We start from the raw sequence: 57671 nt of genomic DNA on the forward strand, positions 1-57671 counted from the left end.
ACAAAAAATTTGAACTGACCGATTCGGCAGCGTAAATCACCTTTTGCCCAAGAGGCTCAACTGTAAGGAAGGTCCTTGACTTTTACAGTCAATAACTGCACCGCCGGCAGGAGAAGGGTAGCAGGCTTTATGGTCTTGGTGTATTGTCGTGGGGCCAACCATTACGGTCAGACCGCCGAGCCTGGAACAAATGGCAAGAATCGATAACCGAGTGAGCACCACCAAGATAGGTAAGGGGCCGGGAAAAGGAATGTGATTCAGATTTCACGGTTAATCCACCAGGGAACGGCATTTGTCACGGTCGATTTTGCCGCTGGCTTTTTTCGGCAGGGCACGAAGAAGTTTGATGGTCGCGGGGAGTTTATATTTCGGCAGTCTGGCGGCACAGGCAGCAATGATAGCTTCCCGCGTGGCCTCCGGTGAGGCCGGCACCACCAGGGCGGCAAGACGGTTGCCCAGCAGGGGGTCTGGCAGGCCGACAACCGCTGCCTCTACCACCTGGCCGCCGGCAAGCAGGTCATCTTCAATCTCCTGGGTGTTGATACGGTGGCCGCCCACTTTCAGCAGATTGTCTTTGCGGCCGATGATATGGAAAAAACCATCGACATCCACATAGCCATGGTCACCGGTGTGATAGCCCTGATGGTCGAATTTTTTCGCGGTGGTTTCCGGGTCGCGCCAGTAGCCGGCGGCAATATTGGCACCAGTAGCCACCAGTTCACCCATTTCGCCAACGGCAACTTCCAAACCATTTTCGTCCACCACTTTCATGCTCACACCGGGAATCGGCTTGCCGATGGATTCGATTTTATCGGCAAAATTGGCTGGATCAAGATAGGTAAGGCGGGCCGAAGCCTCGGTGGCGCCGTACATGATAACGATGGCGGTATGATCCGGCAGCGTCCGGCGGAGTTCTTCTTTGACCGTAGTGGCCATATGCCCGCCGGCCTGGGAGCAGTAGCGCAGGGCGGGAAGTTTATCCCGGTAGTTTTTCAGGGGCGAGCGGTGCAGCAGGTAGGCATAGGTGGAAGGAACGCCGGCAAAGCCGGTGACCTGCTCCGCCGCCATCTGCTGGAGAACGGTAGCCGGAAAGGCAAATTTGTTATTGATAATCAGGCGACCGCCCACCGCCACATGGGTATTCAACAGGGATTTGCCCATCACGTAGAAAAAGGGCAGCACCACCATCTGAATGTCATCGGCCGTCAGCTGAAGATAGCTGCAGATGGAGTTGGTATTGCTGACGATATTGTGGTGGGAGAGCATGACTCCCTTGGGTTTCCCCGTCGAACCTGACGTGTAGATGATCGAGGCCAGTGAGGTAGCCGGCAGAGAAAGGTCGGGATTGGTGGACTGGTCACCGGCCAGGACTTCATCCCAGGCAACCAGCCGGAGGCTGGAAGGCCAGGATTTTTTTGGCTGGCTGATGATCAGGCTCAGGGAAGGCGGCAGCTCGGTGGCCTGCAGGAGCCGTTCAAAACGACTGTTGGAAATAATTGCTTTGGCTTCCAGCTCGGCAAGCAGAGGCCTGAGGCTTTCGGGCTTATGATCGGTACTCAGGGGAACAGCAACCGCACCGGCCTTGAGGATGCCGTAATAACTGATTACATATTCGAGGGAATTTTCCAGCAGGATGGCAACCCGATCGCCCGGCAGGACATTATCCGCCAGAAGCCAATGGGCCAGCCGATTGGCAGCAGCGTTGATCTCCCGATAGGTTGCCCGCACCTCTTCATGAACTAGAGCTACCTTGTCAGGGAGGGATCGGGTACTGGCTTCGAGGAAGTAATGGATAAGCATAGTGTTCTCTGGGCCTCTGTGGTTCTAACCCAGCTTTTTCTCCAGAAATGCTGTCACATTGTTCAACGAATCCAAATTCTCCGGCACCAGCTCCTCGTCATCGATAGAGATCGCAAACTCCTCTTCGAGAAATTCCACCAGTTCCAGGACGCCGGTGGAGTCGATGATGCCACCATCCAAAAAGGAAGAGTCGTCGGTGAGGTCGTCGCCGCTGCCGAAGAGGAAGTTTTCGACAATGAATTCTCTGATTTTCCCTTTGATCTCGTCTCTGTTCACACTCATAGTTCCAGTTTCTCCCGGGCGTAGGCAACCATATCGGCATTCTGCGCCGTATAAATTTTTTCAATACCCTCCTGCCGATCCATGACCCCCTGGCGTACCATGTTGGCGATCTCCCAGACATAGGGATGAAAGCCGTGGCGCTCCAGGTGGCACTGGTTGGCAAAGGCATTCAACAGACAGTTGGAGGAGTTGGTGTCGGTGTCTTCCGGCGCCCGCCAGCCAGCCCGGTTCAGCTCCAGTTTAATGGCCTCCTCGTCGTAGTCGAAAAAGGCCAGCGGGTGGATGTTGTGGGGAAAGCGGTCGGCGTACAGCTCATAATAGGCCGCGGGGATGAAATACTGCTCCAGCCGGCCGCTGATCTCCGGCGGGAAGGCTTTTTTGAGGGCCTCCTGGTTCTTCTGGATCAGGGTGGGATTGGTTTTCATGATCGCCGACTGGATGGGCGCCTGTCCCGGGGACCAGCCGAAGGCCACCAGCGGGATGTTCATCTCCAGGGCGGTTTTCAGCACCAGGCTTTTGACGATGCCGATGCAGGCGGTGCAGATGGCGCTGGCCCGCAGCAGGGTCGGGGCCGGGAAGATATCCTCCCCGGCGGTGCAGGCAAACATGCGCCTGGCGACCGGCCAGGGGATGGTAAAATTGAGATGATCAATATCCAGCTGATCGGTAAGCGCCTTGATGTTTTCCTGGGAAGCCGGCGAAATGAAGTGGTTGTCAAACGTCAGCGCCAGTATCCGCAGATCATACTTTTCCTTCAGCAGCTTCATGGTATAGCTGGAGTCCTTACCGCCACTGTAGGCCATAATGGCATCGTATCCCAGACTTTCCTGCCTCGCCTGAGTGATCAGGTCATCCAGCCGCTGCCGGTAGGCGGCCTTTTTTTCCGGCACCTTGGCCGCTTTCTTCTCCTCGCGGCGGCAATGATTACAGATTCCCTGGTCATCAAAACTGATCCCCGGAAAGGTCTCGGGCAGAATACAGCGCTGGCAGAGACGAATATCTACCTTTATTGACATTTTCTTTACTCCTTGTGCAAAGTTCAGAGCGATCGGATTACATCACTTGCGAGGATCCCAGCCAGCCAATCTGGCCCACAACCACCAGGCAGCATAACCTTTGAGGTTGCCGTTCAGATCACGGCTGTGGGCGGCTCCGGAACGCCACCAGTCAACCCCTTCGACATGCGAGTTTTGCCAATCATCCGCCCAGTTGCCTCTGCCTCCCTGGTCATTATTGTAAGAACAATCATCTTCAAGCTTTCGGTGACCCTGATATGAGCCATAGGCGTTATCGGCCGCGCTGGATTCCCCATCACCAAAATACTCACCATCAGGATTGTAGGATTCAATATCAAAAAAATCATACAATATCCGGTTATTCTTAAGGCAGTGCTGACGGATTTTTTTATTGGCCGCAAAGGTCCATTGGTTCTCGTCTGGCCGGTCTTTGGTATCGTTGTTGGTGTGCCCGGTCATAAAGACAAAGGTCACCGGCACCTTCCGTTGACCTGAACGGATTTTGGCGCCGCCGGGGCCATATTCGCTGATCAGCTTCTCCATCTCAGTAAGGTAGGTGTCGATATCATGGCCATAGATGTTGCACCATGACCAGACAACCACATTGATTTCGGCATTCTCCGGTTTATCGAGATAGTTGCGGGTCATGGTCCACCAAGAGGTCCGCCTTTTCTGCGGCAGCCATGATTTTTTATCAACATCATATCCCAGGTCATGCCCCTCTTTGCTGAAAGTTCTATCTTCAAGGTGCAGCGCCCCGTCGCTGCCCGTTTCATTCCAAAGATACAAGCCGGGAGGGGTTTTATATCGCGGGCTGTTATGCATGAATGCATCAAGCCCCGTCATCCCGGCAATTAGCTGGCTGCCATGGGATGTATGACCGTAAGCAATATGAAGTGTTTTCTTAGCATTTTCAATCGCAGTTAGGGGAATCTTGCCAATATGGACGCAATGATGGTCAATGATGACCGCCTCAGAAGAATCAGCCGACGAGCAGCGAGCAGGCTGGGCAAAGAGACACAGCGATCCCGTAACAATTAGCACTCCTGCAACAACATGAAAGAGATGCGTCATGATGTTCCCCCTTGGTCTGTCCCCGAAATTTTTTTGGTTAATTCTATATCCCGGCCATCGGTGGTCGGAAATTCCCGGCAGAACTGCTGTTCCAGCAGCAGGGTTGAAATGATGCCGACGACCGCCATATTTTCCCGTTCGCTCACAAGCTCAGCTCCCTGGCGGCGGCATTTACCAATCAACCTTTGCACCCGATTATTATCAAACAGATTACTCGTCTGCAAGGTCTCTGGAGCCAGCAGATCAGCCAAGTAGTCGGGCTGCCGCTCACCGAAAAAACAGCCGCTGATCGGCGCCCGATAGGGCTGCTTGTGCCGCTGCAGCACCGCAGCCGGGATAACCGTTTCCGCCGCCTTTTTGACAATAAATTTTTCGTTCAGGCCGTTGAGCCGGAAACGGGGCGGCACCCGGGCGGCAAATTCAGCAACCCGATGATCAAGGAAAGGGAACCGCCCTTCAACCGCGTGGGCCATGGCCATCCGGTCGCCCTGGGCGGCTAGCAGGTAGCCCGGCAGGAACAGCGACGCCTCCAGATACTGGGCCCGAGACAGGGCCGGCCAGGAGATGAAATCGGTCGGCAGTTGGGCCGTCATGCGTTCGACAAACTGCTCCGGGCCATCAAGCTCCCGGCGCACCGCGGTACTGAAAAAAGTATGCAGCTGGGCGGTGTTGCGCCACCTGATGAGATGGGAAAACGCCGGTTTCTCCGACTCATCCAGACCGCGGCGAAAAAACCCTTCGAGGTAGCTGCGGGCCTTGCCGTCGCCCTGGGAAAAAACATAGGGGTAAAGGCGTTCAAGGAGCCGCGGCCGCATGGTCGACTGGGGATTTCTCGCCCAGAAACGGCGCACCATGGCTTCCTTGAAGATATTGTAGCCGGCGAACATCTCGTCGGCTCCCTCGCCGGTGAGCACCACCTTGAAACCGCTCTCGCGCACCAGTTTGGCCAGCAGGTAGAGGGGCACCGGCGCTGTCCGGATCATCGGCGTTTCAGCATGCCAGACCACGGCGGGAAAAGCATCGCCGATCTCGCTGTCGGTACAGGTGATAGCGCGGTGATCGGTTCCCAGCTGGTCAACCGCCTGCCGCTGATATGAACTTTCGTCAAAGCGCTGATCGGCAAAACCGACGGAAAAGGTACAGAGCCTATTATTGAACCTTTTTTTCACCAGCGCGCTGATATAGGTACTGTCCAAACCGCCGCTCAGGTAAGCACCCACCGGCACATCAGCCCGTAGGCGCAGGCGGGCCGCGTCGGTCAGCAGATCATCCAATTCGTCCGCCCAGTCGGCCAGCGGCCGCTCCGGCTCTTGTCCGGGAGCAAAAGACAGCTGCCAGTAGCTGCCGGTGGTCAGCCCGGCAGCAGAAAATTCCAGCCAGTGGCCAGGAAGCAGCTGCTGAATGCCTGCAAACGGCGTTGCCGGCGCCACTGCCGACCAGCAGGTAAAAATATCGCCAAGACTGTGATAATCAAGTCGGCGGGTAATGGACGGCTCGGCAAAAATCGCCTTGATCTCGGAACCAAACAGCAACCGGTGGCCATCATGGTGATAAAACAGCGGCCGGATTCCCAGCCGATCGCGGCCGAGAAGCAGACGCTGGCGGGGCTCATCCCATAATGCCAGGCCGAACTGGCCATTCAGATGCTCAAAAAGGTCGGTGCCATAGTCTTCATAAAGATGCACCAGCACCTCGGTGTCGGAAGCGGTCTGAAAGCGGTGCCCCCGCCGCTCAAGATCGCGGCGCAGCTCCGGGTAGTTGAAAATCTCGCCGTTAAGCACCACCCAGACGGTGCCGTCTTCATTGCTGATGGGCTGGTCACCGCCGGCCAAATCGATAATGCTCAGACGGGCGTGGGCCAAGCCGGCCGGCCCATCCTCGTAGATCCCTGCCGATTCCGGCCCCCGATGGCGCAGCAGAGCAATCATCCGTCGGAGGAGCGCCTCGCGGGAACCAGTTGTTCGAAAATCAACAATGCCGGCAATACCACACATAAGGGGACGGTTTACGGTATAAGGTTTATGGTATAAGGAAAAAGATATCAGAGATTGGGGGAGTTGTTAAATTACCGAAAGGTAAGTCAACAACGTCCCCTAAATTTCTTCCTCAATGAGCAGCACGATCAGACCGTACTGTATCAAACTATCGGCAAAAATAGCTGCCGCTGCAGTTTTTTCATCCACCACCACGGCAATTTTCCCCTGGTCGAACAGCTCACGCTCCAGGGTTCGAGCTTTTGCCTGCCGCTCTTCATGGTTTGCACCGCTGATTCGGATCATCTCGCCCCGCTGGCCGAGTCGGGCTTCCCATTCAGCTCGGGTCACCAGGCCAACGCCAGTAGCTCCCAGCGGTTTTGCCGCCGGCTGCTGATCACTGGCCAGCCGGTCGATGATCATTCCCACCGCCGAGGTATAGTTGGTCACCGGGTCAATGAGGATGAAACTGCCGGTGGTCCGGTTTTTCATATAGGGATCAAAGTAAAGGGGTCTGCTGGTGGTGATGGTTACCCGGCCGATCTCATTAAGGGAAAGGTGGTCGACCTCGCTTTTGCGCAGGGTATTGACATCGGTCCGGTAACGCACCCGGTCGATCTTGGCCCGGGTGGTCTGGGTGGTGTGCTTAATGAAAAAGCCGGTGCCCGGGTCCATGGGCTTCTCGTCCATCCAGACCAGCATCGCCTCGAATGATCTGCCCGTGCGGGGCATATTGTTGGGGTGGACCAGCATGTCGCCGCGGCTGACATCGATTTCATCCTCCAGGGTCAGAGTCACCGACTCAGGGGAGAAGGCAGCGTCCAGCGGACCGTCGTAGGTGGCGATCTCTTTAACCTTCGATTTTTTGTGCGACGGCAGGATCAAAACCTCTTCGCCGGGACGCACCACCCCCGAGGCCACCTGACCGGCAAAGCCGCGGAAACTGGCATCGGGACGCAGCACGTATTGGACCGGAAAGCGGAAGTCGATGAAATTGCGGTCGGAGGTAATGTAGATCGATTCCAGCAGTTCCAAAAGCGGTTGGCCGGAATACCAGGGAGTGTTGGTCGACCGGGTCACCACGTTGTCCCCCTTGAGGGCCGAAAGGGGAATGAAGTGCAGGTCGGGAATTTTCAGCCGGGCGACAAACTCACGAAAATCCTGGCAGATGGCGTCGAACCTTTGCTGGTCGAAATCCACCAGATCCATTTTATTCACCGCCAGGATAACGTGCTTGATCCCCAGTAGCGAAACAATGAACGTATGGCGGCGGGTCTGGGTGATGATCCCGGTGCGGGCGTCAACCAGGATCACCGCCAGGTTGGCCGTCGAGGCCCCGGTGACCATGTTGCGGGTATACTGCTCATGGCCGGGGGTGTCGGCGATAATGAACTTGCGCTTGTCAGTGGCAAAATAACGGTAGGCCACATCAATGGTAATCCCCTGCTCCCGCTCCGCCTTGAGGCCGTCAAGCAGCAGGGCGTAGTCAATCTCGCCGCCGACGCTGCCGACCCGCTTGCTGTCCCGCTGGAGAGCGGAAAGCTGGTCTTCATACAACAGCTTGCTGTCATAGAGCAGGCGGCCGATCAGCGTCGACTTACCGTCATCCACCGAACCGGCGGTGAGAAAACGCAAGAGATCCTTCTGTTCGTCACGATCAAGAAATTCCCTGATATCCATTAAAAATATCCTTCTCTTTTTTTCTGCTCCATCGAGCCTTCCTGGTCGAAATCGATGACCCGGGTGGTGCGCTCACTCTTGGTGACCGTCATCATCTCCTCGACAATTTTTTCAATGGTGTCAGCAGTCGACTCGATGGCACCGGTCAACGGATAGCAGCCCAGGGTCCGGAAGCGGATCATTCTCTTCTGGGGCTGCTCCCCGTGATTAAGGGGCATGCGGTCGTCATCCACCAGAATCAGGTTGCCGTCCCGTTCCACCACCTCCCGCTCGGCAGCATAGTAGAGGGGAACAATGGGAATTTTTTCCAGCCGGACATACTGCCAGACGTCAAGCTCCGTCCAGTTGGACAGGGGGAAGACCCGGATGCTCTCACCCTTGTTGACCCGGGTGTTGTAGACGCTCCAGAGCTCCGGTCGCTGGTTTTTCGGATCCCACTGGTGAAAACGGTCGCGAAAGGAAAAAATCCGTTCCTTGGCCCGGGATTTCTCCTCATCCCGTCGGGCGCCGCCAAAAGCGGCATCAAAACCGTACTTGTCCAGGGCCTGCAGCAGCGCCTGGGTTTTCATGACATCGGTATGGACCTTGCTGCCATGGCTGAAGGGGCCGATCCCCTGGCGATGGCCCTCCTCGTTGTAGTGGACAATGAGATCGATGTCGTGGCGCCGGCAGAAGTCATCGCGAAAGGTGATCATCTCCTGGAACTTCCATTTGGAATCGATGTGCATCAGGGGAAAGGGAATCTTGCCGGGGGCAAAGGCTTTCTGGGCCAACCGGGCCATTACCGACGAATCCTTGCCGATGGAGTAAAGCATCACCGGGTTGGCAAACTCAGCCGCAACTTCCCTGATAATGTGGATGCTTTCCGCTTCCAGTTCCTGCAGGTGGGAGAGGGAGTACTTTCTTTCCATAACTATTTCATATCCTTTTTACTGAACGGGAGTATCTTTTTAGAAGCTGTCATAGTTCAGTCTCCCGCTCATTCTCGCCGGCCTTCCGTGGCCGGCTCCGAGGCGTCCGCCGCAAATCACCATCCAGGTGATTTGTCCGGCGGCCAAAACCGCTTGGAGACGGAACCATGACAACTTGAGACAACTATTACTTTCACATGGCCCCAATCACTTTTCGCTGCCGTAGAAAGGCAATGATGGCATCCACCGCCTCTGCTTCCGAAAGCTCATCGGTTTTCAACGTCAATTCCGGCTGCAGGGGCGGTTCGTAGGGCGCTGAAACGCCGGTAAACTCCGGAATTTCACCGGCATCGGCTTTTTTATAAAGCCCTTTCGGGTCCCGGCCACGACAGGCATCTAGGGAACAGTCGAGAAAAATTTCAATAAAATCGCCGGCAGCCAGCAGGCTGCGGACCGCGTCGCGGTCGCTCCGATAAGGGGAGATGAAGGCGGTGATGGCGATCAGACCGGCATCCATGAGGATTTTGGCCACCTCCCCCACCCGGCGGATGTTTTCCCGGCGGTCTGCCGGCGAAAAGCCCAGATCACGGTTCAACCCATGGCGCAGGTTGTCGCCATCGAGCACATAGCCACACACCTGCAGGGCATGGAGTTCCACCGCCAGGCGGTTGGACAGGGTGGATTTGCCGGAGCCGGAAAAACCGGTAAACCAGATAACACAGGCGCCATGGCCGTTGAGTAGCCGACGCTGCTCACGACTGACCAATTCGGCATGCCAGGTCAGGTTGTCTGCTTTGGGATTTTCGTTCATCGGCTGGTCAATACCACATTTTTCCCATTAAATAAACTTCTCCGGTCAACAAGGAACTCATTTTATCACACCCGTCAGAACTGCCAGCCGATGACAATGGCGGCCAGGGCGGTGATCATAACCAGCAGGTTGAGCGGCAGACCAATTTTGAGAAAATCAGTAAAACGGTAATTGCCGGGGCCATAGACCATCAGGTTGGTCTGGTAGCCGATGGGAGTGGCAAAACTGGCCGACGCTCCTATGGCAACGGCAACCGCAAAAGGAACCGGATTAAAGCCTGCTTCGATGGCGGCGGACCAGGCGATGGGAAACATGAGGGCGGCGGCGGCGTTGTTGGTAATCACTTCGGTCATGATTGAGGTGACCAGATAGACGGCAGCCAGCAGGCCCAGCGCTCCCCACCCCGACACCAGGTCCAGCAGACCCGAGGCCAGATAGGAGGCGGCACCGGTTTTGGTAAGCGCCTGGCTGATCCCCAGGGCGGCGGCAATGACGATCAGGACATTAAGTTCAAGAGACCGCCGGGCCTCGACGACGGTAATCGCCCGGCTGATGAGCAGCACCAACACCGCCAGAATCGCCGCCCGAAAGATATCCAGCACACCAAAGGCCGCCAGCAGGACCATCAGTATCAAGGCCCCGAGAGATACCATACTTTTCCGGCGATCGACCACCGGCATGTCCGTCACTTTGCTGATCAGGTAAAAGTCGCGGGCATTGCTCCAGCGGGCGAGAAAATCGCCGCCGGCCAGTAGCAGCAGGCTGTCCCCCGGTTTCAGGACAATGCCGCCGATGCCGCTTTTGATCCGCTCGCCATGCCGGCGGACCGCCAGCACCGCCGCATCATAATGGCCGCGGAAATTGCCCTCCTTGATGGTTTTCCCCAACATGGGCGAGGAACGGGAAACCACCGCTTCCAGAATGCCGCCGGGAGCACCGCGGCGGCTGGACCAGCTCCAGTCCTGATCTTCAGCCGGTACCAGGCCTTTAATCCTCCGCAGCTGCGGCACACCGTCGGCAACCCCGACAAAACAGAGCCGGTCACCGGCCTGCAGTATTTCACTGGGTTTTACCGGCACGATGGTTTTCTCGCCGCGGATTATCTCGCTGAGATAGAGAAGATTCAAATGGCGCAGGCCGGCTTGAATAACAGTGCGGCCCACCAACGGGCCATCAACCGCTACCTGCATCTCAAAAAGATAGTCCCGGCCGTTGCCATTCTCATTCTCGGACATCCGGACAGGGAGGATAAAATATCCCCATGCCAGGATGTACAGCAGACCGACAACCACACAGGGAATACCCACCCGCGCCAGCTCGAAAAGTCCCAGGGAACGACCGCCGGCATTAATCATCATGCCGTTGACCACCAGGTTGGTGGAGGTGCCGATCAGGGTACAGGTGCCGCCGAGAATGGCGGCATAGGAAAGGGGAATCAGGTATTTCCCGGGCGGCAGCCGGTGGCGCTGGGCCCACTCGCTGACCGCCGGGACAAACATGGAGACAATGGGGGTATTATTTAAAAAGGCGGAAAGCAGGCTGACCGGCACCATCATCCGGAGCAGCGCCCGCCGGCCCAGACCCTTGCCGCGCCCCATAACCCGATCGGCGAACAGTTCCAGAATTCCCGATGACTGGGCGCCGTAGGCGACGATAAACAGGAGGGCGACCGTCAGCATGCCCTTGTTGGCAAAGCCGGCCAGCGCTTCCTGGGGCGTCAGCACCCCGGTCAGCAACAACACCCCCAAGGCGGCAAAGAGGATGGCATCAGGTGCCAGCAGCTCAAAAACCAGGGCTGCAAGCATGAGGCCAACAACAAGGATAGTCAACTGGGCATCAAAGGACATAAAAAAAATGGTAAACAATATAAGGTTAAAGGCGAAAGGTTAAAGGTTAAAACTCTGATGAGCAAAACTTCGGCTTCTTTCAGCCTTTTACTCAACAAGTCACCGTACACCTTATACCGTTTACCGTACAGCGTTCTTTTATCATCTTTTAACGATAGTAGGCGTAATAAAGACGATCAGTTCACCCTGGTCGACATCATCCAGGTCATGTTTGAACAAGTTGCCAAACAAGGGTACCCTGGAGAGGCCCGGCACCCCGTCCTTCTGCTGGATATTGTTGCTGAGGATGATGCCGCCGATCACTGCCGTTGCGCCATCCTGAATCAGCAGAGTGGTATTGACATTCTGGGTATTGATAATCGGCTCCCCTTGGCCGGTGTTTTCCCCCTGGCTGTCATTTTTAATCTGCAGCTCCAAGGTAATCTCCCCGTTTTTGGTAACATGGGGGACCACCTCCAGGCTCAGTTCCGCCTCCTTGAATTCCGTGTCCGGATTGTCTACATCCGATGATTTATAGGGAATTTCCTTCCCCTGGCCAATCTTTGCCCGGTGGTTGTCGAGCACCATCACCCGCGGATTAGAGAGGGTTTTAATCATATCCTTCTCCTCCAGGGCCGTCAAGCGAACATTGAAGCTGAAGGAATCCAGCTTGCTGATCCCGAAGGTGATGGCCGAGGAGGCTGCCGGAGTCGGCAGGTTGATCGCCGTGTCGGCAAAGCTGCCGGCATCGGTGCTGCCGCCGGCGGAAAAAGTTTTACGGTTGCCGCTGCCGAAGGTATCGCTGTAGGAACCACCCCACTGGATTCCCAGCTCCTTGACCGCCTTGTTGGAGGCAGTGACAATCCGGGCTTCAATCATCACCTGCGGCGTGGGGATATCCAGCACTGCCAGCAGCTGCCGGACCTGTTCGATATAGCTCGGCGTATCGCGGACCATCAGGGTATTGGTACGGCTGTCGGCCCGCAGGCGTCCGCGGGAGGAGAGCAGCGACTCCACCTGAGCAACCACATCTACCGCCTTGCTGTAGTTGAGGGAGATATATTCGGTAGTCAGATCCTCGCCCAGTTCGACAATCTCATCGACATTGACCACCCGGTAGACCTCTTTTTCCCGGATGACCCCCAGGTTGTGGGACGCCAGGATGGCACCCATCGCCCCTTCAATGCTGATATCATGAAAATTGAGCGACACGGTGGCCGCCGGCACTTCAGCACCGAGGATGAGGTTGATCCCAGCTTCGGCCGCCAGCGCCCGGAGGATATCCTGCAGACCGGTTTCGCGACACTCAAGGGTTATCCGCTTCTGCAGCGGGTCAACAGGCAGCCCATCTTCGGCCGCAACAGCACTCCATTGCAGGAAGCCGGTGGCCAGCAGCAGGATGAGCAGAAAAACAATGGTTTTTTTCATAGTACATTCCAAAAAGTCACGGAACATCCGTTGTCAGACCGGAGCATAGCTGTCCATTCCTGGCCACGAGAGGATCCCGGCACCTGGAGGATATCGTCTGCCTGAAACATTACAATCTGTCCTCTTCAGGGCTTTTGCCACCGGCACTGATGGTAAAGCTTTCGCCGTTGCTGACCATGGGCAGCAGGGTCAACTCCATGAGGTGGCCATTTTTCAGCAGGATGACCCGCTCAGGCTGCACCGAGGCAACCTTGAACCCCATCACCATATCGCCGGAAACAACCAGCTGGTTGCCGACAATCGCCTTGATCTGCACCCCACTCCTGATCACCGCCTTCAGCTTCAGATCGGGAGGCAGGGAAAACTCTTCTGCTGCTGACGGCCGCAGACCATCGGGCATGATCGCCGCGTCCGTCCGCCGTTCCACCAGCAGGGGAATAAATGGGTTCCGCTCGTACAGCTGCTGATCAACCATGAGATCTGCGGCAAAGCAGGCACCAGGAATCGGCAGCACGCCGGCAACCAGCAACAGCCCGATCAGCAAACTTGAAAATTTTCTCGCAACAGTCATACAGGCAACCTGATAATTGAGGTCCATCAAAAAAAGGAAAAGTTGTTGATCCCCAGCTGGACTTCAACCCGGGGCAGGATTTCCCGCCGGCTAAAAATGCGGACATCACTGATGGCGTACAGTTTCTCAACCTGGGAAAAGGTTTTCAGATAGTCGGCCATCCGGTCATAGTCGGCCTGGAAACCAACCTCAAATGGCTGAACCCGATAGTCTTCCTGTTCCACAGCCGGTTTTTTGCGCAGTACCTGGAGGGAAAAGTTTTCCGGCGCAGCCGTCACCGCCAGGGTTTTTACCACCCTGGCGATATCCTGTTCGGTGGCCATCTGCTGCTGGAAAGACCTGAGAGTCTCCTGTTTTGCGGCAATATTATCTTTCAGGGCGGCAACCTTTTTGGCCTGCAGGTCAGCCCGTCCGACAACCTGGGGCAGCCGTTGGATATCCAACTCCAAATGCTGAATCTGCTGGTCGGTGGCCGCCATCTTTGCCTGTAGAGGAGCAACCAGCAGGTTTTTATAGCCATAGACCACCATCACCAGGCAAAATAAGGTGAGCACCGCAAAACGAACCTGCGCCCTGCTGATGTTTTTCAGGTCAATCTGTTTGGCCAGTTGTTTCATGGAGATAGTCATGCACTCACTTTCGACGCTGTAGAGAAATACTTTAATCAAAATCACACAGTTCCAGACTTGTGAAACAATTGGAGCCTGGTTGACGCTCATGCTCGCCAATCATCCGGTTTTTCAGGCGTTTTGCGGTAGTTACACGTTTATGTACAACAGACAGTCCAAGGTAGGCCGGCGGGCTTGATTATTCAGGGGTTTCCATTTTGAAAATGATCCGGTCGTTGCCCCGATAGATGCCGAAAGTAAAGGTCCCGCAGCAGTCGGTACCAGAGCAGCTCAGCCAGGAGGGCAGCAGTGGACAGATGGTGATTGTTTCCGGCGCCGCCGGCGACGGAGCGGTAACCGTCAGCTGGCCTTGGCCCATGACCACCTCCGGCAAGGAGGTAACGGTCGCCCTCGGGGAATCAAAACCAATGCCGTTGGTGCAGCTGTCATCGGGATTGACCAGCCAGCCGGTGCCGTCCCAGTACTGCACCAGCAACGGCGAATCGCTGATATCCTCAGTTTCCGGACCAAAATTATCGCCCAGGAACAGGCGCCCGGCGCGCAGTTCGGTACCAATAATGGTGTTGATGCTGAAGGTACCGTCAACCCCATAAAGAATCCCGTCGCTGTCGGCAACCGTCAGGATCAGATCAAAATCGGCGGCAAAGGGAGCCACCGCTTCCCGCTCGTAGACAAAACTGTCGACAACCGTCAAGGTCTGGGAGGACAGGGCGGCCAACGGCAGGCTGGCGGGGGTGACGGTCAGGGTCCGGCCGGCGACATTATTGAGATATGCCGGGGTAAGCACCGCCGGCAGCTTGCAGTAGTCGCCGCTATAATTAAGGGTTTCGCCATTGCCAAGATTCTGGGCCGCGATGGTAATCTGCGGCACATCCTGGTAGCTGAAGGGCTGGCCCAGATAGGTAAACACACCGCAGGCCGGTGCCAAGGTCGCCACCGTCGACTGGACGGCAAAATGGTCGGGAGTAAAACGGCCGATGGGGGTGCTGGTACCGGTAATCCCAGCCCCGGAGCTAAGGTAGTCGCTGTCACTTACGGTAACGGCAACAATACCCACCTCACTGAAGGTCTGGTTGGCAATCGTCCCGAGGCCGCCGGCAAAATCCAGCGTCGTCGTTCCCAGACTGCCGGCGCTGCCGGCCGCCGGCTCCAGCAGCAGGTGGCTGATCGCCACGCCAACGGCCTGATAATTGCCGGTCACTGGATTATCAGACAGATCGGTGCCGCTGTCGGCAATCCCGTCAGCATTGCTGTCGTCGGCGCTCTGCCAGGATACCGCCCGGGCGGAAAGATTAAAGGGGGCGCCGGCGCTGACAAATACCGAGCTATCAGCGCTGCTGGCTGCCTGCCAGCCGTTGGTGGTGGTAAAGACCTCAAACCCCAGGGGACGGACAATCAGGTCAGGAATATTGACCCCCAGCATGTCATAGACCCCATCGCCGTCGCTGTCATAGCGAACGTCCCACTGGAGGCGGCCGGCATCATCATACTGAAAGACCAGAAGCGCCTCGCCATCGGTAAAATCCAGCTCGACCGCGGTCCAGCTTTCATCCACCCCGGTGCCGTTCACCTGCAGCGGCTCGGCACCAACCGCCGGATCCAGGTAGAGAATCCGCATCTCGACATCAACTGTTCCCTGGAGCAAGGTTTCGCAGGCGCCAGTCAGCGGATTCACCCGCACACCCTGGAGAAAGACTGCCTGGGCATTCCAGCCCTGGTCGGAAGGTTTTGCCGCAATCTGGGTGGTCAGCCCCGGGTCATCCCAGACAAAAGAAAATCCCGCTTTGTAATAGTCGACCGCCAGACTGCCGAGGGCAGCGCCGTCAGCCACGCCGATCTGGACAGTTTCACTGTCACCGGCGGCCGGAATGCTGCTGTTCCTCAGCCACAGCTTGATCTGGCCGTTGTCGGCGGCCGCAAAGGTATAGCTCGCCGTACCGCTGCCGTTATCGCTCCAGCTGCCGGCCGGCGGATCGTCATTGACATAGCCGCTCAGCTGGTCATACCATACCCCGCCGTTGTCGGCACTGATGCTCGTGGTTCCCAGGTAGCCGGTCAGCAGGCTGTCGGCGTTGTCCTTCGCCTGGATGGTGATCAGTTCCGCCCGGCAGGCCAGGGCCTGCCGATCGTCATCCTCATCGGCAAGGGTAAAATGGTCTACGGCACTGCTCGAGCACAGCCCGGCGGCCAGTTGAGCCGTATGGAGTTGTCCCGCTTGACTCGGATTTAGCGCCTGGGAGAAGAGCATGAACTCATCAAGCTGGCCGCTGAAGATGTCGCCATACCCCGAACCAACGGCCCGGGCGGCAAGAATCAGGCTTTCACCATTGGTGCCCATACTCCCTTTGTCATTATATTGCCCTACCAGACTACCGTTTTTGAAGGCCCGGAATTTATTGCCATCATAGGTTATCACTGCATGGGTCCACTGATCTACAGCAACCGCAAACGCTGGGGTGTCGCTTGCCGCCGGCGACCAGCGGAAATAAAAGGTCCCGCCGGCTACCCACGCTTCATAGAGCCCGCTTTTGCTGTACACAACCTGGTCGCCGCCGCTCCCATCCCACTTGAACCAGACCGAAACCGACCAGTCGCCGGCACCGGGATTAAAAAGGGCATCATTGCCGAGATCAACATAGGGCAGGTCAGCACCAGTACCAAGGCATTCCGCATAATGGTAGTCCGGTAATGGCAGATGCGAGACAGGCGGGGCCGCCGAGGACACCGACGACAACACCATGACCAAGAAAGTCAGGAGAAAAAAAAGCAGGATATTTTTGCCATGCATCTCTTCTTGCCACCCAAGGTATTATGCAGGAAAAAGGTTTGTGCTTATTTCAGCAGGCAGGAAATGACGAACGCGAAGTGAGCCGGAATGCCGGCATGATCATCGGCGGCAACCCGGGTCACTTCGGAAAAATCAACCGCCGCCAGGACATCAGATTCCCGTTGGAGATTTTCCAGGTAGCCGGCGATGGCGGCGCTGCCCAGAGCCCGGCCAGCAATGGTTACCGAAACCTGAGGCACGGCGGCATCACCCGCTGCTGCCGGCAGCACCTGCCGGCCAGCCGACTTAATTTCCGTCAGCCAAACTCCTTCCGGCACCTGCCGGCTGATGGCCGCCACAATAAGATACCAGTCACGACGCTGGCTCTTGATCCCTTCAGCTAGCTGGAGCTTCTGCTGCGTCCTGGCAAACTGTTCCTCCAGCTCCTTCACCTTATCAAGGAGCTGCTGGTAGGTACGGGACTCCTCCTGCAGCACGGTATGCCGTGCTTTGAGCCTTGTCAGTTCGGCAACGCGAAGAGCAGCCTTATGGCGTAGCAGCAGATAGTTGCCGCCCATTATCAGAAGCATCACGGCCAGCAGGACACCGGCAACCAGCCGTGGAGAGATGCCGGAATGGCCGGCAGATCTTTTGTTCGTCGATAAATTTATCCGCTGCATACTGTTCGCTTTAGGCTATCCCTGCAGCGCCAGGCCGACGGCAACGGTAAACCGGGACGCCTGCTGGCGGCAGATGTTGAGTTGCTCTTCATCTCCTTTGAAAGCGGAAAAATCAAGCTTCGCCAAGGGATCATAGGTCGCACAGGCGACTCCTAGGGTTTCCCCCAGATAATGTGGCAGATCTGGCAGCTGCGAACCACCGCCGGTCAATACCACCTGCCCCACAGTTCCCTTGTGCATGGTACTCTGGAAATAATCGGTAGTCCGGTGAATCTCCAAAGCCAGCTGCTGCATATCCGACTCGAGGGAGTTAAAAACCGCTTCCTGCAATTCCCCCTCGGCCAGCTTGTCAAACCGGTGGCGATAGAAGCTGACCCCGTGTTCACGAATGAGCTGGCTAGCCAGCTTTGGTTCAAAACCTTTATGGAGGACCAGCGACGCCACCCATGAACGGGTGGAAATGGCGAGCCAACGGGTGAGGAGGGGCAAGGAATCGCTGATAATGGCAATGGTCGTTCCATCACCACCGAGATTGACCAGCACCGGGTTTGCTTCCAGAACCGCCGGCGGACAATGGTGCAGGGCAGCGGCCAGGGACATCTCTTCTGGTTCCAGACACTGGATGGACAAGCCCAGGCGTTCAAAAAAGGTTTCCAGACGAATAATATCATCCTGCTTTGCCAGGTAGACCCTCACCTGCTGAAGTTCCTGGTGCCCCTGTTTTCGTGCCCCGAGCAGCAGATGATCCCGCTGAAAAATATCCGGCGACTGCGCCATTTTTTCCTTCAAAGCCCAGTAGATGGCCTGGGGCAGGTCTTTTCCAGCCATCAGAGGCAGCGTCAGCTCCTGACGGCTCACCAGCTCTGCAGGCAGGGACATGGCAACCGGGATTCCCTTATTGACGTAAGCGGACAGCGCTTTGGTGATGATCTGCGAAAAAAACCCCTCTGACTGCGGATCTTTCAAGGCTGGAGCCTCCTCCCCGTAAGGGTAGAAGAGGATATCCTCCACCAGAGACCGTTTTTTCAGCCGGCGCATGAGCACCATCTTCAACGAGGTTGGCCCGAAATCGAGGGCCAGCAGCTGATCTTTTTTACTGCCAAGTGAAAACATCTTTTTTCACCACAGAGACACAGAGGATAAAGAAAATAACATCCACCTCACTTTTTGAATTTGATCACCATCGACCGCCGGGCATAATCGGACGTGCTCTCATTGCCGCCGGTACCGGTTGCCGTGAGCTGCCAGTAACCAGGGGCATCCTGCCGGCAAGCAACAACCGCACGTGACTGGTCAAACTGCATATGGGTTTCTCCCGGGCCGGCAATAACACCCTGATCCAGCATGACAACCGCCACCTCGCCGGCGGCACAGGCACCGTAATAGGCCCGGGTTGAGAAGAGCTCATTGGTGGACTCCTTGTCGGCCAGGGTACTCATGGCCAGCATCACCAGGCCCAAAAATGACAGGATGAGGATCATGAACACCGCAGCAATCAGGGAAACACCCCGGGTATCCCACCAGATACATCTGTTCATCTTATTACCTTCCCTTCGCATAAAGGCCGGGGAAACTTTACCAAAAGTCACATTTCAGGGGAAATTCACCAATCGTATGCGGTGGTTCAGGACCAATGGCAGAGACTTCTCCGCCAGACTCAAGGTCACCGCCACGGCCGGTTCCGCAGCCAGGGTCCCCGGCTGCAGAACAAACCGGATCGCCGCAACCTGCCGACAGAGAAATTGGCCATGATCCTCACCAGCGCCGGGCTCGTAACCAGAATAGTACAGCAGTGCATCACTGTTGCGACTGACTTTGATTGCCGAGTCACAAACATAATAGCGTTGGCCGGGGGAGGAACGGCTGATAACTCCGCCGCAGGTAATCCGGTCAGCCGTATTGGTGACAATGGGAAACCGGCTGCCGCCACTATAAAAATCACTGGTACCGGTGTTGTAAATCACCAACCACATGCCACTGAAATTCCGGCCGCTGAGATCGTCATCAACGTGGAGAACGGCACCGGTAATGGCATTATAGGAACCGCCATAGGCCGTCCGGCCGAATTCAAGGGCTTCGCCTCCGGCTGAAATACGGACCGAGTTGGGCACCGCGTGGCGCAGTTCCCGCTCGAGCAGCATCATCGCCAGCCGGCCGCCCGACTGCAGCGATTTCATCACTCCTCTGGTCCGGTAGCCACGGCCGGCGGCATTGATAATCTGGCCGATCACCAGACTGACAATGCCCAGCAGGACAATGACGATGACCATTTCGATGAGGGTGAAGCCACCTTGCTGTTTTTTCATCCCGCTGCCTATACAGTACACCACAGTGACAAAGGTTACCGCTTAACGAAGAAAATTGAGTTGTTACGAAGCCATCAATAGTTGCCTTTGATGCTGACCAATGTGATCGGCTCATTATTCGGGGTCGTTACGATCACGGTTATCTGTTTGAAGTTGGTCCGCGGCGAAGACCCGCCGCAGCTGTTGTCGGGATCCTGACTGCCCCGGCCGTTGCCGGCCACAGCAAAAGTATAGGGATCACCGGCAGTTCCCGAACCGCCGCTGATTACCGCATACATCACCTCAACCTGACGGCTGAAGTTGGCGGCTCCAGCAAGCAGCGTTCCCTGCTGATCAGCCAGGTCATCACCGGCGGCGGCATTGCCATTATCCTCCAGGAGGCCGTCATAGTCATCAACATCGTCCCATTCCTGGCGGGGACCCACCGCGCCCTCGCCGGCATCCAGCCCGATGGCCGAGGCGTCATCATCATTGCAGGCCGGATCACAGTCGCAGGGGATGCCGCAGCTGCCGCTGTCATTGCGGCCATCCTTCGCCGCCCCGTCACAGGCATCAAGGCAGCCGCCGCCATTGGGGGTCCGTTCGTCCCAGCGCCGGCTGAGAATTTCGTCCATCAGCTCCTGGGCCAGGATAATCCCCTTCTGGCGGACCAGCGGATCTGAACCGCGCCGCACAATGTTACTGTACAGAGCCATTACCCCGCCGGCGGCAACTGCCAGGACGAGGACAAAGATCACCGTTTCAATGAGAGTAAACCCCGACCGTTTGCTAATAGACATAACCGGTGACGCTTTCCAGGTGAAGGGTGATGGAGCTGCCGCCGCGGCTCAAGACAAAATCCACCCCGGCATAGGACCAGCCGGGATAGTCCGGCTGCCCCCGGCCGGTAAAACCGAGGCTGGTGACGGCGGGACTCGAAGTAATACCATCAAGGCGCAGGCGGTTGTAAAAAACCACAAAATCCTGGCGATCCATGGGCTGTTCGGCATAGGATTCACCTGCCTCGCGGATACCGTTGCCATTGTCATCCCGCCAAATACAATAGTGATCCGCCGCCAACCCCAGACGCCACTGCTCGCCATTGCGAATCAGATTCAATTCCTGACAATAGCGCAGATCATCGGCAAAACGCCGGCCGGCGCCCTCCAGCTCAAACCCTGTATGGCTGAACTTGGGCACCGCCACGGCAGCCAGGACGCCGATCACCAGGATGATCATGATCAGCTCCACCAAGGTGAACGCAGACTGGGTTGATATTCTCTGACCTCTCCCGGGGTTCATGGAGACCCTCCATCGGCGGCTGACATAAGGTCCGCCAGATACTGTTTCAGAGTCTCATCACTACAGCGGTCATACAACTGCCGATAGTCGGCCATGGTGACCTCTTGTCCCCGTATCCTGCGGTGCAGCAGGGCAATGAAATCAACCAGGAAGATCGGTGGCCGGTTCGTTTCCAGGGCCCGGGAAAAATAAAGCATCGCCTGGTCCGGCCGGCTATCCACCTCATAATAGAGCATCCCCAGCAGAAAAGGGAAAATCCACCGGTCGGGAAATGCCCGGCAGGCTTTTTTGAGCAGCGCTTCGCCGCCATCCCGATCACCGCGATACTGGGGACCGGCGAGGAGCGTTGCCCCATAGAGATAGACCAGATAAAAAGATGGATCCAGGTCGGTGATGGCATCAAAGAGATAGAATTCCCGGCTTTTCTCCCCCGGTGCCAGGGGTTCAGGCTGCTGCAGACGGCGGTGGGCGGTGAGCCAGAGGTAATCAGCCACCACCGACCGGCCATCAAGAGCCAGGGTCTTCAGCACCGTCTTGTGGGGCAGGATGCTCACCTGGGCACTGAGGGTCTGGTGCTGCCAATCAGTCTGAATCCCCCGATGGGCGGCCAGAACCGCCAGGGCACTGAGACACAAGATGCAGCAGGAAAAAAACCGTTTGGCCATCTCCACTACCTAAAGTTCAAGAAATATCACTGCGGGCAAAACGCCAGCAGGCCAGCACCAGAACAGCGGTCAGGTAAGCTAAGGAATAGATCGCCAGCCGCACCAGAGATGATGAGGACGGCAGCTGCTGATGAAAGGCTGCCGAGGCCAACTGAAAGGCACCAAAATCAGGCAGCAGATGATAGATGCCAAGACCCACCAGACCCAGGAGGCCGCCGACCTGCCCGCCAACCTCGGAGAACAGCACCGTTCCATGGCCGCCGACAAACAGCAGCAGCGCAAGGAAGATCGCCGCAAACTGCGAGCAGAAGGTGGACAGCAGGACAACAATCCCCAACAGCAGGAGATATTTCAGATACAGAAAAAGAGCCGCCACCAGGAAGCCGGTCGTTACCGGCTCACCGACCATGGAGAGCAGGACAAAAAATACCGTAGTCAAAGACAGGTGGCTGCAGGCGCCCACCCCGGCAAGGGCCAGGAAGATGCCCAGCAGCACCTGCCAGCGCTGGACCGGCCTGGTTAGAAGCCAGACCAAACCGCCGTTTTCCCGGTTGCCGGCCACCTGCTGGGCACCCACCAGCAGCACATAGAGGAGCAGGAAAAAGGCCGCAAAGGCCATTCCCAGATCATAGAACAGTTTATGCTGTTCGCCGATCTGCAGCGGCGCAACCACCAGCGACAGCAGGAGAATGATCAGCGAGCCGCCAAAGACGGAGACAAACAGTCGTTCACCGATGATTTCGCGGGCAGTGACGGCGGCTATGCGACCTACAGCTCCCATGGCATCGCCCTACTGCCCGATCGTCTGGAGGAAGAACTCCTCCAAAGGCAACCCAAGAGCTGCCACCCGATACGTTCCACACGTGCGGCCCTGATGGATAATGCCGCAGTGGGTCGCCAGCTGCTGGATATCGCTGAGCAGGTGGGAAGAGAAAAAAATCGTTGTTCCCTGGTCATGAAGCAGCTGGAGACGTTCGAGCATCTCCCGGCGGCCGGCAATATCCAGGCCGCTGAAAGGTTCATCTAGGATCAGCAACCGGGGATCGTTGACCAATGCCTGAGCCAACCCCAGACGCTGCCGCATGCCCTTGGAAAAATTCTTCACCGGTCCGCCAATCCCCTCCAGACCGACAAACGCCAACAACTCCAGTGCTCGCCGGTCAGCGTCCGCAGCCCCCACACCACTGAGGCGGGCGGCGGTCTTTAACAGTGCCAGGGCACTGACATGGGGATAAAAACGGGTTCCCTCAGACAAAAAACCCACCCTGCTCAGCGGGTGGGTTCGAGATCCATCAACAGTGATGGCAGCCCCCCCGGCATCCGGGGCGGTCAATCCCATGAGCACCCTGAGGGCCGTGCTTTTACCGGCCCCATTGAGACCCAGGAAGGCAAAGCAGGATCCCGCCTCAACCGTCATGGAAAAGTCACTCAAGGCGGTTACCGGCTTTCGATGCCAGAAATCCCGGTAATAGCGTTTGGTCACATCCTGAAATACGATGGCAGACATGTTTTTACGGTACACAGCGTAAGATATACGGTGAACGAGACATATCGTTTGTTGATCACCAATTGCTGGGCCGCACCCCGGCCCCGTCGGCATTGTCAGTTCCGGGACGATCGTCGTTGAGATAAATCACCGCATCTTCCATGCGGTCAAAGGTGTTGTTCTCATCCCCCGGATAATAGGCCCAGCCGCTGCTTTCATCGGCCCGCCGGGGGTCGTAGAAGGCATCAGCCATGCTGGCGTCCCGAACCGCCCGGGCGTTGCTGCTCATGCCGACGGTCATATCCGGCAGGATGATCTCCGGCAGACTTTCGTTGCGATTGCCGGCCTGTTTATCCGATTCGATAATCTGATAGTAGCGGATCGTCTGGGGGCGGCTGGCAAGATCAAGGCGGTTTTTTTGGACCTCTTCCAGCGTCGGCCAGTCTGGGTTCTCACCGGCGGTACCCGTATTGACTCCCGAGGCGAGGATCTTGCCATGGGCAATATGGATTCCTTCGCGCAGGGCCGCCAGCTGGCTTTTGGCCGCGGCGATCTTCGCCTCATTATGCAAGCCCATGAACTTCGGCACCGCCACCGCCGCCAGGATGCCGATGATGACAATCACCAGCACCAGTTCGATCAGGGTAAACCCCTCCCTGCTGCCCATCACAACCTCCAAATCAGGTTATCGCTTAAGATTGAGCAATCTCCGGCTTCACAAACCGCCAGCACTCGGCCTCCGCTTCCGTGCTCGCCGGCCATCAGTGGCCGGCCTCGAACCGTGACAAACCGCCATGTGAGCTTCCACAAAAACGGATAGTGCCGGGATTCAGATTAATCCACCGTAAAACTGCCATCAGCGTTGTCATAGGTCCAGGCACTGTCAGCATCACCATCACCATCCACATCCAAACCAGCCTGGGTTCCCGGTCCCGTATAGGTTTCCGTGTCACCATCGGCAGCACCGGCAATACTGGTCTTCGCCCATTTATCGGCAGAGGTAAGGGGCTGCTCCAGAACATAATCGAAGAAACCGGCTGTGGCGGCAGAGGCAAGGCCATCCAGACTCAGGGGATAATCGGCAGCACCGGCCGTACCTGCAGGTGCCACGCCATTGACCAGGTAGGTGGAGTGCCAGATGGCAATCCCGGCCCGCACCGCACCGGCAACCCCCTGCTCGGCCGCTTTTTTGGCATCATCCTGAAAATTGACATACTTTGGCAGGGCCACGGCGGCCAGGACGCCCAGAATAACAATCACCATCACCAGTTCAATCAGGGTAAAACCCCGGTTGCTTTTCATTCTTTCGCGTTTCATAGCATCTTTCTCCTTTGTTGATAAACAGTATTTTGATACTCTCATAAATTCATCGTTGCCATTTCGATAAAACTTTAAAAAAAATAACTAGTTAGGAGGAACACCAGCACCCGGGGCCACCAGGGTGTGATTGCAAACGGTTTTGGCCGCCAGACGGATCACTTAAACACCTCCATCATGTTCCACCACGGCATGAAAATCGCCAGGGCCATGAAGAGCACAAAGCCGCCGAGAATAAGCAGCAGGAAAGGCTCAATCAGGGTGGTCATATTTTTGATCGTATAGCGGCTTTCCAGATCGAAATAGTCCGCCACCTTGGCCATCATGCCGTCCAGGTTTCCCGCCTGCTCGCCGGCCGCCACCATCTGAATCATCAGGGCCGGAAAAAAGCCGCTGGCCCGCATGGGCATGGCGAGGGTTTTCCCTTTCTCCACCTGCAGCTTCACCTTTTCAATCTCCCGGCGCAGGACGGCATTGTCCACCACCCCGGCAACCACATCGAAAATGGTCAGCACCGGCACACCGCTGGCCAGCAGCAGGGAGAAAATCCGGGCAAAGCGGCCGAAATTGATCTTCTGGAACAGTTTGCCGAAGACCGGCATCCTCAGTTTGAAGCGGTCAACGGCCAGGCGGCCGTCCGGCAGCCCGTACACCCAACGATAGCCGAACATGACACCCACCACTGCTGCCAGCAGCAGGTACCAGTAGTCATGGAAGATGGTATTCATGCCGATCAGCATCCTGGTGGGCAGCGGCAGGGCGGCCCCGGTGCGGGCGAAGATGCCGATAAACCGGGGAACCACAAAGGTCATGAGAATAACGATGGCAAAAACCACAGACAGGCCTGCAAGTTTTGGGTAGCGGGTCGCTGTCTTAATCTGCTCCCGGGTCTCCCGCTCATACTCCTGCAGATCGGCCATCCGGTGGAGAATCACATCCAGCTTGCCGGAGATCTCCCCCACCCTGAGCATATTGATATACATGTCGGAAAACAGGCGCGGATGGCGGGCAAAGGCATCGGAAAGAGATCCCCCCTGCTCCACATAGGTAACGATATCATGCAGTGCAGCAGCGACCAGTGCATTGCCCGATTCCTCGGCCAGAGTTTTGAGGCAGCTCAGGAGAGGGATGCCGGCGTTGATCAGGGTGGCCAGTTGACGGGTGACAATGATCAGCTCCTCCGGCTTGACCTTCTGGTAACGGGCGACAACAGACTGGTATCCGGCCAGACACTGCTGGCCAAGAGATGCTTCTTTGATGACCAGAGGCATCATCCCCTGCCTGGTCAGCCAGGCCTGGACGCCGGCAGGAGATTCAGCCTGACGCACCCCATGGTGCTCCCGGCCATCCTCGTCATGGGCGCGAAACGCATATAATATCAGCTGCTGGGCAGCCATGATTATTCGACCTCCATGGTAACCCTGAGAACCTCTTCAATGGTGGTTTCTCCGGCTAGGGCATGCTGCAATCCCACCTCACGCAGCGGCTGAAAACCCTCCCGGCACGCGGCTTCCTGAATGAGCTCCGAATGGGCCCGGCTGACAATCAATTCCTTGATCGCCGGGCTCAGAGACATGACTTCATAGAATGCCAACCGACCGGCATAGCCTGTCTGGCTGCACCGGGGGCAGCCGGGAGCATGGTAAAATTCAGGCGTCCCCTCCAGGGCAAGGGTATCAACCAAAGCCTGGGACGGCACATAGGATTCCTTGCAGTGGGGACACAGGCGGCGGGCCAGCCGCTGGCCGACCACCAGAATCAGGGATGACGCCACCAAAAACGGCTGAATGCCCATATCCAGCAGCCGGGTGGCGCAGCCGGGGGCATCGTTGGTATGCAGAGTGGAAAACACCAGATGGCCGGTAAGGGCCGACTGGATCGCCATCTCGGCGGTTTCCTGGTCACGGATCTCACCCACCATAATGACATCGGGATCCTGACGGAGAATCGACCGCAGGCCGCTGGCAAACGTCAGATTGATTTTCGGGTTGACCTGGATCTGGTTGATGATCGGCAGCTGGTACTCCACCGGGTCTTCCAAAGTGACAATATTCTTATCCAGCGAATTGATGCTGTTGAGCGCCGCGTAGAGGGTGGTGGTTTTGCCGCTGCCGGTGGGACCGGTGATAATAACCATGCCATAGGGCTTGGCAATCTTTTCCCGAAACAGCTTCTCCTGCTCATCGAGAAAACCCAGCTGTTCAAGGTCCACCAGCAGGGCGCTCTGATCCAGCAGCCTCAGAACCACCTTTTCGCCCCGCACAGTGGGGATGGTGGACATGCGCACATCGATATTTTTATTGCCCACCGCCAGTTGGAAACGGCCGTCCTGGGGCAGGCGCCGTTCGGCTATGTTGAGATCGGCCATGATTTTGAGCCGGGAAACGGCATTGGCATGGAGCTCGATGGGAGTGGTCATCTTTTCCCGCATGAGACCGTCCACCCGAAAACGGATGCGCAGCAGCTCTTTTTCCGGTTCCAGATGGATATCACTGGCTTTGACCTTGACCGCTTCAATGAGCAGGGCGTTGATGAAGTCGCTGACCTTGCCGTCATCCTTGGCAATCTCCCCCAGGGTCGGTGGCTGAGAACCACGACCTCTCTCCCCCTGCCCCTGCTGCAGGCTGTCATAGACCTGACTCAGGGAGCTGCCCCGGCCGTAATACTTTTCTATGGCGTCAACGATGACCCCTTCGGCGGCAATCACCGGATTGACCTGACAGGAGGTTGCCGAAGCGATCTCATCCAGAGAGATGATATCCATGGGATCAACCATTGCCAGGGTCAATTGATCCTCGACCTTGAACAGCGGTATGGCTTTATATTTCCTGGCCAGCATCTCAGGCAGCGCCGAAACCACCTCCGGATCGATGAGAAAGGAATCAAAGGTCATGTGGGAGATGTTCAGCTGCTTGGCAATCGCCTTGATAATCTGCTCCTCGGTGGCAAAACCAAGGTTCATCAATGACTGACCAAGCCGGATATTTTCCCGCTTGCTTTTTTCAAGTCCTTCCAGCAGCTGTACATTGGTGATCAACCCTTCGTCCAGCAGCACATCACCAAGCCTTTTTCTCGTCGTAAACGCCATTTCCATCCTTCAGCTATCATCTGAACTTCCTAAACATACTGCCTGTTCCTCACCTTTCGACGAATTCCCTCCAGAGTTTAAAAAAAACTGCACCAGCGGCAAAAAACTTCACCCCGACTCTGCTTGACATCACCACTATTTCAGATTAAGGAAAAGAAAGAACTTTTTTTCAACACTATCAATGGGGGGAAGAGCAGCTGGTGAACAAGCGTCTACTGGTTCTTGATGATGAGCTGGAAATCAGAGAGGTATCGGTGGCCTTTTTTTCCAACTTCGGATTTCAGGTTGATGCAGCTGCCAGCGGCAATGCCGGCATAACCTTATTGGAAGAGCAGGATTACGACGTCGTCATCACTGATTTGATGATGCCTGACGGCGATGGCGAAAAGGTTCTCGCCTGGGTAATGAAAACCAAGCCTTATATCGGCGTTATCGTCCTCACCGGCTACGGAAGTGTGGAGTCAGCCGTAAATTTGATGAAAATGGGCGCCGCCGATTATGTCCTGAAGCCTTTCATGCTGCCTGAGCTGAAGGTCGTGGTGGAACGCTGCATCAGCAGGCAGGCTCTTAAGGAGGAAAATCGCCTGCTCAAGGAAGCCTATGCCAAGATGCAGGAGGTCAAGGTGATGAAGGAAAAGTTTCTCGACCTGACCAGCCATGAGCTGAAAACGCCGGTAACCATCATCAATACCATTTTGGATCTGGTCGAACAGCATGACGATGGGGCCTGCCTGGCGGAGCAGTACCTTCCCCTGATGAAAAAAACGGTCGCCAGCCTCACCAGAACGGTGGGGGAATTGAACCAGCTGGTCCAGTCGCGGGAGGGGATGCTCCCCATCACCATCCAGGAGATAGAAATGGCAGCCTTGATCGAGGAAGTCATCGACGATATCAAGCTGCTGGCGGCCGATCGCAAGCTTCGTTATGCGTTCAATGGCCGGGGAAAAGGCCCTTTCAGCGCGTTTCTGGACCAGGATAAAATTCGCCAGACGCTTTTTGAACTTTTGCAGAATGCGGTGAAATACACCCCTGACCAGGGGTTAATCACCGTTGATATCACTTGCAACCACCACGAGGCAACACCGCCCACCACCATGACCATCAGGATTTCAGATGCCGGCATCGGCATCGCCCCGGAAGAACAGGAGAAAATTTTCGAGAAATTTTACAAGATTCAGGACGTCCGCGACCACAGCAGTTCTGAGTCCGCCTTTCTGGGCGGCGGCATGGGCGTTGGTCTCTCCCTGGCCCAGGGGCTGATTCATGCCCAGGGCGGCTCGCTGACGGTGGAGAGCTCACCGGGAGCCGGTTCCACCTTCATTATCACCCTGCCCTGTCGGGCTCTGCCAGCCTCGCTGTAGCCCTCCCATGCATACCGCCGTCATGAGTGCCTCCCTGCAGGGCATCCAGGCCGTGAACATCGAAGTGGAAATCGATGTTTCCCCAGGACTGCCCGGCATGGCCATTGTCGGCCTTGCCGACCATGCCATTAAAGAGAGCAGGGACCGCATCCGGGCAGCGGTCAAAAACGCCGGCTTTGCCTTCCCCAACCGCCGGATTACCATCAACCTGGCACCGGCGCACCTGAAAAAAGAGGGTACTATTCTTGATCTGCCGATGGCCATCGGCATCCTCGCAGCTGACGGAGACCACCCCGAATATGCTTCCTGGCTGCAGCACTATCTGGTTGTCGGCGAACTTTCCCTGGACGGTTCGGTAAAACCGATTCGCGGCTGTCTCTCCATCGCCCTGATGGCCAGGAAGCAGGGGTATCGCGGACTCATCCTGCCACCGGACAATGCACCTGAAGCGGCGATCATCGAAGGACTGGAAGTCATCGGCGTCAATACCATCGGTGACGTTATGGGACTGCTGGCCGGCGATATCACTATTGCCGCCACCCCGCACCGCCCGGCTTCCGGACATCGCCAAATGACCGCCGGCATCGATTTTGCCGATGTCCGGGGGCAGCACCATGCCAAGCGGGCCCTGGAGATTGCCGCCGGCGGCGGCCATAATCTGCTGTTCATCGGCCCTCCAGGGGCCGGCAAATCGATGCTGGCCAAACGCCTGCGTACCATTCTGCCGCCGTTGACCTTTGAGGAAGCAATTGAAACCACCATCATCCACAGCGTTGCCGGCACGTTGGCAAACACTGACGGATTGCTGCTGGAACGACCCTTCCGCCATCCCCACCATACCATATCCGATGCCGCCCTGGCGGGTGGCGGCAACCCACCCCATCCGGGAGAAATCTCCCTGGCCCACCATGGAGTTCTGTTTCTTGATGAACTGCCGGAATTCCGCAAAAATGTCCTCGAACTGCTGCGCCAACCGCTGGAAGATCAGCAGGTGACCATTGCCCGTGCCAAGGCGACCAGCTCATTCCCGGCCACATTCATCCTCATCGGCGCCATGAATCCCTGCCCCTGCGGCCACTATGGCGACAGCCAGCACCCGTGCACCTGCACCATGCATCAGATTCACAAATACCGCGGCAAGCTCTCCGGCCCCCTTTTAGACCGCATTGATCTGCATGTGGAAGTCCCCGCTGTGCCGGCGGCAGAATTATTGAATCCCACAAGCACTGAGGAGCACTCGGCCGTTATCCGCCAGCGGGTGGTTGCCGCCCGGCAAGTTCAGGAAGACCGCTTTGCCGGCCGGAAGATTTTTTACAACGGGGCGATGGGGGAAAAGGATATCAAAACATTCTGCCGGCTGGAGGAAAGCAGCAAAACTCTCATGCAGCAGGCCATGACAAAATTGGGCTTAAGTGCCCGGGCTTACAGCCGGATTCTCAAAGTAGCCCGCACCATCGCCGACTTGGGGGAAAGCCGGAAAATCACCACCAGCCACCTGGCGGAGGCCATCCAGTACCGCAGCCTGGACCGAAGGATGATGCTCTGACGGTAGTCAATAACGATTTATGCCTTGGCGGCTGCCAGGATGATGCGCCCATCAACAACCGCACCCTGTTGGTCATCGAGAAACAGCGGGTTGATGTCGAGCTGCTGAATAACGGGAAAATCGGTCAGCAGACCGGCAACGGCCTGCAGAACTTTTTCCAGGGTCGGCCGGTGAACCCCCTGCCGGCCCCGGGCACCCATAAGAATCGGCGCTCCTTTGAGTTCGGCAATCATGTCGTCGATCAGCGACGAAGTCAGCGGCGGCAGCCGAAGGGCTACATCCTGAAAAATTTCCGCGTAGATACCGCCCATCCCCAGCAGAACCACCGGCCCGAAAGCCGCATCCTGACGACCACCGACAATCATCTCCAGGCTTGTCTGCCCCTGGGACTGGAGCATAATCCCCCGATAGCCGGGCAGGGAGGCAAAGTTTTTTTCCAGCTCGGCACAGGTCTGCCGCACGGCTTCCGGCCCGTCAATACCCAGGATAACGCCGCCGGCATCACTTTTATGGGAAAGGGCGGCGGCCACCACCTTGGCCGCCAGGGGAAATCCCAGTTCTGCTGCCGCCGGTGCCGGATTGTCGCCGGGACGGACGATGCGATACGGCAGGACCGGCAGATCATAGGCCTGGAAGATCTCCAGCACCTGATCAAGCAGCAGCTCCCCATGCTGGCAGCTGAGTGCTTCATCGAATATCGCCGCCACCGCCTGGCGGTCACCTCCACCGGCAACCACTGCTTCGTCCATTGGTTGCTGAAGCGGCTGCCGGCGGCTGGCGTAATCCCGGGATACGGCCAGAGCTTCAATCCCCTCCGCCGGCTCCGTAAACAGGGGAAAAGAAAGTTTTCTTTTCAGGCCGGTCACCGCCTGTTCGCCGGAAAAAACGCACAGGGCCACCGGTTTATGGTAGCGCTGGGCCAGGATATTGATGGTTTCCGCCAGCCGCAGGGAAGCGTCCCCCTCCACATCGGCCTGGAAGACATGGTTGAACAGCACCCCGTCAACGTCCGGCCGCTGGAGCACCTGCTCCAGAATCGTCACGTAGAAATCGATATCAAAAAGATCTCCCAGGTCAAGGGGGTTGGTGGGATTGATGACCTTGGCCCGGAAGCGGGACTTGATAAAATCGATAAATTCATCGCTGAACTCCACCAGCTGAAAACCGGCGGCCGCCGCCGCATCCGCCGCCACCACCGCATGGCCGCCAGAACGGGAGATCACCACCAGATTATCGCCCCGCATCAGCGGCAGGCTGAATGATTTTACCTGATTGATAAACTGGCGAAAGGTTTTCACCCGATAGATGCCATACTGGCGGCAGGCGGCATCTACCACCTGGTCATCGTTGGCCAATGCCGCCGTGTGCGACCGGGCTATGCGGCCGCTCTGTTCAGAGGTGTTGGCTTTGTGGAGGATCACCGGCTTCTGGATGCCGGCACACTGTGAGAGCAGCCGCTGGCCATCCTCAATCCCTTCGAGGTAGAGGCCGATGATGGTCGTCCGGGGATCGTCCTTCAAATAGGCAAGATAATCGCTCTCATCAAGGCAGCTTTTATTGCCCATACTGACCACCTTGGCAACCCCGAGGCTGTCACTGCTGCCCATCCCCAGGTAGGTCAGAGCCATGCCGCCGCTCTGGGAAACCAGGGACAGCCCACCTTCTCTGATCTCCGCCGAAGAGAGACGCATGAAGGGCAGACACAAACCGTTGTGACGATTGATGATGCTGATCCCGTTGGGGCCGACAAATTTCACCCCATGCTGGCTGGCAAAGGCGACAATCTCCTTCTCTAGGACAGCCCCGGCAGCAGAAAACTCCCGGAAACCGCCGCTTTCAATCACCATTCTGGTAATGCCTTTGGCTACACAGGCTTTCATGGTGGCCAGCACCGTCGCCGCCGGCGTCAGGATGACCGCCATCTCAATACCGTCGGGAAGATCAGCAAACTCGGTATGGATCCGATGGCCAAGAAAATACCCTGGTTTCCTGCCCAGCAGGTGAATTTCACCTTCGAAACCAAAGTCGATCAGATTATGAACAATATTCTTCGCCAGATTTTCCGGCTTCGGCGACACGCCGATGACCAGCACCGACCGGGGGTGAAACAGCTTCTCCATGGATGGATCTCCCTATGAATTTTTGCACCTGCCTGCTCCAGCAGTAAATGAGCAGCCATTCATTATCTCACCATGTATCCTATCACCCACCCCCTGTCAAGAACTAGCATGGCTGGAAAAGGCTGGGCAGGGCAAAATGGATTGACAAAAAACGCTAAATCACGTACATCAGCGTCAATTTTCCAGCCGGACCCAACAGCAATAACCAGAGATGTTTGCCCGGAAACCATGTAGCGGATCGACATTGTTGGACATGGGTAACAGCCTGAGCCTGGAGACTTGTCGATCCGATAATTGGTCACTTTAACAAGGAGTAGAGTATGGAACGCACCTTATCAATCATCAAACCGGATGCGGTGGCCAAAGGAGTCATCGGCAACATTATCGCCACCTTTGAGGCCAACGGCCTGCGGATAGCGGCCATGAAGATGGTTCATCTGAGCAAACGGGAAGCGGAGGGTTTTTATGCCGTCCATCGGCAACGGCCGTTTTTCGGCAGCCTGACCGATTTCATGTCTATGGGACCTGCTGTGGTGATGGTGCTGGCAGGCGACGACGCAATCAGTAAAAATCGGGAGCTGATGGGGGCCACCAATCCGGCGGAAGCCGCTGAAGGCACCCTCCGGAAACGCTTTGCCACCGATATCGAAAAAAATGCCGTCCATGGTTCCGACGCCCCGGAAACCGCCCGGACGGAAATCGCCTATTTCTTCCCTGAGCTGGAAATCGTCAACGAACAGTAGATTGCCCGGTTGGCAATCCCCTGCATGAATCCATGAATAAATCCCGAGGACTGTTTATCACCGGTACGGACACCGGGGTCGGCAAGACCCTGGTGTCGGCGATTCTAGCAGTTTTTCTTCGGCACCAGGGACGTGCATTCAGTTACCTGAAACCCATGGAAAGCGGCATCGCTGACCAGGATGCCCTGGCCCATGATTCCGACGGTTCCCAGGTTCGACAGGCAGCCGCCCTGCAAACGCCCCTCAGCGAGATTATTCCTTTCACCTTCCGGGAACCACTGGCACCGCTGTTGGCGGCTCGACGACAACAGCAGGTTATCAGCCGCGAGACACTGCGCACCACAAGCCAGACCCATCTGGAACGGCATCCGTTCACCCTGGTGGAGGGCGCCGGCGGCCTGCTGGTTCCCCTGTGCCCGCAATACCTGGTTGTCGACCTGATTCAAGACCTCCAGCTGCCAGTCCTGCTGGTCTGCCGATCAGCCCTGGGGGGAGTAAACCATACCCTCCTGTCCTTGGCCTGTCTGCGCCAGGCGGGCATTCCGATCGCCGGCCTGGTGGTCAACCATCTGAACGGCCCCCCCGGCATTGCGGAACAGCATTTCAGTGCCCAGATCGAGGAATTCGACCCGGTTCCCATTCTTGGAGAACTGCCCTTCCAGCCGGCCATCTCCTTTACAAGCGAAGCGCTGCTGCCCTTAGCGGCACAGCTGAACCTGGATCATTTTTTTACCCAGCTGATCGGCTGAACCTTTTCTCTCTGGCAGCCAAGGACCAATACCCCCACCGGAACCGTTGGCCGAGGTTCAGCAAAAAGCAATTGCGTTGTAATTTCTTTCAATAGTTTGCCGGACGCTTGGCGAAAAAAGCAGCGACCCCCTCTTTCATTTCACTGCCGGCTGCGCAGGCAATCAACCCCTGACGTTCCGCTTCAATATGCTCAGGAAATGATCTGGAAACCCCTTGAATGAGAAGCTTTTTGGTCCGCGCCAGGGCGGCTGCGGGCCCCTGCCCCAGCTTTTTGATCAAAGCAGCTGCCTCTTGGCCGGCTGATTCGGCGGCAACAAAACGGCTTACCAAACCCATGTCAGCAGCCTGGCGGCCGTCAATGGAGCCATTGCTCAAAAAGAAATCCAGGGCCCGAGGCAACCCAAGCGCCCGCAGAACAGCAAAACTGCTGCCGCCGTCGGGGACGGCACCAATCCCCACATAACCGGCCACAAAACGGGCATTCTCCGTCGCCAAGGTAATATCCGCTGCCAGCGCCAGGCCAACACCAAAACCGGCGCACACCCCATCCACAAGGGAAACAAAGATTTTTTCCATACCGCGAATCGCCAGCACGGTGGCATTCAGGGTGACGGTCAGCTGTTCAATCAGGGTATGCAGATTGCCGGCATCAATGCCCCGCTTAAAAGATCCCAGATCGCCGCCGCCGGAAAACAACCGGCCGTTGCTTTGCAGCAGAACGACGCTGATCTCATTATCCCAACGGACCTCCTGAACCGTCTGCCACAAGGCAGCGGCCAGAGATTCATTGTAGACATTACCCGATTCCGGGGCATTAAGGGTTAACGTGGCACAACGACCTTTTTTTTCCAAAACAAGAACTGACATGGCAGGCTCTCCTTATTGGCGGTAAACAGTTAATGAATTACTGTTCATCGACTAGTACAAGTGGCGGCAACTTGTCAACCTGTATCATCACTAAGCTCCGGCAACTGCAACTTTCACTTGACATCTCTTCCCCCCGCTGTATAAATGATTTTGCATGGCTGCCCATGCTCAGCCAAACTGTTTTTTCAGCCATCTTCGCCTTTTTGCCGGCCGGTTCTGCATTGAGTAATGGCAACGGCCTGAAACCGCCGCCCAATAGAACGATACTTCACAAACGGACATAAAAAAACATGACAAACGATCGCCCGCCCATCAAAGGCAAAAAAGCCCGCCTGCTTGAACTTTTGAAAGAGCTTTCCTATGAAAACCGCCCGGTTACCCTGACCTCGGGCAAAACCAGCAGCTACTATGTGGACGGCAAACAGACCACCCTGCACAGTGAGGGCAGCTACCTGACCGGCAGCCTCGTGCTTGAAACCATCCAGGACTCCGGACGCCCCATCAAAGGCGTTGGCGGCCTGACCATGGGGGCTGATCCCATCGCCAGTGCGGTGAGCGTCCTCAGCTGGGCTGCCGGCACCCCCATCAGTGCCTTTTATATCCGCAAAGAACCGAAAGGCCACGGAAAAAACCTCTGGATTGAAGGCAACAAAAATCTGGCACCTCGTGACCAGGTGGCCATTGTCGAAGATGTGGTAACCACCGGCGGCTCTCTCTGGAAAGCAGTTGAGCGGACCCTCGACCACGGTTTGGAGGTCGCCATGGTCATCACACTCCTGGACCGTCTGGAAGGCGGCAGGGAGATGCTGCAGGCAAAGGGATTCCCCCTCACCTCCCTCTTTACCATCAACGACCTGCGCTCCTAGGGGCATGGATAATGATCAAAAACCGGATACTTATTGTTGATGATGAAGCCCCGATCAGGGAAATACTGGAAAATATTGTCTCTAAAGAGGGTTTGATCAGCAGCAGCTACGAAAATGGCAAACTGGCCCTTGAGGCCCTGACTGCTCACCATGATGATGTCATGCTGGTGATTACCGACATTAAAATGCCGGAAATGGATGGCATCCAGCTTATCAGGGAGGCAAAGAAGCTGTTCCCTGACCTCCCTTTTGTTATTGCTTCCGGCTATGGTACAAAAGACAATATTATTACCGCGTTGAAGCTGGGAGCCCTCGACTATCTGGAAAAACCATTTCAAGTCAAGGATATTGCCAACACAATTCAGAGAATCAAAAGGGCGGTCTATGCCTCTCGGCAGACCACTGAACTTTACCATTATCTGGAAGAAAAAAGGATCATCTTCAAAATCGGCAACGACCTCCATCTGGTTCCCTCGCTGGTGGAGGAACTGGTGAGCGAGATCCAAAGGGGCCGTCGGGGAAGCCTGCCGTTTGATTTGACCGGCATCCGCATGGCTCTCCATGAAGCAGTCATCAACGCCATTGAACATGGCAATCTCGAGCTCTCTTCCATGCTGAAGGAGGAGCCCAATTATCTCGAGATTCTCAGCCAGCGGGCAGCGGAGCTACCCTATGCAAAGCGGCAGGTGGTGGTCAGCACAACGATCAAAAGCAGCTCTTTCTCCTGCACCATCACCGATGAAGGACCTGGATTCAACTGGCAATCCCTCCCTGACCCCCGGAACCCTGACAATCTGTTCAAACCCCACGGTCGCGGGATCATCCTTATTGCCAACTATTTCGATCAACTTACTTTCAGCGAACAAGGGAACTCCATCAGCATGGAGAAATGCCTTGTCTAACGGAATATCTCACTGATGAGCAAAAAAAAATTTCTGGTCATACTTGGCGATGGGATGGCTGATGATCCCCAGGAACGTCTGGGAGGGAAAACCCCGTTGGCAGCAGCCCATACACCCCACCTTGATCGGCTGGCGCAGACCGCCGAGCAAGGTCTCCTGACCACCATACCTGAAGGTTTTCCAGCCGGCAGCGATGTGGCCAACCTAGCGGTTTTCGGTTATGATCCGGCCCGCTACTATACCGGCCGGGCACCACTGGAAGCCGCCAGCATGGGCATTGAACTGGGGCCTGATGATGTGGCATTCCGCTGCAATCTGGTCAACATTCTCCACTATCAGGGGCGTGGCTTCATGCATGACTTCAGTGCCGGCCACATCACCACAGCTGAAGCCCGGCAGGTTATCGAACACCTCAATGGGGAACTTGGCAGTGAACATCTGCAGTTCTATGCCGGCGTCAGCTATCGCCACCTGATGGTCATCAGGGACTGCCCCCCGGAACTGGCTGCCCTTGACCTGACGCCGCCCCATGACATTACCGGGCAGGAGATTGTTCACCATCTGCCGGAAAATCCCGCCTCCCCCATTCAGCAGCTGATGCTCTCATCCCAGATCATCCTCCATCACCTGCCCTTTCTCCGGAAAAAGGTGGAGCAGGGAGAAGTAACTGCCAATTCCATCTGGCTGTGGGGACAGGGGAAAAAGCCACAACTGGATTCATTCAGCACCCGCTTCGGCTGCAACGGGGTAGTAATCTCAGCCGTTGATTTGATCAAGGGCATCGGTATCTGTGCCGGATTGGAAGCTATGGATGTGCCGGGGGCGACTGGCTACCTTGACACAAATTATGAGAACAAGGTGTCCTACGCCCTCAAGAGTCTGCAGAACCACGACTTTGTCTATCTGCATGTGGAGGCCCCTGATGAAGCCTCCCACGAAGGCAGCCTGGAAAAGAAGGTTCAGGCCATTGAAGATCTGGACAGCCGGGTCATTGGTCCCCTGGTGGCTGGGCTGCAGGACAGCCAGGCTGCGTTTCGGATGGTTGTTCTGCCGGATCATCCTACCCCCATAGCAACCAAAACCCACTCTTCCGGACCGGTGCCCTACCTGCTCCATGACAGTGAGGAAAGTAGTTTGGGCAAGGCGGCTTCCTATTGTGAAGAAACTGCCCGGGCAACCGGCAAACACTGGCCCCGGGGCTGGGAGTTTATGGATTATCTCATCAATTCCAGCTGCAGGGGCAAAAGTTGACTACCCCTCGAACTGCCCAGCTGCAGGCCTGCGCAGACCCTTGAACCCTGAGCATCCTCATTGCCGGGTTCTCCACGCGCACTGACGCTTGCCAGCCGGTGGCCCACTCTGCCCGACTGCTGATTTTTTTTAGTTTAATGAACTCGCGACAACTGCAAACAATTTGAAAACCGGATGGCACCGTAACGACTCCAGATTCGAGGCAGGTAAAACCTGAAGAATGAGGCATCCATAAAAGTACACCTCAGTGACGAAGGTTGCAGCGAATGAAGAAGGTGGAGTTGTTATGAAGCCAGCAAGTCTGAACGTAACGATACAGAAAGTGAGTTATTCGTGAAGCCAAAGTATATCTTTGTTACCGGCGGAGTTATCTCATCCCTGGGCAAGGGCCTGGCAGCATCCTCTCTCGGCGCCCTGCTGGAAGCCCGCAACCTGACCGTGGGCATCCAGAAGCTGGACCCCTACCTGAACGTTGATCCCGGCACCATGAGTCCGTTTCAGCATGGTGAAGTTTTTGTTACCGATGACGGAGCTGAAACTGATCTTGATTTGGGTCATTACGAACGGTTCACCAATGCAGTCCTGACCAAACAGAGCAACTACACCACCGGCAAAATATATGACAGCGTCATCACCAAGGAACGGCGTGGCGACTATCTGGGCGGCACGGTCCAGGTTATCCCCCACATTACCGATGAAATCAAGGAATCCATCCGTCAGGGAACCCAAAACGTGGATGTGGCGATGGTCGAAATCGGCGGCACGGTGGGCGACATTGAAAGCCAGCCATTTCTGGAGGCAATCCGCCAGTTCCGCTATGATATTGGGCCGGAAAATGTCCTCTATATTCACCTGACCCTGGTTCCTTACATCCAGACGGCCGGGGAGCTGAAAACCAAGCCCACCCAGCATAGCGTCAAGGAGCTGCGCAGCATCGGCATCCAGCCGGACATCATTCTCTGCCGTTCCGACCGGCCGCTCTCCCAGGAGATCAAGAAAAAGATCTCGCTCTTCTGCAACATTCCTCCCGAAGCGGTTTTTACGGCCCGGGATGTCGAGAGCATCTATGAAGCTCCCCTGGCCCTGCACCAGGAAGGCTTGGATGACAAGGTGGTTTCCCTGCTCAACATCTGGACCGGAGCACCCCGGCTGGGCACCTGGCAGAACATTGTTCGTAAGATCAAAGATCCGCGCAACGAAGTGAGCATCGGCATTGTCGGCAAATACACCGCCCTCAAGGAATCCTATAAAAGCCTGAATGAAGCCCTGATTCATGGCGGGATCGCCAACAATGCCAGGGTCAACCTGGAATATATCGACTCGGAGAACTTGGAGGCGATGAACGGTGAACAGCTGGCTGAGGAGTTGGCTGACATCGACGGTATTCTGGTCCCCGGCGGTTTTGGCAACCGGGGCATCGAGGGCAAGATCAAAGCAATCAACTATGCCCGCACCCATAAGCTGCCGATGTTCGGCATCTGTCTGGGCATGCAGTTGATGGCGGTTGAATTTGCCCGCCACTGCGCTCAGCTGGAGCGGGCAAACAGTGCTGAATTCAACCCGGACACGCCCTACCCGATCATCTACCTGATGAAGGAGTGGACCAGCCAAGATGGCAGCCAAGTCATCACCCAGGACAAAGATACCCCTAAAGGGGGAACCATGCGGCTGGGAGCCCACCCCTGCCGGCTGGCCGCCGACTCTTTCGCCCAACGGGCATACGGCAGCGACACGGTTTCCGAACGGCATCGGCACCGCTATGAATTCAACAACCAGTTCCGTGAAAGACTTGAGGCCAGCGGCTTGCAGATTACCGGCACCCATGAGGTTCAAAACCTGGTGGAGATTATCGAGATCAAGAACCACCCCTGGTACCTCGGCTGCCAGTTCCACCCTGAATTCACCTCCAAACCCATGAAGCCGCACCCTCTGTTTGTAGCCTTTATCAAGGCCGCTCTGGCAGCCAGAAAAGGACGTCAAGGACAATGAACCCGGTTTCCATCAACAGCACCGTAGCCATCGGCAGCGGCTGCCCCTTGGCCCTGCTGGCTGGCCCCTGCGTGATTGAAAGTGAAGATCTGGTCCTTCGTACCGCGGAAACCATTGCCGGCATCTGCACACAACTGAATGTGCCCTTTATTTTCAAAGCCTCCTATGACAAGGCCAACCGCAGCAGTGTTCAGTCATTCCGTGGTCCCGGCCGGGATCGAGGCCTGGAAATGCTGGCAACCGTCAGGAAAGAACTGGGACTTCCGGTCATTACCGATGTTCATGATCACCATGATGTGGCTGCCGTCGCCGAGGTGGTTGACATCATCCAGATTCCCGCTTTTCTCTGCCGACAGACCGACCTCCTGCTGGCTGCCGGTGCCAGCGGCAAGCCGGTCAACGTTAAGAAGGGACAGTTCATGTCCCCCACCGATATGGCCAATATTACCGGTAAAATTACCAGCACCGGCAACGATAATATTCTCCTGACCGAACGGGGAACCACATTCGGCTATCATAACCTGGTGGTTGATTTTCGCTCCATCCCTTTGATGCAGCAGACCGGCTATCCGGTAATCTTTGATGCAACCCACTCGGTCCAGCTGCCGGCAGCCCAGGGAACCTGTTCCGGTGGCGATCGGGAAATGATCCCCACCCTGGCGGCGGCGGCGGTGGCCACCGGCGTTGATGCCCTCTTCCTGGAGGTTCATCCTGATCCCGACCATGCCTTATGCGACGGTGCCAATTCTCTGCCCCTGGACCACCTGCAGCAGTTATTGACCCGGCTGCTCCGCCTCTGGGAAGCCCGGTTTGAAGATGCACACCATTGAACCCTTGACTTTCCCAGTATTGCCGGCTATTTTTCTGACTTCATAAACACAACCGCTCACTACGGAAAAAAACTGTTGATCAACGACATTCAGCGCATTCTAGATGAGGGCAGGCAGGCACTGGCCATCGAATCCCAGGCGATCAGCACCCTCCAGGAACGACTTGATGGATCATTTGTCGATGCGGTGCGGATTCTGGACTCCTGCAAGGGAAAAGTCGTCGTTACCGGGGTTGGCAAATCAGGAATAATCTGCCGAAAAATTGCCGCCACCCTTTCCAGTACCGGAACCCCGGCACTGTTTCTCCATCCCACGGAAGGATTGCATGGCGACCTGGGCATTCTCTCCCGCAATGATGTGATCATCGCCATCTCCTACAGCGGCAATACCGAAGAACTGGTGAAAATTGTCCCGGCGATCAAGCGATTCGGCCTGCCATTGATCAGCATGACCGGCAATCTGCAGTCGGAGCTGGCAAGCAACAGCGATGTGGTCCTCAATATCCAGGTTTCCCGGGAAGCGTGTCCTCTGGGCCTGGCACCAACCGCCAGCACCACCGCAACCCTGGCCATGGGAGATGCCTTGGCTTCAGTGCTGCTGGTCGCCAAAGGTTTCAGTGAAGAGGATTTCGCCCTCCGCCATCCAGGCGGCACCCTGGGTAAGCGGCTGCTGCTCCGGGTCCAGGATGTCATGCATACGGGGGGAAAAATTCCGCTGGTCAAAGAGCAGACCAGCATGCATGAAACCCTGCTTGAAATTACCGGCAAGGGACTGGGGATCACCGGAGTAACAACAGCGGCTGGCCGATTGATCGGCGTGATTACCGATGGCGACCTGCGGCGCACCCTGGAACGGCAGGACAACCTGCTTTCACTGCTGGCCGCTGACGTCATGACCCGCAATCCGAAAAGGATTTTCGCCCATGTTCTGGCCACCCAGGCATTGAGGATGATGGAAGAACATAGCATTACCTCGGTTTTCGTCGTCAACCGGGACGATGAGGATCTGCCGGTGGGCATTCTCCACCTTCATGATCTCCTGCAGGCCGGAGTGGTCTGAAAACCTCATGCAGTTTCATGTGCTCACCCTACTGACGACAACCATGAAAAGCAACCTTTAGCAGCCGGAAAAATGAATCCACCAAAAAAACAGCCACAACTGGCTGACAGTCTCCAGCAACGTCTCCTGCCCCTTAGGGGACTGGTGATGGATGTTGACGGCGTCCTCACCGATGGCCGGATTATTATCAACGACCGGGGTGAGGAAAGTAAACACTTTCATGTTCGTGACGGCCATGGCATCAAGCTGTTGCTGCGTACCGGTTTTCAGGTGGCCCTGCTTACCGGGCGGCAGTCCCAGGTTGTGCTTCATCGGGCCCGCGAACTGGGAATCGACACCGTCTTCCAGAAAATCCGCGACAAGGTCACCGCTTATGAACAGATCAAAGCAAGACTCGGTCTTGCCGATCAGCAGATCTGCTATGTGGGCGATGATCTGGTGGATATCCCGGTTCTCCGTCGGGCCGGCTTGGCAGCCACTGTCGCCGATGGCATTGCCGAACTTGACCAGGTGGTTCACTGGCGAGCTTCACTGCCGGGCGGTGGTGGTGCCGTCCGCGAACTGTGTGAACTGATCATGCACACCCAACAAACCTGGGAAGCGGCAACTGAACGTTATTTCGGCCAACAATGATGCCGACTGTGCAGCTTGCCCGCACCGGCCAACCACCAGCAGCTTTTTCAACCGATCAATGAAAAAATACCTCATCAGCACCGGTGTGCTTATCTTGAGCAGCATCCTTATCCTGACCGTTTTCCTGAAGCTGAAGCCGGATGCGGTGAAGGAAACCGTGCTGCCGGCCATTGCCCGCCACCTGGAGTTTGAGCTGAATGATGCCCATTATACCCATTCCAAAAGCGGTACAAAACGCTGGGAGCTTACGGCCGCCAAAGCTCAACGACAAAAAGGCAGCGAAACCATTGAAATGATCGATTTGGCCATCACCCTGTTTGCCGATGACGGCTCGCTGACCACCATTGTCGCCGATCAGGGTGCCTACACCACCAATACCGGTGACATCAAGCTCCAGAAGAATATTGTCATAACCAGTCCAACATACACCATCACCACGGACAATTTAACCTACCTTGACCAGCAGGAAAAGCTGATCATCAAGGATCGGATTACCGTTCTCCGGGATGGATTTGCCCTGAAAGCTGCCGGCGCGTCGATGGAAGTACCGAAAAACATCTTCCACTTTACCGGCGGCGTCAGCGCCACCATCCAACGACAAAAGGAACAGCCATGATCATAAAAAATATCACCCACTGGTTCACCCTGACCCTCATCCTTTTGGCCACGATGCCGGCCCTGGCAGCACCGCCCTCCTTCACCTCCTCTTCTTCGGCACCCATTGACATTACCGCCGACCGCCTCGACATTGAGCAGCAGCATGGCAAAGCGGTTTTTCAGGGCGACGTGCTGGCCAAGCAGGAGGATATGACGGTCCGTTCCCAGATCATGACCATCCTGTTCGCCACCGAGGGAGAAAGCAGCGATGTTCAGGAGATTATTGCCGAAAACTCGGTAACCATTACCCTAGGGGCGAAGGTGGCCACCTGTGAAACAGCCCATTTTTACACTAATGGCAACAAACTGGTATTGACCGGCAATCCGTTGCTCAAGGAAGGACAAAACGTTATCGAGGGTGTCAAAATCATCTTTTTTCTTGATGAAGACCGCAGTATTGTCGAAGGAAAAACAGATGCCCGGGTGAAAACAACCATTTTCCCCGGCCAGAAAGGGCTGTTTGATAACCAGCAATGACCTCAACAAGGACTATCATCAATGAATAACAACCGTTTTGTTGCCGAAAACCTGGTAAAAAAATACAACCAGCGGGTGGTGGTGGATGAGGTATCCATTTCCATCCAGTCACATGAAATCGTCGGGCTGCTGGGTCCCAATGGGGCTGGAAAAACCACCACCTTTTATATGATGGTCGGTCTGATTAAACCCGATACCGGACAACTGCTCTACAATGATCATGATATCACGGCGTTACCCATGCCCCAACGGGCACGGCAGGGAATCAGCTACCTGCCGCAGGAAGCATCGGTCTTCCGTAAATTGACGGTTGAGGAAAACCTGAAAGCTATTCTGCAGACCCTTCATCTTTCACCCGCCGAGCAGGAAAACCGGCTGGAGGAGTTGCTGACCAAATTCGGGCTTGACCGAATACGCACCAACAAGGCCATGACGGTCTCCGGCGGTGAACGGCGGCGGGTAGAAATTGCCCGGGCACTGGTGCTTTCGCCGACCTTTATTCTGCTCGATGAACCGTTTGCCGGCATCGACCCCATTGCGGTCAACGACTTGCAAAACATTATCCGCGATCTTAAAAATCAGCAGATCGGAGTCCTGATCTCCGACCATAATGTCAGGGAGACCCTTGGGATCTGCGACCGGGCCTATATCATGGACCAGGGGAAAATCCTCGAGGAAGGCCTGCCCGACACCATTGTTGCCAGTCCCAAGGCCCGGAAAATCTATCTCGGCGACAGTTTCACCCTCTAACGTTGCCGGCCCTCCTACCATACTCCGGCCCCTCATTGGCAGCTGACCCCAAGTAAAAAAAACAGTAGCAGCGCACTGCCCTGACTATTTCCTTGTCTTTTTTTTAGCCATCCATTATAATTTGGGTATTATTTTTGCATAACCATAAGCTGTTTTTCCGAGGCATTTTACCCACATGAATGTTACTCTTAGTCAAAACTTGCGCCTGACCCAGTCGCAACAGCTGGTTCTGACGCCCCAGCTGCAGCAGGCAATCAAGCTTCTGCAGCTGAACCAGCTTGAACTGGCTGCCATGGTCACCCAGGAAATGGAGACCAATCCGGTATTGGAGGAGGTACAGGAATCCCCTAGCGAACAGGAAGAGGCAGACGAGAGCTCCGAATCTGCGGCCGAAAAGCGGACGCTGGCCGAGGACAGCAAAGACCGGCAGGAAAACCGCGAAGCGGTGCTGGATATGGATTGGAACCAGTACTGCGACAATCGCGGAGTTTCAGGCAGCAGCCGGTCAAACTATGACCAGAATGATGCTCCAGCTTGGGATTATAACCTTTCCAGTCCCCAAACCCTCAGCGACCATCTGTTCTGGCAGCTGCAGATGACCCCCTTGCTGAACAAAAGTCAGAGCCGGATCGGCGAAGCAATCATCTATAACATCAATGATGACGGTTACCTCGACACCAGCGTTGAGGATCTGGCAGCCGAATGCGCCGCAAGCCCCGCTGACATAGAAGAGGTGCTGGCCAAAATCCGGCTCTTTGATCCGGTGGGCGTCGCGTCCCGGAGCCTTGAGGAATGCATCCTGACCCAGATGATCTATCTCGGCCTCGATGATGATCTGAACCGGGAAATTGTCAGCCATCATCTCAAACTGCTGCAAAACAAAAACTATAAGAAGATCGCCCGGCTGCTGAAGGTTGAGGAAGAGCAGGTCATCGAGTCGATCAAAACCATTCTCACCATCGATCCCAAACCTGGCCGGCAGTACAGCGGCACCATTGCGCAATCAATCATTCCCGATCTCTACATCTTTAAAAGTGAAAACAACTGGGTGATTGTCCTCAATGAAGACCGCATTCCACGCCTTGCAGTGAACCGCTATTACCGAGACCTTGCCGATCAGCAGAAAGACTTCAACCCGCTCACCCGCAATTACCTGGTGGAAAAGATCCGTTCGGCCCAATGGCTGATCAAAAGCATTGAACAGCGCCAGAAAACAATCTATAAGGTAATGAAAAGCATTCTTCATTTCCAACAGGATTTTTTTGATCGCGGCCCCCATCATCTGCATCCCCTGATTCTCAGGGATATCGCTGATGACATCAGCATGCATGAATCAACCGTCAGCCGGGTAACCCAGAACAAGTATGTCCAGACGCCCCACGGCATTTTCGAGTTAAAGTATTTTTTCAATAGCAGCATCCATCGCAGCGACGGTGACGATGACATTGCCTCCGAGAGTGTCAAACATAAGATCCTAGATATTATCGCCCAGGAGTCACCGGACAAACCGGCGAGCGATAAGGCGATTGCCCGGATTCTCCAGGAAGAACATAATATCAATATTGCCAGACGCACCATTGCCAAATATCGTGACATGCTGGGCATCCTTTCATCCAGCCGGCGGAAAAAGATCTTTTAACCGTCGGCGAATGGCTGCCAGGTACGATACCACTCGGCAGCACGGTATCTTATTGACAGACACCTGCCATTCTGCTAGTGTTTTCGACCTGTTTTCAGCAGCACCAGACACAGGAAATTCATCAAGTAACGAGCGGCGCGGCGCCATCAGGGCGGCGCCAGAAAAAAGGGGGAGATGGATGAATATTAATGTGACATTTCGCCACATGGAAACCACCGATGCATTAAAGCAGTATGCCGTTGAGAAGGTCTCAAAAATAAAAAAGTACCTTGATGCCCCGGTTGAAGTCCAGGTGGTCCTGTCGGTGGAAAAGTTCCGCCATATTGCCGAAGTCAGCTTCATCATCAACGGGTTCGTCGTCAAAGGCCAGGAAGAAACTGAAGATATGTATGCCGCCATTGACATGGTGATGGACAAGATTGAGCGGCAGGTGCGTAGATATAAGGATCGACTGAAGAAGCGACGTGGGGCGGGAACCGCAGAAGAAAAAATGCAGGTGAAGATGAATGTGGTGACGGTTGATCATGAGCAGGAGGAAACCACGCCCACGGTCATCAAAAGCACCAACTTTTCCATCAAGCCAATGGCAGTTGATGAAGCAATCATGCAGATGAATCTCATGGACAATGACTTCCTGGTGTTCAGAAATGACAACACCAATGAAGTGAATGTTATCTATCGGCGCAAAGATGGTAATTACGGTCTTATCGAGCCCAACGCCTGAGTCCGGGCTCCAAACTCCTTCTCATCATAACCGCTTCCCGGCGGCAGACGGCGGACGAACCATTCAAGTTTGCGGCCAGGTGAAGTGCTTTTCTCAGCAGGATCTTTTAGATGAAACTTTCAGACTATTTTGACCAGTCATTAATCATCAGCGACTTGGACTGTGCAGACAAGGATACGGTACTGAAAAAATTCGCCGCCTGTGTCCATCAACGGTTTCCAGAGCTGGAGGCAGAAGAGATCTACCACATCCTGAAAGAGCGTGAAGACCTGGGAAGTACCGGCATCGGAGAAGGGATTGCCATTCCCCATGGGAAGATGAAAAACCTGAGCACCATTATTGCCGCTTTTGCCCGCAGCAAAGATGGTGTTCCCTTTGATTCCATTGATGAACAGCCGGTAAAATTCTTTTTTCTGCTGCTGGCAGCAGAAAATTCCGCCAGCCTGCATCTTAAAGCGTTGGCCAAAATCTCCCGGATGCTGAAAAACACCTCCTTTCGCGATCAACTGGCTATGGCGGAAGGGGCAAGCGGCATCTATCAGGTTATCAGCGCCGAAGATGAACGCCTGTAACCTGTAAGAGGAAGCAGACCCCCTTTTGCACAGGCCTCCCATCAGCACGGCAGAGTACATGAAAACAATAACTGTTTCCGATTTACTGGATAAGAATGAAGAATACGACCTGCAGCTTGAATTGCTTAACCCCGGCAGTAGTCTCAGCCACACCATACGTCATTACCGCGTTCAGAAACACGGTCTGGCATTCTCCGGCTTCAGCCAATACCTTGATCGGGAAAGAATTCAGCTGATCGGCAGAACAGAGACATCATACCTTAAAACGCTTGATGCTCAAACCTGCTCCCGGATTGCCGCCCAGCTCTGCAGTCACGATCTGGCCTGCTTCATCCTCACTTCAGGTCTTGAACCCCACCCGGCCATGCTGCAGCAAAGCACGGCTAACCATCTCCCTTTTCTCCGGACCAGCCATAAAACCTCAAAGTTTATTATCCAGATAAATCGGCTGTTGGAGGATCACCTGACCAAGACAGCCACGGCCCTCGGCGTACTGATTGACCTGTATGGAGTCGGCATTCTGCTCACCGGAGAAAGCGGGATCGGCAAAAGCGAGTGCGCTCTGGATCTGATTCAGCGTGGCCACCGGTTGATTGCCGATGATGTGATCAATATCCGCCTTATCCCCCCAAAGACACTCATTGGTTCTGCGCCATCCCTGCTCTCCTACCATATGGAGATCAGGGGCCTGGGGCTGATCAATATTGAGGATATTTTCGGAGTAACGGCTATCCGCGAGCAGAAACGTCTCGATCTGGTCATCAAGCTGGTTCCCTGGGCTGCTTATGACAACAGCGACCGGCTGAATCTGGAGCAGAAAACCCACACCATTCTGGGAGTAACGCTGCCAAGCCTGTCCCTGCCGGTTAGCCCGGGACGTAACCTGGTGACAATTATTGAAATAGCAGCCCGCAACCATATGCTGGCTAAAATGGGTAAAGCACCGGGGCGGAAACTCTTGGATCATCTGGCCAATAAAATGGGACAAAAAGCATCATGAACCAGCAATCCCTGTCAGTAATTATCATTACCGGACTCTCAGGAGCCGGGAAAAGCAGTGCCCTGAAAGTCCTTGAAGATCTGGGGTATTTTTGCATTGACAACCTTCCGGTATCCTTTCTGGCAAAATTTCTTGAACTATCCAACACCTTTTCACCATCCATGCGGGGCATCGCCTTGGTGATGGATGTCAGGGAAAAAGAATTCATCAACCGCTTTCCCGACATGTTCCAGGAACTGCTGAACACGGGGACAAAACCTGAGCTGCTCTTTCTCGAAGCCCAGGACAGCACCCTCATCAAGAGATTCAGTGAAACCAGGCGGCGACATCCGCTGGCGGTTGACGCCCCGGTTCCGGCAGGCATCAGGCAGGAAAGGGAACTGTTGCAGCCCATCAGACGACTGGCGACCAGAATTATTGACAGCAGCACCCTGACCGTTCACCAACTAAAGCATCATCTGGTCACCATTGTTGCCCCGGAAACCGATCCAGCAACCCTCTACATATCACTGATCTCTTTCGGTTTTCGCAACGGGATGCCGGCTGAAGCCGATATTGTCATGGATGTCCGTTTCCTGCCCAATCCCTATTTCATCCCGTCTTTGAGAGATAAAACCGGCCTTGACCAGGAAATCCAAGACTATGTTCTCAACCAGGAAAGCAGCCGGGAATTCATCAGCCGCTTTACCGATATGCTTGATTTTCTCATCCCCCAGTACCGGCGGGAGGGGAAAACCTATCTCACCATTGCCATCGGCTGCACCGGCGGACAGCATCGCTCCGTAAGCATCGGCAGGGCCCTTAAGGCGCAACTTGAATCATCGGGACACCATCTGAAACTGGCACACCGGGATCTTCCCGGAGGCTAAAGGAAACTATTGTCCATGATTGGCATTATCGTTGTTACCCACCATACGCTGGCAGAAACCCTGATTGAAACGGCCGAACAGATTGTCGGTCCCCTGGATAATGTTGAGAGCATTGGCATCGCCCCTGCCGACGATGTGGAGCAGATCAAGAAGCGGCTAGCGGCCGCCATCAGCGCCCTAAAAAAACAAGGCAAGGCGGTCCTGATCATGACCGACATGTTTGGCGGCACCCCCTCCAATATCAGCCTTTCCTTTTTTGAACCTGACAGCGTTGAAATTATTTCGGGCGTCAATCTGCCTATGCTTCTGAAGCTGGCAACGGAACGGCAGCAGCGATCCCTGCCAAACCTGGCGTCTTTTATTACTGAATACGGCCGGAAAAACATCTTTTCCGCCGTGGAGTTTCTCGGACAATGACAACCCTCCTGGTCCGTGTTGACGACCGTTTGATTCATGGCCAGGTGGTGGAAACCTGGGTCCCTTATCTCAAAGCGGTCCAGATCATCGTCGCAGATGATGACGTGAGCCGTGATCCATTTAAAAAAAGAATTATGGAAATGGCTGCCCCCCCCCTGGTCAACGTCATTATCAAAACAGTTCCTGATGCAGTGAGCTATGTGAAAGAAAACTTTTTCCGGCCGACAGCGGTCAACACCATTTTCCTACTCTCCTCCATTAAGGATGCTTTGCAGGCACTTGATCTGGAACTGCCATGCAATCGCCTTAACCTGGGTAACATCCATTATGAAAGTGACAAAACCCCGATTACCAATTCCATCTCGCTGGATAGCAGCGAAATTGCCCTCCTCCACAAAATAGATCAAAAGGGGGTAGCCGTTTTTGTACAGCCGGTACCACGGGTTCCACCGCATGATTTTTTTGCACTTCTGGCAAAGAAAATCATATGACCAACCATGAATATCTATACCTCGGGGTACCTTATGAACCAGCAATGCAGAGAGAGCCATAACCACCATGACCCTTGCCATCAGCACCATACTTATAACGTCACTTAAGCTGGCTGTCGCCGGGGCCTGTATCTGTTTAGACCGAACAGCATGCGGACAACTGATGATCTCCAGACCGATGGTTGCCGGCACCCTGATGGGATTTTTGGCCGGCAACCCGACACTCGGGCTGTTCACCGGCGTCCTAATCGAGCTGTTATGGCTGCATGAACTGCCGGTCGGCACCGTGATTCCCACCGACGACACCCTGGTTGCTGTCCTGGCCAGCGGTATTGCTGCCGCCATAACTGCTAAAACGCAACTTTCCGACCCGGCGGCCAGCGGAGCAGTGGTGTTTCTGGTAATCGCCATCCTGCTGCCGCTGAGTTCTCTCAGCAGAAAGATTGAATGTCTGATCAGAAACCGTAATGCGACTATCCTTACCAGGATGGAAACCCAGCTGTTAGCCGGCAATCCTGACCACGCCATCGCCTTACACCTTTGGGGAATCTACCATTTCTGGTGTTATAATGCGCTGGCCATTTTCATAACCAGCACCCTGATGCTGTTGATCGTGCCAAGTATCAACCGGCTGCTGCCAGCCGGTCTCATAGCGGTCATGGATGGCCTGTTGATTATCTTTCCCCTGCTCGGCATTGCAAGTCTCCTCTCAAGCCTGCATCGGAAACATATGCACATTCTTTTTGTGATCCTGGCCTTGGCCTTCACCTGTCTCCGGTAATCCCTTGAAAACCGGACGCGGATATGAGTATAAACGCCTCTTTTGCTACTAGAGTTTGCCCATGCACTTGCGAATAACTCTTGAACAACGTATTTTTTTACGCAGCCTCTGCTGGCAGGCCTCCTGGAATTTCGGCCGCATGCAGAATATGGGACTGGCATACGCCATCTACCCGCTCCTGCAGCAGCGCTACGACAGACAGCGGCAGCAGCTGTGCAAGGCATTATCCGCCTATCTGGGATTTTTCAACACCAATCCGGTGATGGCTGCTGCGGTTCTCGGCATTCTTGTCCACCTGGAAAAACGGGGGGAGGGACAGCATGGCATGCTGATCGCCAGGAACCTCAATTCCCTCTATGGCGCCGTAGGCGATGCTTTTTTCTGGAATGGCCTCAAACCGGCAATGGCACTGCTGGCGGTCATCATCTATTTTGCCGGGGGCGGTTTCTGGGCGCCGCTGCTGCTGCTGGCGGGATATAATGCTGTGCACTTGGGGATCCGCTACACTATTTATACCCTCGGCGTTCACCACGGACTGGAGGTGATCAATACCATTCATTACTGGCGGCTGCCAAAGGTCAAGCTGGTCATGAGCTATGGCATTGTTATCATGATGGCGGCTATCATACCGTTGATGTTCAGCACTCTTCAGCCGGTTCCCGGTTGCCCGATCAGCTTTTTTCTGCTACTAATCGGAGGAATCTATTTGTGCTCCCATCTTTTGGCTCGGGGGATTGCGTTACCTAAACTTTTTTACGGCAGCAGCCTGTTTGTGGCGTCAGTCATCATCGGCTATCGCTATTGGTTTTTTTAAAGGGCTTGCGGCTTCTCAAGTGGCTATCATGCAAAGGAAAGAATTCACCATCCTTAATAAGCTGGGTCTCCATGCCCGGGCGGCAGCGCTGCTGGTTAAGACCGCCAGCGCGTTCACGGCTGAAATCCACGTCGGCAGGGATGATCTCCGGGTTAACGGCAAAAGCATTATGGGAGTCCTGCTGCTGGCCGCCTCTCAAGGCAGTACCATCTGGATTGAAACCGGCGGGGATGATGAAGAGGATGCCATGCAGGCCATAGGTGAACTTATCAACAACGGCTTTGGCGAACTGGAACCATGACAGATAATCAATGTATCATGAAGGGTATTGGCGTTTCCCCGGGAATCGTCGTCGGCCGAGCCTTTCTCCTTGACCGGGACAAACTGAAACCGGCCATGGAAAAAATTGCCAGTGAGCAGGTCCAGGGAGAGATCGACCGCTTTCTGGACGCCATTGCCGCTGCCCGGCGCGAACTCATGGAGAGTCATGACAAGGCACTGAAGAATTCCAGCACCAATAATGGCAGCAAGGATCATCTCTACCTTTTTGACGTCCATCTAATGATGATGGATGATAAAATGATTACAGATGAAACCGCCAAGCTGATCCGCGAAAAAAAGATCAATGCGGAATGGGCCTTGACTTTGAACGTTGAAAAAATCAGGAAAATTTTCGACCGCATGGACGACCCCTACATGCGAGAACGGCAGGCGGATATTTCCCATGTGGCTGAGAGAATTCTCCGCCAGCTGATGAAGAGTGACTATGACAGCATAGAAAAAATTTCCAACGATGTCATTCTCATCGCCCATGACCTGTCACCGGCCGACACCATGCAGCTCAACCTCGGCAAAGTAAAAGCATTTGTTACCGACCTGGGGGGACGCACCTCCCATACCGCTATCGTCGCCCGTTCACTGGAAATTCCGGCAGTGGTCGGCCTTGAACGGGCAACAGAAATGATCAATGGCGGCAACCGGCTGATTGTTGACGGCATTGACGGCCGTATTATTGTCTCCCCCACCCTTGAGCAGGTCCGCCACTACCGCGAAAAAGCGGAAAAATACCTCTTTTTCCAGCGGCAGCTGCTGGAAAACCGTGAGCTGGCCCCACAGACCAAAGATGGCTTTGCCATCGAGCTGGCCGCCAACATCGAAAACCCGGAAGAAGCGGAATCAGCAATCTCCCATGGCGCCGGCGCCATCGGCCTCTACCGGACGGAATTCCTTTATCTCAACCGGGATGATCTTCCCAAAGAGGAGGAACACTATATCACCTATAAGCGGGTGCTGCAGATGGTGCCCGACCAGGAAGTCACCATCCGGACACTGGACCTGGGATATGACAAAATTTCCCGCCACCGTTTCCATGAGGATACCATTAATCCCGCCATGGGGCTGCGGGGCATCCGTTTGTGTTTCAAGCAGAAAGAGATCTTTCGCGACCAGCTTCGTGGCATTCTACGGGCCAGCCAGCACGGCAAGGTAAAAATCCTCTTCCCGATGATTTCCGGCATGCGTGATCTCAGGCAGGCTAAAGAGATTCTTGCAGATGTCAAGGATGAACTGCGCCGCAAAGGGATTGCCTTTGACGACAATATCCCCATCGGGGTAATGATTGAGATCCCTTCAGCCGCAGTGGTCGCCGATCTCCTGGCCCGGGAAGTGGATTTTTTCAGCATCGGCACCAATGATCTTATTCAGTACACCCTGGCTGTCGACCGGGTCAATGAACATGTCTCCTGTTTTTACGAACCGCTGCACCCGGCGATTCTCAGGTTGTTGCAGAACACCATCGAAGCAGCCCATGGCAACGGCATCCCGGTAAGTGTCTGCGGGGAAATGGCTGGTGAACCGCTCTACACTCTGGTGCTGCTGGGACTGGGACTGGATCAGCTGAGTATGAACCCCCTTTCCATCCCGTACATCAAGAAAATCATGCGGGACAGCACCTATGAGGAAGCCAAAGAGATCGTCAAGGAATGCCTGACGTTCACGGTGGCCACGGATGTTGAGAACTTTGTCGAAGAACAGATGCGGCACCGCTTCACCGACGACTTTTTGATGAAACTGTAGCCGCCAGGCTAACCATTAAGGACAATACTTTTACGACCCCAAGAGAAGGAGCTATAATCATGAGCATGCCCAATTACCTTTTCACTTCCGAATCAGTAACCGAGGGGCACCCCGACAAGATTGCTGATCAGATTTCCGATGCGGTACTGGATAATATTCTCGAGCAGGATGCGACCGGGCGGGTTGCCTGTGAAACCATGGTCACCACCGGCATGGCAGTGATTGCCGGCGAAATCACCACGTCCTGCTATGTTGACATCCCCTCGGTGGTCCGCGAAACCATTAGAGAGATCGGTTATGACGATTCCTCCATGGGCTTTGACTGGGAAACCTGTGCCGTCCTCACCAGTATCGACAAGCAGTCACCGGACATCTCCATGGGCGTCACTTCGGGCGAAGGACTCTACAAGGAGCAGGGCGCCGGCGACCAGGGACTGATGTTCGGTTATGCGTGCAATGAAACCGATGAACTGATGCCCATGCCCATTGTTTATGCCCACCGGTTGACGAGGGAACTGGCCCGCCAGCGGAAAAACCGTACGCTGCCTTTCCTCCGGCCGGACGGCAAGTCCCAGGTAACCATTGAATATGAAGGACACCAGCCGAAAAGGATTGACACGGTCGTGGTTTCCAGTCAACATGCCCCCGACATAGCCTACAACGAGCTGAAGGAAGGAATCATCGAGCAGGTTATTAAACCTGTACTCCCGGCGGCCATGCTGGATTCCCAAACCAACTTTTACGTCAATCCCACCGGCCGCTTTGTGGTCGGCGGCCCCATGGGGGACTGCGGGTTGACCGGACGGAAGATTATTGTTGACACGTATGGCGGCCAGGGCAGCCACGGTGGCGGCTGCTTTTCCGGCAAAGATCCCTCGAAAGTGGATCGCAGCGCCTCCTATATGGCCCGCTACATTGCTAAAAATATTGTCGCCGCCGGCTTGGCCGAACGCTGTGAAGTCCAGGTAGCCTATGCCATCGGCGTCGCCCAGCCGGTCAGCGTCATGATCAACTGTTTCGGCACCGGCAAAATTCCCTCGGAAACCATCTCAGAACTGGTGCGCAAAAACTTCGATCTACGGCCGGCAGCTATTATTGAAAAGCTTGACCTCCTCCGTCCCATCTATCTGCAAACCGCCGCTTACGGACATTTTGGCCGCCAGGAACCGGGTTTCACCTGGGAACAGACCGACATGGCCGCCACCCTCCAACGCGAAGCAGGGATATGAGCAGCATCCCCAATTAACAGTGTATGGTTAAAGGAACAACGTTCAGAGAAAACAATAAAAATTATTTCCCAGGTAAACTATCTTACGGTGCAAACCGCGGTATTGAGTGTCAAGGAGAGATGGCCGAGTGGTCGAAGGCGGTTGACTCGAAATCAGCTGTGGGCTACGCTCACCGTGGGTTCGAATCCCACTCTCTCCGCCAGTCATATGGACTTCCAATGGTTTTGGAAGTCCTTTTTTTTGCAGGAGGTGAAAAATATTCCTGCCGGGGTGTGCTGCCGTCATCGTTCATTTTGCAAAACTGCAGAAAGGTGTTATCATTGTTTTTCAGGGAATAGAGCGCAGGGACCTCAGCCTCCAGGCCCCAACTGAAATCATTCACCCGGAGGTGCCGGTTGCCGTTAAACCCTAACGGGCATGACACGGAGAGGAATACGACAATGCATCGATGGCTGAAGGCAACCATGGTAACGCTACTGCTGGTTGCAGCGGTAATTGTCGGCTTGACGCTCTTTATCCGCTTCACCTTCACCGAGGACCGGCTGAAAACACTGCTCATTCCAGCGGCAGAAAAAGTACTGAACCGGCCGGTTGCCATTGACCGCCTGCAGATCGGCATCTTATCCGGAATTACCATCAGTAATGCGACAATCAAGGAACTCGATGGCTCCGGCAATCTGCTGACCATCGATACCATAGCTCTCCGCTATGATCTCTGGAAGCTGCTACAGCGCCAGCTGGCGATCAGTGAGATAACCGTCGTCAATCCCCAAATCCATATTGTCCGCAACCGGCAAGGCCTCTACAATATCAGCAACCTTAGCGCTCCGCCAGACGAAATCTCCACGCCACCGGCGGTAGAACAACCGTCAGCAGGAAAAACCGCCGCCCTGCTGCTGGCGGTTACCGTTGCCGAGCTCGCCGTGGACAACCTGTCATTCAGCTTCCATGACGCATTGGAACAATTACCAACCGTCCAAGGTACTGGCGATCTGCGGCTGTCCATGCACCTTGACCCGCGACGGCAGTCTTGGACCGGCAAAGGCCTCATCACCTTGGCAGCTGATCTTCATTACCACACTGTCCGGCCCCACCTGGCAGGCACGATCACCTTTAACCAGGATCAAGCCAGCTACACCGTTACCCTCCAGCAGGAAGCGGAAACCATCCGAATCTCCGGCCTGATAGATAATTTTTTCCATGGACCGGCAATAACCGCTGATCTTTACAGCGAACAGATTCATGCCGATTACCTGGCCGGCCTGTTAGGTTCTCTGACCGGCTCAGCGCCAGCCCAGCCACCGGCGGTGGTGAAATCCGCAACAACAAAGAATACCCCGACAGCCAAAAAAGGCCATCCAGGGAGATCTCAGGCAACATCACCGGCACCGACTCCACAGCTCACAGCCAAGGGCAGCATCGACTGCAAACAAGTCATCTATAATCGAGCAGCTGCCGAGGATTTTCACTGTTTCTATCGCTTTGACCAAGGGATGCTGACCATCAGGGACATCCGGGGCCGTACTGCCGGCGGTACCTTTGCCGGGGCTATGGAGATTGACCTCAAATCCGAGACGCCACCCTACCGCGGCGAGCTGGCGGCTGACACCCTGCAGGTGCCTGCCCTGTTGAGCATGTACTCCCCCAAGGCGCCGGTGGTGACCCGTGGCACCCTGCAAACGAATCTTACCTTTGCCGGCCGGGGGGTCGGGCAGGCGGAAATGGAAAAACACCTGACCGCCAGGGGAACCTATGTCCTTCGGGACGGCCAGCTGCAAGCCAACGCCACGACCAAAGAAATTGTCCGGCTTCTCAAACTGCCGCAGTTGGCAGACCCTTCATTTGATGATCTTTCTGGAAATTTTCAGTTGAAAAAAGGCAACGTCAGCATTGACTCATCGATGCAGGGAGATAGCTTTTCAGCCACCGGCAACGGCCGCATCGGGCTTGATGGCACCCTTGCCCTGCCGGTCACTGTGCGTCTTGGGCCGACATTGAGCAACCAGTTTCAGCAGCAGTTTTCCTGGGGTACTCTCCTGCTGAACAAGGCGGGAGAAACGGAACTGTCCCTCTTCCTGGAAGGCACGATCGGCAGGCCAAAAGTTACCCTGGATACTCACGCAGCCCAGCAGCAACTGGAAAAACAATTACAACAAACCCTTGACACCTTCCTGGGCAACAAGAAAACACCGGCAGAGGGCACCAGACAACAACCGGCACTGCCCCTGCAGGAGCTTATTCCCAAGCTGTTTGGCCGGTAGACAGGGGAGGAATTACACCACCGGTGAGAACCAAAGATAAAACCTGAGGGCATCGTCGCTTTTTTCCTCCCCGTTGGGCTCTCAGGGAATACAATGCGGTCGTTTTTCAACCGGAAGGGACAATATGAAATCACACCAAAAGCATGGGGCGCCACTATTCGGGCGCAATTATGTAGAGCTTCTCAGCACCCGCATCTGGGAGGAACCCCGGGGTTCTTTTGTCCGGCAGAATATAGTTCGACTGTTCAGGATTGTGCTTATCGTCCTCCGTGAACTGCGAAAAGATGCGATCACCCTGCGGGCCGGCGCCTTGACCTTCACCGTCGTTTTATCACTGGTTCCCATACTGGCATTGGGAACCGCGGTCCTCAAGGGGCTTGGGGCCGGCAACCAGATGCGGGAGGCA

Annotated in this window: 56 protein-coding genes and 1 tRNA gene (1 of these 57 running past the window's edge); 29 read left to right on the top strand and 28 right to left on the bottom strand. The window is 55.4% G+C overall.

All coding sequences use genetic code 11. From position 1 onward, the window contains the following. Positions 1–270: 270 nt before the first annotated feature. From JXO50_02520 to tadA, 26 genes are all read right to left on the bottom strand, one after another. Positions 271–1800: an acyl--CoA ligase gene (locus tag JXO50_02520; GenBank protein ID MBN2331958.1), complete on the bottom strand. Its 1530-nt coding sequence runs from the start codon at positions 1798–1800 to the stop codon at positions 271–273. Between the two features lie 24 nt (positions 1801–1824). Further along, on the bottom strand, positions 1825–2082 hold the full coding sequence (locus tag JXO50_02525) for an acyl carrier protein (GenBank protein MBN2331959.1): 258 nt from the start codon (positions 2080–2082) through the stop codon (positions 1825–1827). Beyond that, the gene (locus tag JXO50_02530; protein MBN2331960.1) at positions 2079–3098 is read right to left on the bottom strand and encodes a hypothetical protein; all 1020 of its coding nucleotides are present in this window, start codon (positions 3096–3098) and stop codon (positions 2079–2081) included. Before JXO50_02530 ends, JXO50_02525 begins: the two co-directional genes overlap by 4 nt. A 42-nt stretch (positions 3099–3140) precedes the next feature. Beyond that, positions 3141–4172, bottom strand: a complete 1032-nt coding sequence (locus JXO50_02535) for a hypothetical protein (GenBank protein MBN2331961.1) — start codon at positions 4170–4172, stop codon at positions 3141–3143. Then, positions 4169–6166: an asparagine synthase (glutamine-hydrolyzing) gene (gene asnB, locus JXO50_02540; GenBank protein ID MBN2331962.1), complete on the bottom strand. Its 1998-nt coding sequence runs from the start codon at positions 6164–6166 to the stop codon at positions 4169–4171. Before asnB ends, JXO50_02535 begins: the two co-directional genes overlap by 4 nt. A 99-nt stretch (positions 6167–6265) precedes the next feature. Continuing rightward, complete coding sequence (gene cysN / locus JXO50_02545; protein MBN2331963.1) at positions 6266–7825, bottom strand: sulfate adenylyltransferase subunit CysN; 1560 nt, start codon at positions 7823–7825, stop codon at positions 6266–6268. Continuing rightward, positions 7825–8736, bottom strand: coding sequence for a sulfate adenylyltransferase subunit CysD (gene cysD, locus JXO50_02550; GenBank protein MBN2331964.1), 912 nt, complete (start codon positions 8734–8736; stop codon positions 7825–7827). Before cysD ends, cysN begins: the two co-directional genes overlap by 1 nt. A 193-nt stretch (positions 8737–8929) precedes the next feature. Then, positions 8930–9547 (bottom strand): adenylyl-sulfate kinase, encoded by a 618-nt coding sequence (gene cysC / locus JXO50_02555; protein ID MBN2331965.1) that lies wholly within the window; start codon positions 9545–9547, stop codon positions 8930–8932. A gap of 74 nt (positions 9548–9621) precedes the next feature. Beyond that, entirely contained in the window at positions 9622–11394 is a 1773-nt protein-coding gene (locus JXO50_02560; protein ID MBN2331966.1) for an SLC13 family permease, read from the bottom strand. Between the two features lie 141 nt (positions 11395–11535). Next, positions 11536–12801 carry a type IV pilus secretin PilQ gene (gene pilQ / locus JXO50_02565; GenBank protein MBN2331967.1) on the bottom strand — a complete coding sequence of 422 codons (1266 nt, stop codon included), beginning with the start codon at positions 12799–12801 and terminating at the stop codon, positions 11536–11538. A gap of 109 nt (positions 12802–12910) precedes the next feature. Further along, positions 12911–13372: a hypothetical protein gene (locus JXO50_02570; GenBank protein ID MBN2331968.1), complete on the bottom strand. Its 462-nt coding sequence runs from the start codon at positions 13370–13372 to the stop codon at positions 12911–12913. 26 nt (positions 13373–13398) lie between these two features. Continuing rightward, positions 13399–14046, bottom strand: a complete 648-nt coding sequence (pilO, locus tag JXO50_02575) for a type 4a pilus biogenesis protein PilO (protein ID MBN2331969.1) — start codon at positions 14044–14046, stop codon at positions 13399–13401. Positions 14047–14179: 133 nt separating this feature from the next. Further along, positions 14180–16789, bottom strand: coding sequence for a LamG domain-containing protein (locus JXO50_02580; GenBank protein ID MBN2331970.1), 2610 nt, complete (start codon positions 16787–16789; stop codon positions 14180–14182). Between the two features lie 44 nt (positions 16790–16833). Further along, positions 16834–17448: a PilN domain-containing protein gene (locus tag JXO50_02585; protein MBN2331971.1), complete on the bottom strand. Its 615-nt coding sequence runs from the start codon at positions 17446–17448 to the stop codon at positions 16834–16836. A gap of 15 nt (positions 17449–17463) precedes the next feature. Beyond that, entirely contained in the window at positions 17464–18561 is a 1098-nt protein-coding gene (gene pilM / locus JXO50_02590) for a pilus assembly protein PilM (GenBank protein MBN2331972.1), read from the bottom strand. Between the two features lie 47 nt (positions 18562–18608). Further along, positions 18609–18986: a hypothetical protein gene (locus tag JXO50_02595; GenBank protein ID MBN2331973.1), complete on the bottom strand. Its 378-nt coding sequence runs from the start codon at positions 18984–18986 to the stop codon at positions 18609–18611. A gap of 54 nt (positions 18987–19040) precedes the next feature. After that, entirely contained in the window at positions 19041–19754 is a 714-nt protein-coding gene (locus JXO50_02600; protein MBN2331974.1) for a prepilin-type N-terminal cleavage/methylation domain-containing protein, read from the bottom strand. A gap of 74 nt (positions 19755–19828) precedes the next feature. After that, positions 19829–20533 carry a hypothetical protein gene (locus JXO50_02605; GenBank protein MBN2331975.1) on the bottom strand — a complete coding sequence of 235 codons (705 nt, stop codon included), beginning with the start codon at positions 20531–20533 and terminating at the stop codon, positions 19829–19831. Beyond that, a complete protein-coding gene (locus tag JXO50_02610; protein ID MBN2331976.1) occupies positions 20523–21035 on the bottom strand; it encodes a hypothetical protein in 513 nt (170 codons plus the stop codon). Before JXO50_02610 ends, JXO50_02605 begins: the two co-directional genes overlap by 11 nt. Beyond that, positions 21032–21700 carry a hypothetical protein gene (locus JXO50_02615; protein ID MBN2331977.1) on the bottom strand — a complete coding sequence of 223 codons (669 nt, stop codon included), beginning with the start codon at positions 21698–21700 and terminating at the stop codon, positions 21032–21034. Before JXO50_02615 ends, JXO50_02610 begins: the two co-directional genes overlap by 4 nt. A 16-nt stretch (positions 21701–21716) precedes the next feature. Next, positions 21717–22481 carry an ABC transporter permease subunit gene (locus JXO50_02620; GenBank protein MBN2331978.1) on the bottom strand — a complete coding sequence of 255 codons (765 nt, stop codon included), beginning with the start codon at positions 22479–22481 and terminating at the stop codon, positions 21717–21719. 9 nt (positions 22482–22490) lie between these two features. Beyond that, complete coding sequence (locus tag JXO50_02625; protein MBN2331979.1) at positions 22491–23207, bottom strand: ABC transporter ATP-binding protein; 717 nt, start codon at positions 23205–23207, stop codon at positions 22491–22493. A 55-nt stretch (positions 23208–23262) separates the two neighbouring features. Continuing rightward, positions 23263–23853: a prepilin-type N-terminal cleavage/methylation domain-containing protein gene (locus tag JXO50_02630; GenBank protein MBN2331980.1), complete on the bottom strand. Its 591-nt coding sequence runs from the start codon at positions 23851–23853 to the stop codon at positions 23263–23265. A 167-nt stretch (positions 23854–24020) separates the two neighbouring features. After that, positions 24021–24488: a type II secretion system protein gene (locus JXO50_02635; protein MBN2331981.1), complete on the bottom strand. Its 468-nt coding sequence runs from the start codon at positions 24486–24488 to the stop codon at positions 24021–24023. Between the two features lie 173 nt (positions 24489–24661). After that, positions 24662–25900 carry a type II secretion system F family protein gene (locus tag JXO50_02640; GenBank protein ID MBN2331982.1) on the bottom strand — a complete coding sequence of 413 codons (1239 nt, stop codon included), beginning with the start codon at positions 25898–25900 and terminating at the stop codon, positions 24662–24664. 2 nt (positions 25901–25902) lie between these two features. Beyond that, positions 25903–27591, bottom strand: coding sequence for a Flp pilus assembly complex ATPase component TadA (gene tadA / locus JXO50_02645; protein MBN2331983.1), 1689 nt, complete (start codon positions 27589–27591; stop codon positions 25903–25905). Positions 27592–27791: 200 nt separating this feature from the next. Between tadA and JXO50_02650 the strand changes: the two genes are divergently transcribed. Both JXO50_02650 and JXO50_02655 read left to right on the top strand, forming a co-directional pair. Next, positions 27792–28952 (top strand): response regulator, encoded by a 1161-nt coding sequence (locus JXO50_02650; protein MBN2331984.1) that lies wholly within the window; start codon positions 27792–27794, stop codon positions 28950–28952. Positions 28953–28959: 7 nt separating this feature from the next. Continuing rightward, positions 28960–30498, top strand: coding sequence for a YifB family Mg chelatase-like AAA ATPase (locus JXO50_02655; GenBank protein ID MBN2331985.1), 1539 nt, complete (start codon positions 28960–28962; stop codon positions 30496–30498). Between the two features lie 17 nt (positions 30499–30515). Here JXO50_02655 and JXO50_02660 read toward each other — a convergent pair whose 3' ends face one another. Beyond that, complete coding sequence (locus JXO50_02660; GenBank protein ID MBN2331986.1) at positions 30516–32618, bottom strand: acetate--CoA ligase family protein; 2103 nt, start codon at positions 32616–32618, stop codon at positions 30516–30518. Between the two features lie 320 nt (positions 32619–32938). Here JXO50_02660 and ndk point away from each other — a divergent pair, with 320 nt between their 5' ends. Next, positions 32939–33361, top strand: a complete 423-nt coding sequence (gene ndk / locus JXO50_02665; protein MBN2331987.1) for a nucleoside-diphosphate kinase — start codon at positions 32939–32941, stop codon at positions 33359–33361. A gap of 32 nt (positions 33362–33393) precedes the next feature. After that, positions 33394–34110: a dethiobiotin synthase gene (gene bioD / locus JXO50_02670; GenBank protein MBN2331988.1), complete on the top strand. Its 717-nt coding sequence runs from the start codon at positions 33394–33396 to the stop codon at positions 34108–34110. A gap of 88 nt (positions 34111–34198) precedes the next feature. On the opposite strand, the gene JXO50_02675 is transcribed toward bioD, so the two are convergent. Continuing rightward, positions 34199–34978 carry an enoyl-CoA hydratase/isomerase family protein gene (locus JXO50_02675; GenBank protein MBN2331989.1) on the bottom strand — a complete coding sequence of 260 codons (780 nt, stop codon included), beginning with the start codon at positions 34976–34978 and terminating at the stop codon, positions 34199–34201. A gap of 290 nt (positions 34979–35268) precedes the next feature. Here JXO50_02675 and pyrE point away from each other — a divergent pair, with 290 nt between their 5' ends. The 25 genes from pyrE to JXO50_02800 form a co-directional block, all read left to right on the top strand. Continuing rightward, positions 35269–35844: an orotate phosphoribosyltransferase gene (gene pyrE / locus JXO50_02680; GenBank protein ID MBN2331990.1), complete on the top strand. Its 576-nt coding sequence runs from the start codon at positions 35269–35271 to the stop codon at positions 35842–35844. A gap of 11 nt (positions 35845–35855) precedes the next feature. Next, positions 35856–36746: a response regulator gene (locus tag JXO50_02685; GenBank protein ID MBN2331991.1), complete on the top strand. Its 891-nt coding sequence runs from the start codon at positions 35856–35858 to the stop codon at positions 36744–36746. 15 nt (positions 36747–36761) lie between these two features. Beyond that, a complete protein-coding gene (locus JXO50_02690) occupies positions 36762–37997 on the top strand; it encodes a cofactor-independent phosphoglycerate mutase (protein ID MBN2331992.1) in 1236 nt (411 codons plus the stop codon). Between the two features lie 333 nt (positions 37998–38330). Further along, a complete protein-coding gene (locus JXO50_02695; GenBank protein ID MBN2331993.1) occupies positions 38331–39986 on the top strand; it encodes a CTP synthase in 1656 nt (551 codons plus the stop codon). After that, positions 39983–40816 (top strand): 3-deoxy-8-phosphooctulonate synthase, encoded by an 834-nt coding sequence (gene kdsA / locus JXO50_02700; GenBank protein MBN2331994.1) that lies wholly within the window; start codon positions 39983–39985, stop codon positions 40814–40816. Before JXO50_02695 ends, kdsA begins: the two co-directional genes overlap by 4 nt. Positions 40817–40912: 96 nt before the next feature. After that, complete coding sequence (locus JXO50_02705) at positions 40913–41875, top strand: KpsF/GutQ family sugar-phosphate isomerase (GenBank protein MBN2331995.1); 963 nt, start codon at positions 40913–40915, stop codon at positions 41873–41875. A gap of 72 nt (positions 41876–41947) precedes the next feature. Continuing rightward, positions 41948–42508, top strand: a complete 561-nt coding sequence (locus JXO50_02710; GenBank protein ID MBN2331996.1) for an HAD-IIIA family hydrolase — start codon at positions 41948–41950, stop codon at positions 42506–42508. Positions 42509–42566: 58 nt separating this feature from the next. Continuing rightward, positions 42567–43124, top strand: coding sequence for an LPS export ABC transporter periplasmic protein LptC (gene lptC, locus JXO50_02715; protein ID MBN2331997.1), 558 nt, complete (start codon positions 42567–42569; stop codon positions 43122–43124). Next, a complete protein-coding gene (locus JXO50_02720) occupies positions 43121–43642 on the top strand; it encodes a hypothetical protein (GenBank protein ID MBN2331998.1) in 522 nt (173 codons plus the stop codon). The genes lptC and JXO50_02720 overlap by 4 nt, the downstream gene beginning before the upstream one ends. 21 nt (positions 43643–43663) lie before the next feature. Then, positions 43664–44392 carry an LPS export ABC transporter ATP-binding protein gene (gene lptB, locus JXO50_02725; GenBank protein MBN2331999.1) on the top strand — a complete coding sequence of 243 codons (729 nt, stop codon included), beginning with the start codon at positions 43664–43666 and terminating at the stop codon, positions 44390–44392. Positions 44393–44567: 175 nt separating this feature from the next. Continuing rightward, positions 44568–46031 carry an RNA polymerase factor sigma-54 gene (gene rpoN, locus JXO50_02730; GenBank protein ID MBN2332000.1) on the top strand — a complete coding sequence of 488 codons (1464 nt, stop codon included), beginning with the start codon at positions 44568–44570 and terminating at the stop codon, positions 46029–46031. 178 nt (positions 46032–46209) lie between these two features. Beyond that, complete coding sequence (gene raiA, locus JXO50_02735) at positions 46210–46755, top strand: ribosome-associated translation inhibitor RaiA (GenBank protein MBN2332001.1); 546 nt, start codon at positions 46210–46212, stop codon at positions 46753–46755. Positions 46756–46865: 110 nt separating this feature from the next. Continuing rightward, positions 46866–47327 carry a PTS sugar transporter subunit IIA gene (locus tag JXO50_02740; GenBank protein ID MBN2332002.1) on the top strand — a complete coding sequence of 154 codons (462 nt, stop codon included), beginning with the start codon at positions 46866–46868 and terminating at the stop codon, positions 47325–47327. A gap of 58 nt (positions 47328–47385) precedes the next feature. Continuing rightward, the gene (hprK, locus tag JXO50_02745) at positions 47386–48327 is read left to right on the top strand and encodes an HPr(Ser) kinase/phosphatase (GenBank protein ID MBN2332003.1); all 942 of its coding nucleotides are present in this window, start codon (positions 47386–47388) and stop codon (positions 48325–48327) included. Continuing rightward, positions 48324–49196, top strand: coding sequence for an RNase adapter RapZ (gene rapZ / locus JXO50_02750; protein MBN2332004.1), 873 nt, complete (start codon positions 48324–48326; stop codon positions 49194–49196). Before hprK ends, rapZ begins: the two co-directional genes overlap by 4 nt. Positions 49197–49211: 15 nt before the next feature. Then, positions 49212–49613: a PTS sugar transporter gene (locus JXO50_02755; protein ID MBN2332005.1), complete on the top strand. Its 402-nt coding sequence runs from the start codon at positions 49212–49214 to the stop codon at positions 49611–49613. Beyond that, the gene (locus tag JXO50_02760; GenBank protein ID MBN2332006.1) at positions 49610–50104 is read left to right on the top strand and encodes a PTS sugar transporter subunit IIB; all 495 of its coding nucleotides are present in this window, start codon (positions 49610–49612) and stop codon (positions 50102–50104) included. Before JXO50_02755 ends, JXO50_02760 begins: the two co-directional genes overlap by 4 nt. A gap of 67 nt (positions 50105–50171) precedes the next feature. Continuing rightward, positions 50172–50885 (top strand): PTS sugar transporter subunit IIC, encoded by a 714-nt coding sequence (locus JXO50_02765; GenBank protein MBN2332007.1) that lies wholly within the window; start codon positions 50172–50174, stop codon positions 50883–50885. A 61-nt stretch (positions 50886–50946) separates the two neighbouring features. After that, on the top strand, positions 50947–51699 hold the full coding sequence (locus tag JXO50_02770) for a PTS system mannose/fructose/sorbose family transporter subunit IID (protein MBN2332008.1): 753 nt from the start codon (positions 50947–50949) through the stop codon (positions 51697–51699). Positions 51700–51727: 28 nt separating this feature from the next. Continuing rightward, positions 51728–52000 (top strand): HPr family phosphocarrier protein, encoded by a 273-nt coding sequence (locus JXO50_02775; GenBank protein MBN2332009.1) that lies wholly within the window; start codon positions 51728–51730, stop codon positions 51998–52000. A 17-nt stretch (positions 52001–52017) separates the two neighbouring features. After that, positions 52018–53775 carry a phosphoenolpyruvate--protein phosphotransferase gene (gene ptsP / locus JXO50_02780; protein MBN2332010.1) on the top strand — a complete coding sequence of 586 codons (1758 nt, stop codon included), beginning with the start codon at positions 52018–52020 and terminating at the stop codon, positions 53773–53775. Between the two features lie 59 nt (positions 53776–53834). Beyond that, complete coding sequence (locus tag JXO50_02785) at positions 53835–55004, top strand: methionine adenosyltransferase (GenBank protein ID MBN2332011.1); 1170 nt, start codon at positions 53835–53837, stop codon at positions 55002–55004. A gap of 113 nt (positions 55005–55117) precedes the next feature. Continuing rightward, a tRNA-Ser gene (locus JXO50_02790) sits at positions 55118–55206 on the top strand. 238 nt (positions 55207–55444) lie between these two features. Continuing rightward, positions 55445–57265 (top strand): hypothetical protein, encoded by a 1821-nt coding sequence (locus JXO50_02795; GenBank protein MBN2332012.1) that lies wholly within the window; start codon positions 55445–55447, stop codon positions 57263–57265. A gap of 124 nt (positions 57266–57389) precedes the next feature. After that, a protein-coding gene (locus JXO50_02800) for a YihY/virulence factor BrkB family protein (protein MBN2332013.1) crosses the window boundary here: on the top strand, positions 57390–57671 show its 5' portion. 1218 nt of this gene lie beyond the right edge of the window; the window shows 282 of its 1500 coding nt (coding positions 1–282); it begins with the start codon at positions 57390–57392; the stop codon falls past the right edge of the window.

Origin of the sequence: Candidatus Anaeroferrophillus wilburensis (genome assembly GCA_016934315.1) — a bacterium.
GTDB classification, from domain to species: Bacteria; Desulfobacterota; Anaeroferrophillalia; order Anaeroferrophillales; family Anaeroferrophillaceae; genus Anaeroferrophillus; species Anaeroferrophillus wilburensis.

What these genes read in the sequence shown, in the direction of transcription:
- JXO50_02520 (MBN2331958.1), bottom strand. Translation starts at nt 1,800, where the DNA reads ATGCTTATCCATTACTTCCTCGAAGCCAGTACCCGATCCCTCCCTGAC.
- JXO50_02525 (MBN2331959.1), bottom strand. Translation starts at nt 2,082, where the DNA reads ATGAGTGTGAACAGAGACGAGATCAAAGGGAAAATCAGAGAATTCATT.
- JXO50_02530 (MBN2331960.1), bottom strand. Translation starts at nt 3,098, where the DNA reads ATGTCAATAAAGGTAGATATTCGTCTCTGCCAGCGCTGTATTCTGCCC.
- JXO50_02535 (MBN2331961.1), bottom strand. Translation starts at nt 4,172, where the DNA reads ATGACGCATCTCTTTCATGTTGTTGCAGGAGTGCTAATTGTTACGGGA.
- asnB (MBN2331962.1), bottom strand. Translation starts at nt 6,166, where the DNA reads ATGTGTGGTATTGCCGGCATTGTTGATTTTCGAACAACTGGTTCCCGC.
- cysN (MBN2331963.1), bottom strand. Translation starts at nt 7,825, where the DNA reads ATGGATATCAGGGAATTTCTTGATCGTGACGAACAGAAGGATCTCTTG.
- cysD (MBN2331964.1), bottom strand. Translation starts at nt 8,736, where the DNA reads ATGGAAAGAAAGTACTCCCTCTCCCACCTGCAGGAACTGGAAGCGGAA.
- cysC (MBN2331965.1), bottom strand. Translation starts at nt 9,547, where the DNA reads ATGAACGAAAATCCCAAAGCAGACAACCTGACCTGGCATGCCGAATTG.
- JXO50_02560 (MBN2331966.1), bottom strand. Translation starts at nt 11,394, where the DNA reads ATGTCCTTTGATGCCCAGTTGACTATCCTTGTTGTTGGCCTCATGCTT.
- pilQ (MBN2331967.1), bottom strand. Translation starts at nt 12,801, where the DNA reads ATGAAAAAAACCATTGTTTTTCTGCTCATCCTGCTGCTGGCCACCGGC.
- JXO50_02570 (MBN2331968.1), bottom strand. Translation starts at nt 13,372, where the DNA reads ATGACTGTTGCGAGAAAATTTTCAAGTTTGCTGATCGGGCTGTTGCTG.
- JXO50_02580 (MBN2331970.1), bottom strand. Translation starts at nt 16,789, where the DNA reads ATGCATGGCAAAAATATCCTGCTTTTTTTTCTCCTGACTTTCTTGGTC.
- JXO50_02585 (MBN2331971.1), bottom strand. Translation starts at nt 17,448, where the DNA reads ATGCAGCGGATAAATTTATCGACGAACAAAAGATCTGCCGGCCATTCC.
- pilM (MBN2331972.1), bottom strand. Translation starts at nt 18,561, where the DNA reads ATGTTTTCACTTGGCAGTAAAAAAGATCAGCTGCTGGCCCTCGATTTC.
- JXO50_02595 (MBN2331973.1), bottom strand. Translation starts at nt 18,986, where the DNA reads ATGAACAGATGTATCTGGTGGGATACCCGGGGTGTTTCCCTGATTGCT.
- JXO50_02600 (MBN2331974.1), bottom strand. Translation starts at nt 19,754, where the DNA reads ATGAAAAAACAGCAAGGTGGCTTCACCCTCATCGAAATGGTCATCGTC.
- JXO50_02605 (MBN2331975.1), bottom strand. Translation starts at nt 20,533, where the DNA reads ATGTCTATTAGCAAACGGTCGGGGTTTACTCTCATTGAAACGGTGATC.
- JXO50_02610 (MBN2331976.1), bottom strand. Translation starts at nt 21,035, where the DNA reads ATGAACCCCGGGAGAGGTCAGAGAATATCAACCCAGTCTGCGTTCACC.
- JXO50_02615 (MBN2331977.1), bottom strand. Translation starts at nt 21,700, where the DNA reads ATGGCCAAACGGTTTTTTTCCTGCTGCATCTTGTGTCTCAGTGCCCTG.
- JXO50_02620 (MBN2331978.1), bottom strand. Translation starts at nt 22,481, where the DNA reads ATGGGAGCTGTAGGTCGCATAGCCGCCGTCACTGCCCGCGAAATCATC.
- JXO50_02625 (MBN2331979.1), bottom strand. Translation starts at nt 23,207, where the DNA reads ATGTCTGCCATCGTATTTCAGGATGTGACCAAACGCTATTACCGGGAT.
- JXO50_02630 (MBN2331980.1), bottom strand. Translation starts at nt 23,853, where the DNA reads ATGGGCAGCAGGGAGGGGTTTACCCTGATCGAACTGGTGCTGGTGATT.
- JXO50_02635 (MBN2331981.1), bottom strand. Translation starts at nt 24,488, where the DNA reads ATGAAAAGCAACCGGGGTTTTACCCTGATTGAACTGGTGATGGTGATT.
- JXO50_02640 (MBN2331982.1), bottom strand. Translation starts at nt 25,900, where the DNA reads ATGGCTGCCCAGCAGCTGATATTATATGCGTTTCGCGCCCATGACGAG.
- tadA (MBN2331983.1), bottom strand. Translation starts at nt 27,591, where the DNA reads ATGGCGTTTACGACGAGAAAAAGGCTTGGTGATGTGCTGCTGGACGAA.
- JXO50_02655 (MBN2331985.1), top strand. Translation starts at nt 28,960, where the DNA reads ATGCATACCGCCGTCATGAGTGCCTCCCTGCAGGGCATCCAGGCCGTG.
- JXO50_02660 (MBN2331986.1), bottom strand. Translation starts at nt 32,618, where the DNA reads ATGGAGAAGCTGTTTCACCCCCGGTCGGTGCTGGTCATCGGCGTGTCG.
- ndk (MBN2331987.1), top strand. Translation starts at nt 32,939, where the DNA reads ATGGAACGCACCTTATCAATCATCAAACCGGATGCGGTGGCCAAAGGA.
- bioD (MBN2331988.1), top strand. Translation starts at nt 33,394, where the DNA reads ATGAATAAATCCCGAGGACTGTTTATCACCGGTACGGACACCGGGGTC.
- JXO50_02675 (MBN2331989.1), bottom strand. Translation starts at nt 34,978, where the DNA reads ATGTCAGTTCTTGTTTTGGAAAAAAAAGGTCGTTGTGCCACGTTAACC.
- pyrE (MBN2331990.1), top strand. Translation starts at nt 35,269, where the DNA reads ATGACAAACGATCGCCCGCCCATCAAAGGCAAAAAAGCCCGCCTGCTT.
- JXO50_02685 (MBN2331991.1), top strand. Translation starts at nt 35,856, where the DNA reads ATGATCAAAAACCGGATACTTATTGTTGATGATGAAGCCCCGATCAGG.
- JXO50_02690 (MBN2331992.1), top strand. Translation starts at nt 36,762, where the DNA reads ATGAGCAAAAAAAAATTTCTGGTCATACTTGGCGATGGGATGGCTGAT.
- kdsA (MBN2331994.1), top strand. Translation starts at nt 39,983, where the DNA reads ATGAACCCGGTTTCCATCAACAGCACCGTAGCCATCGGCAGCGGCTGC.
- JXO50_02710 (MBN2331996.1), top strand. Translation starts at nt 41,948, where the DNA reads ATGAATCCACCAAAAAAACAGCCACAACTGGCTGACAGTCTCCAGCAA.
- lptC (MBN2331997.1), top strand. Translation starts at nt 42,567, where the DNA reads ATGAAAAAATACCTCATCAGCACCGGTGTGCTTATCTTGAGCAGCATC.
- JXO50_02720 (MBN2331998.1), top strand. Translation starts at nt 43,121, where the DNA reads ATGATCATAAAAAATATCACCCACTGGTTCACCCTGACCCTCATCCTT.
- lptB (MBN2331999.1), top strand. Translation starts at nt 43,664, where the DNA reads ATGAATAACAACCGTTTTGTTGCCGAAAACCTGGTAAAAAAATACAAC.
- rpoN (MBN2332000.1), top strand. Translation starts at nt 44,568, where the DNA reads ATGAATGTTACTCTTAGTCAAAACTTGCGCCTGACCCAGTCGCAACAG.
- raiA (MBN2332001.1), top strand. Translation starts at nt 46,210, where the DNA reads ATGAATATTAATGTGACATTTCGCCACATGGAAACCACCGATGCATTA.
- JXO50_02740 (MBN2332002.1), top strand. Translation starts at nt 46,866, where the DNA reads ATGAAACTTTCAGACTATTTTGACCAGTCATTAATCATCAGCGACTTG.
- hprK (MBN2332003.1), top strand. Translation starts at nt 47,386, where the DNA reads ATGAAAACAATAACTGTTTCCGATTTACTGGATAAGAATGAAGAATAC.
- rapZ (MBN2332004.1), top strand. Translation starts at nt 48,324, where the DNA reads ATGAACCAGCAATCCCTGTCAGTAATTATCATTACCGGACTCTCAGGA.
- JXO50_02755 (MBN2332005.1), top strand. Translation starts at nt 49,212, where the DNA reads ATGATTGGCATTATCGTTGTTACCCACCATACGCTGGCAGAAACCCTG.
- JXO50_02760 (MBN2332006.1), top strand. Translation starts at nt 49,610, where the DNA reads ATGACAACCCTCCTGGTCCGTGTTGACGACCGTTTGATTCATGGCCAG.
- JXO50_02765 (MBN2332007.1), top strand. Translation starts at nt 50,172, where the DNA reads ATGACCCTTGCCATCAGCACCATACTTATAACGTCACTTAAGCTGGCT.
- JXO50_02770 (MBN2332008.1), top strand. Translation starts at nt 50,947, where the DNA reads ATGCACTTGCGAATAACTCTTGAACAACGTATTTTTTTACGCAGCCTC.
- JXO50_02775 (MBN2332009.1), top strand. Translation starts at nt 51,728, where the DNA reads ATGCAAAGGAAAGAATTCACCATCCTTAATAAGCTGGGTCTCCATGCC.
- ptsP (MBN2332010.1), top strand. Translation starts at nt 52,018, where the DNA reads ATGAAGGGTATTGGCGTTTCCCCGGGAATCGTCGTCGGCCGAGCCTTT.
- JXO50_02785 (MBN2332011.1), top strand. Translation starts at nt 53,835, where the DNA reads ATGAGCATGCCCAATTACCTTTTCACTTCCGAATCAGTAACCGAGGGG.
- JXO50_02795 (MBN2332012.1), top strand. Translation starts at nt 55,445, where the DNA reads ATGCATCGATGGCTGAAGGCAACCATGGTAACGCTACTGCTGGTTGCA.